44 protein-coding genes, 1 other RNA gene and 4 pseudogenes (2 of these 49 cut by a window edge) are annotated in these 57671 nt (G+C 50.4%); 17 read left to right on the plus strand and 32 right to left on the minus strand.

What is annotated here, in order from left to right:
* Positions 1 to 360, minus strand: the 5' portion of a protein-coding gene (locus G5S52_RS11030) for a YacL family protein (RefSeq protein ID WP_165013521.1). 18 nt of this gene lie to the left of the window's left edge; only the first 360 of its 378 coding nucleotides appear in the window; its start codon is at positions 358 to 360; its stop codon lies off the left edge, out of view.
* A gap of 87 nt (positions 361 to 447) precedes the next feature.
* Between G5S52_RS11030 and G5S52_RS11035 the strand changes: the two genes are divergently transcribed.
* From G5S52_RS11035 to G5S52_RS11045, 3 genes are all read left to right on the plus strand, one after another.
* Positions 448 to 1599, plus strand: a complete 1152-nt coding sequence (locus G5S52_RS11035; RefSeq protein WP_165013523.1) for a sugar diacid recognition domain-containing protein — start codon at positions 448 to 450, stop codon at positions 1597 to 1599.
* Between the two features lie 124 nt (positions 1600 to 1723).
* Positions 1724 to 2989: a GntP family permease gene (locus G5S52_RS11040; protein ID WP_165013532.1), complete on the plus strand. Its 1266-nt coding sequence runs from the start codon at positions 1724 to 1726 to the stop codon at positions 2987 to 2989.
* 13 nt (positions 2990 to 3002) lie between these two features.
* Positions 3003 to 4142, plus strand: coding sequence for a glycerate kinase (locus G5S52_RS11045; RefSeq protein ID WP_165013534.1), 1140 nt, complete (start codon positions 3003 to 3005; stop codon positions 4140 to 4142).
* A gap of 70 nt (positions 4143 to 4212) precedes the next feature.
* On the opposite strand, the gene acnB is transcribed toward G5S52_RS11045, so the two are convergent.
* Both acnB and G5S52_RS11055 read right to left on the minus strand, forming a co-directional pair.
* On the minus strand, positions 4213 to 6810 hold the full coding sequence (acnB, locus tag G5S52_RS11050; protein WP_165013536.1) for a bifunctional aconitate hydratase 2/2-methylisocitrate dehydratase: 2598 nt from the start codon (positions 6808 to 6810) through the stop codon (positions 4213 to 4215).
* Positions 6811 to 7037: 227 nt separating this feature from the next.
* A complete protein-coding gene (locus tag G5S52_RS11055; RefSeq protein WP_165013538.1) occupies positions 7038 to 9314 on the minus strand; it encodes a patatin-like phospholipase family protein in 2277 nt (758 codons plus the stop codon).
* 79 nt (positions 9315 to 9393) lie between these two features.
* Between G5S52_RS11055 and G5S52_RS11060 the strand changes: the two genes are divergently transcribed.
* Complete coding sequence (locus G5S52_RS11060) at positions 9394 to 11307, plus strand: methyl-accepting chemotaxis protein (RefSeq protein WP_165013540.1); 1914 nt, start codon at positions 9394 to 9396, stop codon at positions 11305 to 11307.
* Positions 11308 to 11364: 57 nt separating this feature from the next.
* Here G5S52_RS11060 and G5S52_RS11065 read toward each other — a convergent pair whose 3' ends face one another.
* From G5S52_RS11065 to ampD, 6 genes are all read right to left on the minus strand, one after another.
* Positions 11365 to 13026, minus strand: coding sequence for a methyl-accepting chemotaxis protein (locus G5S52_RS11065; protein WP_235956188.1), 1662 nt, complete (start codon positions 13024 to 13026; stop codon positions 11365 to 11367).
* Between the two features lie 358 nt (positions 13027 to 13384).
* Positions 13385 to 14815, minus strand: coding sequence for a dihydrolipoyl dehydrogenase (lpdA, locus tag G5S52_RS11070; RefSeq protein WP_002537408.1), 1431 nt, complete (start codon positions 14813 to 14815; stop codon positions 13385 to 13387).
* Between the two features lie 209 nt (positions 14816 to 15024).
* Positions 15025 to 16965 (minus strand): pyruvate dehydrogenase complex dihydrolipoyllysine-residue acetyltransferase, encoded by a 1941-nt coding sequence (aceF, locus tag G5S52_RS11075; RefSeq protein ID WP_165013543.1) that lies wholly within the window; start codon positions 16963 to 16965, stop codon positions 15025 to 15027.
* Positions 16966 to 16979: 14 nt separating this feature from the next.
* Positions 16980 to 19646 carry a pyruvate dehydrogenase (acetyl-transferring), homodimeric type gene (aceE, locus tag G5S52_RS11080; protein WP_046305030.1) on the minus strand — a complete coding sequence of 889 codons (2667 nt, stop codon included), beginning with the start codon at positions 19644 to 19646 and terminating at the stop codon, positions 16980 to 16982.
* A gap of 97 nt (positions 19647 to 19743) precedes the next feature.
* Entirely contained in the window at positions 19744 to 20517 is a 774-nt protein-coding gene (gene pdhR, locus G5S52_RS11085) for a pyruvate dehydrogenase complex transcriptional repressor PdhR (RefSeq protein ID WP_002537403.1), read from the minus strand.
* 309 nt (positions 20518 to 20826) lie between these two features.
* Positions 20827 to 21369, minus strand: coding sequence for a 1,6-anhydro-N-acetylmuramyl-L-alanine amidase AmpD (gene ampD, locus G5S52_RS11090; protein ID WP_165013545.1), 543 nt, complete (start codon positions 21367 to 21369; stop codon positions 20827 to 20829).
* 206 nt (positions 21370 to 21575) lie between these two features.
* On the opposite strand from ampD, the gene nadC reads away from it, so the two are divergent.
* The 8 genes from nadC to yacG all read left to right on the plus strand — a co-directional run bounded on the left by nadC (position 21576) and on the right by yacG (position 28835).
* Complete coding sequence (nadC, locus tag G5S52_RS11095; protein ID WP_165013547.1) at positions 21576 to 22481, plus strand: carboxylating nicotinate-nucleotide diphosphorylase; 906 nt, start codon at positions 21576 to 21578, stop codon at positions 22479 to 22481.
* Positions 22482 to 22703: 222 nt separating this feature from the next.
* Entirely contained in the window at positions 22704 to 23129 is a 426-nt protein-coding gene (locus G5S52_RS11100) for a prepilin-type N-terminal cleavage/methylation domain-containing protein (RefSeq protein ID WP_205743865.1), read from the plus strand.
* Positions 23130 to 23308: 179 nt separating this feature from the next.
* Positions 23309 to 25006, plus strand: a complete 1698-nt coding sequence (pilB, locus tag G5S52_RS11105; RefSeq protein ID WP_165013551.1) for a type IV-A pilus assembly ATPase PilB — start codon at positions 23309 to 23311, stop codon at positions 25004 to 25006.
* A gap of 11 nt (positions 25007 to 25017) precedes the next feature.
* A complete protein-coding gene (locus G5S52_RS11110) occupies positions 25018 to 26238 on the plus strand; it encodes a type II secretion system F family protein (protein ID WP_165013553.1) in 1221 nt (406 codons plus the stop codon).
* Positions 26239 to 26397: 159 nt separating this feature from the next.
* Entirely contained in the window at positions 26398 to 27267 is an 870-nt protein-coding gene (locus tag G5S52_RS11115; RefSeq protein WP_165013555.1) for a prepilin peptidase, read from the plus strand.
* Positions 27268 to 27270: 3 nt separating this feature from the next.
* Positions 27271 to 27870, plus strand: coding sequence for a dephospho-CoA kinase (gene coaE / locus G5S52_RS11120; RefSeq protein ID WP_165013557.1), 600 nt, complete (start codon positions 27271 to 27273; stop codon positions 27868 to 27870).
* Between the two features lie 12 nt (positions 27871 to 27882).
* Positions 27883 to 28623 (plus strand): cell division protein ZapD, encoded by a 741-nt coding sequence (gene zapD, locus G5S52_RS11125; RefSeq protein ID WP_165013559.1) that lies wholly within the window; start codon positions 27883 to 27885, stop codon positions 28621 to 28623.
* A 14-nt stretch (positions 28624 to 28637) separates the two neighbouring features.
* Entirely contained in the window at positions 28638 to 28835 is a 198-nt protein-coding gene (gene yacG / locus G5S52_RS11130; protein WP_165013561.1) for a DNA gyrase inhibitor YacG, read from the plus strand.
* 97 nt (positions 28836 to 28932) lie between these two features.
* Here the strand turns inward: yacG and mutT are convergent, their stop codons facing one another.
* Complete coding sequence (mutT, locus tag G5S52_RS11135; protein WP_165013563.1) at positions 28933 to 29337, minus strand: 8-oxo-dGTP diphosphatase MutT; 405 nt, start codon at positions 29335 to 29337, stop codon at positions 28933 to 28935.
* Between the two features lie 60 nt (positions 29338 to 29397).
* Positions 29398 to 32124 carry a preprotein translocase subunit SecA gene (gene secA, locus G5S52_RS11140; protein WP_165013565.1) on the minus strand — a complete coding sequence of 909 codons (2727 nt, stop codon included), beginning with the start codon at positions 32122 to 32124 and terminating at the stop codon, positions 29398 to 29400.
* A gap of 429 nt (positions 32125 to 32553) precedes the next feature.
* Between secA and G5S52_RS11145 the strand changes: the two genes are divergently transcribed.
* The gene (locus G5S52_RS11145; protein ID WP_165013567.1) at positions 32554 to 33018 is read left to right on the plus strand and encodes a DUF721 domain-containing protein; all 465 of its coding nucleotides are present in this window, start codon (positions 32554 to 32556) and stop codon (positions 33016 to 33018) included.
* Positions 33019 to 33081: 63 nt separating this feature from the next.
* Here the strand turns inward: G5S52_RS11145 and lpxC are convergent, their stop codons facing one another.
* The 17 genes and pseudogenes from lpxC to rsmI form a co-directional block, all read right to left on the minus strand.
* The gene (gene lpxC, locus G5S52_RS11150) at positions 33082 to 33999 is read right to left on the minus strand and encodes a UDP-3-O-acyl-N-acetylglucosamine deacetylase (RefSeq protein ID WP_039849731.1); all 918 of its coding nucleotides are present in this window, start codon (positions 33997 to 33999) and stop codon (positions 33082 to 33084) included.
* A gap of 120 nt (positions 34000 to 34119) precedes the next feature.
* A pseudogene (gene ftsZ, locus G5S52_RS11155) lies at positions 34120 to 35300 on the minus strand (cell division protein FtsZ).
* Positions 35301 to 35333: 33 nt separating this feature from the next.
* Positions 35334 to 36590 carry a cell division protein FtsA gene (gene ftsA, locus G5S52_RS11160; RefSeq protein WP_002537378.1) on the minus strand — a complete coding sequence of 419 codons (1257 nt, stop codon included), beginning with the start codon at positions 36588 to 36590 and terminating at the stop codon, positions 35334 to 35336.
* Positions 36591 to 36601: 11 nt separating this feature from the next.
* On the minus strand, positions 36602 to 37378 hold the full coding sequence (locus G5S52_RS11165) for a cell division protein FtsQ/DivIB (RefSeq protein ID WP_165013569.1): 777 nt from the start codon (positions 37376 to 37378) through the stop codon (positions 36602 to 36604).
* A gap of 207 nt (positions 37379 to 37585) precedes the next feature.
* A complete protein-coding gene (gene murC / locus G5S52_RS11170; RefSeq protein ID WP_165013571.1) occupies positions 37586 to 39049 on the minus strand; it encodes a UDP-N-acetylmuramate--L-alanine ligase in 1464 nt (487 codons plus the stop codon).
* 11 nt (positions 39050 to 39060) lie between these two features.
* Positions 39061 to 40131: an undecaprenyldiphospho-muramoylpentapeptide beta-N-acetylglucosaminyltransferase gene (gene murG, locus G5S52_RS11175; protein ID WP_165013573.1), complete on the minus strand. Its 1071-nt coding sequence runs from the start codon at positions 40129 to 40131 to the stop codon at positions 39061 to 39063.
* A complete protein-coding gene (gene ftsW / locus G5S52_RS11180; protein WP_165013575.1) occupies positions 40103 to 41314 on the minus strand; it encodes a cell division protein FtsW in 1212 nt (403 codons plus the stop codon). The genes murG and ftsW overlap by 29 nt, the downstream gene beginning before the upstream one ends.
* On the minus strand, positions 41311 to 42663 hold the full coding sequence (murD, locus tag G5S52_RS11185) for a UDP-N-acetylmuramoyl-L-alanine--D-glutamate ligase (protein ID WP_165013577.1): 1353 nt from the start codon (positions 42661 to 42663) through the stop codon (positions 41311 to 41313). The genes ftsW and murD overlap by 4 nt, the downstream gene beginning before the upstream one ends.
* A complete protein-coding gene (gene mraY / locus G5S52_RS11190; protein WP_002537368.1) occupies positions 42664 to 43746 on the minus strand; it encodes a phospho-N-acetylmuramoyl-pentapeptide-transferase in 1083 nt (360 codons plus the stop codon).
* Positions 43740 to 45104, minus strand: a complete 1365-nt coding sequence (locus G5S52_RS11195) for a UDP-N-acetylmuramoyl-tripeptide--D-alanyl-D-alanine ligase (protein WP_165013579.1) — start codon at positions 45102 to 45104, stop codon at positions 43740 to 43742. The genes mraY and G5S52_RS11195 overlap by 7 nt, the downstream gene beginning before the upstream one ends.
* Positions 45101 to 46587: pseudogene (murE, locus tag G5S52_RS11200) on the minus strand (UDP-N-acetylmuramoyl-L-alanyl-D-glutamate--2,6-diaminopimelate ligase). The gene G5S52_RS11195 and the pseudogene murE overlap by 4 nt, the downstream one beginning before the upstream one ends.
* Positions 46587 to 48335 (minus strand): peptidoglycan glycosyltransferase FtsI, encoded by a 1749-nt coding sequence (locus G5S52_RS11205; protein WP_002537362.1) that lies wholly within the window; start codon positions 48333 to 48335, stop codon positions 46587 to 46589. Before G5S52_RS11205 ends, murE begins: the two are co-directional and overlap by 1 nt.
* 1 nt (position 48336) lies before the next feature.
* Positions 48337 to 48651: a cell division protein FtsL gene (gene ftsL / locus G5S52_RS11210; RefSeq protein ID WP_002537361.1), complete on the minus strand. Its 315-nt coding sequence runs from the start codon at positions 48649 to 48651 to the stop codon at positions 48337 to 48339.
* Positions 48651 to 49604: a 16S rRNA (cytosine(1402)-N(4))-methyltransferase RsmH gene (gene rsmH / locus G5S52_RS11215; RefSeq protein WP_002537359.1), complete on the minus strand. Its 954-nt coding sequence runs from the start codon at positions 49602 to 49604 to the stop codon at positions 48651 to 48653. Before rsmH ends, ftsL begins: the two co-directional genes overlap by 1 nt.
* Before the next feature lie 12 nt (positions 49605 to 49616).
* On the minus strand, positions 49617 to 50075 hold the full coding sequence (gene mraZ, locus G5S52_RS11220) for a division/cell wall cluster transcriptional repressor MraZ (protein ID WP_002537357.1): 459 nt from the start codon (positions 50073 to 50075) through the stop codon (positions 49617 to 49619).
* A gap of 295 nt (positions 50076 to 50370) precedes the next feature.
* Positions 50371 to 50750, minus strand: an RNA gene (rnpB, locus tag G5S52_RS11225) — RNase P RNA component class A.
* A 55-nt stretch (positions 50751 to 50805) separates the two neighbouring features.
* A pseudogene (gene rsmI, locus G5S52_RS11230) lies at positions 50806 to 51665 on the minus strand (16S rRNA (cytidine(1402)-2'-O)-methyltransferase).
* A 55-nt stretch (positions 51666 to 51720) separates the two neighbouring features.
* Between rsmI and G5S52_RS11235 the strand changes: the two are divergent.
* From G5S52_RS11235 to G5S52_RS11250, 4 genes are read left to right on the plus strand one after another with little or no spacing between them, the layout of a single operon-like run.
* Entirely contained in the window at positions 51721 to 53562 is a 1842-nt protein-coding gene (locus tag G5S52_RS11235; protein ID WP_165013581.1) for a penicillin-binding protein activator, read from the plus strand.
* Positions 53546 to 53914, plus strand: a complete 369-nt coding sequence (locus G5S52_RS11240) for a YraN family protein (protein ID WP_165013583.1) — start codon at positions 53546 to 53548, stop codon at positions 53912 to 53914. The genes G5S52_RS11235 and G5S52_RS11240 overlap by 17 nt, the downstream gene beginning before the upstream one ends.
* 3 nt (positions 53915 to 53917) lie before the next feature.
* Positions 53918 to 54508: a phosphoheptose isomerase gene (locus G5S52_RS11245; RefSeq protein ID WP_002537348.1), complete on the plus strand. Its 591-nt coding sequence runs from the start codon at positions 53918 to 53920 to the stop codon at positions 54506 to 54508.
* Between the two features lie 2 nt (positions 54509 to 54510).
* Entirely contained in the window at positions 54511 to 55059 is a 549-nt protein-coding gene (locus tag G5S52_RS11250) for a BON domain-containing protein (protein ID WP_165013585.1), read from the plus strand.
* A 41-nt stretch (positions 55060 to 55100) separates the two neighbouring features.
* Here G5S52_RS11250 and sspB read toward each other — a convergent pair whose 3' ends face one another.
* The 4 genes and pseudogenes from sspB to G5S52_RS11270 all read right to left on the minus strand — a co-directional run.
* Entirely contained in the window at positions 55101 to 55583 is a 483-nt protein-coding gene (gene sspB, locus G5S52_RS11255; protein WP_165013587.1) for a ClpXP protease specificity-enhancing factor, read from the minus strand.
* Complete coding sequence (gene sspA / locus G5S52_RS11260; protein ID WP_002537343.1) at positions 55583 to 56218, minus strand: stringent starvation protein SspA; 636 nt, start codon at positions 56216 to 56218, stop codon at positions 55583 to 55585. The genes sspB and sspA overlap by 1 nt, the downstream gene beginning before the upstream one ends.
* Positions 56219 to 56304: 86 nt before the next feature.
* Positions 56305 to 57042, minus strand: coding sequence for a cytochrome c1 (locus tag G5S52_RS11265; RefSeq protein ID WP_165013589.1), 738 nt, complete (start codon positions 57040 to 57042; stop codon positions 56305 to 56307).
* Position 57043: 1 nt separating this feature from the next.
* Positions 57044 to 57671 (minus strand): annotated as a pseudogene (locus tag G5S52_RS11270) (cytochrome b); its annotated part runs 632 nt beyond the window's last position; the annotation flags it as partial.

The raw sequence follows: 57671 nt of genomic DNA on the forward strand, positions 1-57671 counted from the left end.
AATGAAATCTTGCCAGGCTTCAAGCACCAAAAGGAGGTCTTCTGGTCCACAAAGCGACACGCTTTCCTCTTCATAGGTATGCAAATCAACATCTGGCATCTCTTCTTCGCTGTCTTCGAGCACGATATTGGCCTGCACCAGGGCTTCTTCCTGTGTCAGTTGCAAGTGGAACACTTTACCTGAGCGTGTCCATTCTCCACCTTGCTCCATCACCCGCTTCAGATTTTCCAAAACTTCATCAATGGCATCATGGTCTGTCCCAAGTTCGTCAACGAGCCAGCGCCCCAGTGCCTCATGTCCCATTGATAGCTCAGCATGAAAGCTATCGTCTAAAGTATTGCGTCGAAATTCATAATCCACGTGGTATCCTCGATATCACTCTGTATGCCAGCCATTTACCGAACTGGCGGTTGGAAAGTTTGCTCATTGTCAGGATCTGAAGACCTAATGCAACTCAACAGCATGATCGCGCGTCAAATCGTCGAACGTACGATGAAAATCATCGGCTTTTCCGTCAACGTGATGGATGAGCAGGGGCTAATTATAGGCTCCGGCGATCCAAGCCGTCTGCATCAAAAGCATGAAGGCGCATTATTGACACTTGCTGAGTCGCGCGTCGTTGAGATTAATGAAGCAACCTCAAATTTGCTGATGGGCGTCAGACCGGGGATTAACCTTCCTGTGGTGTTCAATGGTAAAGCTATTGGTGTTGTTGGGATCTCGGGCGATCCGGACAAGGTGCGAAGCTATGGCGAGCTGGTCAAGATGACCGCCGAGCTTATCGTTGAGCAGGCCGCACTGATTTCGCAAATGCAGTGGGATAAACGCCATCGGGAAGAGCTACTACTTCAATTGATACGCGAATCCGAGCTTAACGACCGTCAGTTAATATCCATCGCTCAGCGACTGGACTTGGATTTAGAACAGCCCCGTGTTGCTGCCGTGATTAAACTTTACCCCCACCAGGCTGAATCACTTTCCCTTGAACACCTCCAGTCGATGGTGCACATGCTCGAGCATCCTGAGCGGGATAACCTCGTTGGCATTACCTCTGTATCTCGAAATGAAATCGTGGTGCTAAAACCGATCAGTGTCGACAACGGAGAATGGTCGAGAAAGTCTGAACAGAAGAAAGTAAAAAAACTGCTCAAGCGTATTGCGGAACAAAAGGCCTTTCGTGCCCAGATTGCCTACGGTGGCTATTTTCCGTCCCTCAAAGGGCTCGCCAAATCCTATCAAACCGCCATCGCAACGCTTTCATCTGGCCATGCCGATGAGCCAGTACTTTATTTTGAAGATCATGCCCTTGCGGTATTGCTAAGTGCCATGCCAGAGCAGGATTGGCGAACCCAGCAACTTCATTCCCTGTTCACCACTTTGGTTGACAATGATGCACGCGGTACGCTGGTGAAGACACTCACTGCATTTTTTGAACAGAACTGTGATTTAGTTCAAACGTGCGAAAAGCTGCATATTCACCGAAACACACTGCGCTATCGCCTACAGCGCATTTCAGAGATAACAGAATTAGATATCAATAAGTTAGAAGATAAAACCCTGCTTTACCTTTCCTTTCTCACCTGGCATCAAAAACACTAATTTTGTGCAGTTGAATAAATAAAGCCGCAACACCACACACTATATTTGGGCGAGCGCCTAAAGCTTACGTCTTACCGCAGGCGTACAGTGCAGACAGTTATTCGTTTCAGCCGAGAAGTATGAGATGACCGAAGTTTCAACCTTAGGTGCACTGGCTGCCCTGATCGTTTCCATCACCCTTATTCTGAGAAAAGTGCCACCAGCCTACGGCATGATCATTGGTGCCCTGGTGGGCGGTATTGTCGGTGGCGTATCACTGACTGACACCGTTTCCCTGATGATTGGCGGTGCGCAGGGCATTGTTACTGCAGTGCTTCGTATACTGGCTGCCGGCGTGCTGGCAGGCGTGCTGATTGAATCCGGCGCGGCTACCACCATTGCTGAAACCATAGTGAAGAAAGTAGGTGAAACCCGCGCCCTATTGGCACTTGCAGTCGCCACCATGATCCTCACAGCCGTGGGCGTGTTCGTCGACGTGGCAGTGATTACTGTAGCGCCAATTGCGCTGGCGATTGCTCGCCGTGCCGACCTGTCGAAAATGGCTATCCTGCTGGCGATGGTTGGCGGCGGTAAAGCCGGTAACGTGATGTCACCAAACCCGAACGCCATTGCTGCAGCTGATGCTTTCAATGTACCGCTAACCTCAGTGATGGCGGCTGGTGTCATTCCTGGCTTGTGCGGTATGTTCGTCGCGTACTTCATTGCGCAGAAGCTGGTCAACCGCGGTAGTAAAGTCGCCGCATCAGAAGTCGTTGAAGTAGACATGAGTCGCCTGCCTTCGTTTGGCGCAGCCATTGTGGCACCTATGGTCGCAATTTCTCTTCTGGCACTTCGCCCGATTGCAGGCATCAACATTGACCCATTGATCGCCCTGCCGTTAGGTGGCCTTTTAGGTGCTGTTGCCATGCGCCGCTTTGCGGATACCAACCACTTTGCAGTCTCTGGTCTTAACCGCATGGCACCGGTTGCTGTGATGCTTCTCGGTACCGGTACGCTGGCGGGCATCATTGCCAACTCTGGCCTAAAAGGTGGCCTGATTGATTTGCTGACAAGCTCTGGTCTGCCTTCTTACCTGCTTGCCCCGTTCTCCGGTGCGCTGATGTCGCTGGCCACCGCATCCACCACGGCAGGTACCGCCGTCGCGAGCAGTGTTTTTGCTAATACTATCCTTGAGTTAGGTGTTCCAGCTCTAGCAGGCGCGGCGATGATCCATGCTGGTGCGACTGTGTTCGACCACATGCCTCACGGCAGCTTCTTCCATGCAACCGGCGGTGCCGTTCACATGGACATGAAAGAGCGACTCAAACTTATTCCTTATGAATCAGCGGTCGGTTTCGTTATCGCGCTGGTTTCGACCCTGATCTTTGGCGTGTTTGGCCTGTTTGTTTAAAAGGACGTTGCTGATGAAAATTGTTATTGCTCCTGATTCATACAAAGAAAGTCTGTCTGCGATGGACGTGGCTGTTGCAATCGAAAATGGTTTCCGCCGCGTGATGCCAGAAGCCAACATCGTCAAACTGCCCATGGCAGACGGCGGCGAAGGCACAGTTCAATCCCTGGTCGATGCCACTGGCGGCAACATTATTCAAACTAAGGTCACTGGCCCACTTGGTACACCCGTTGAAGGCTTCTTTGGTCTTCTGGGTGATGGCGAAACCGCTGTTATCGAAATGGCTGCCGCTTCAGGTCTTCATTTGGTTCCATCCAAAGAGCGCAACCCTCTGGTAACCACCAGCTTCGGTACGGGTGAACTGATTAAAGCAGCCCTGGATCATGGCGCTAAGCACCTGATTGTCGGTATCGGCGGCAGCTCAACTAACGATGGTGGTGCAGGCATGGCTCAGGCACTTGGCGTTAAACTGTTGGACAAAGACGGACAAGCAATAGGCTTCGGTGGCGGTGCTTTGGCAACTCTTCACACCATTGATTGCAGCGATGTCGACTCCCGCCTCAAGAGCGTAAAACTTGAAGTCGCATGTGATGTCGACAACCCACTATGCGGTGAAAAAGGCGCTTCGGCGGTTTTCGGTCCGCAGAAAGGTGCGACACCGGAGATGGTCAAAACGTTAGATGCCAACCTTGCTCACTATGCTGACGTAATGAAATCAGAGCTTGGCAGTGACGTAAAAAACAGCGCGGGTGCCGGTGCAGCAGGTGGTATGGGGGCTGCGTTGATGGGTATTTTTAATGCTAGCCTGCGTCCGGGTATCGAAATCGTCATGGATGCCGTTAACCTGTCAGAGCATCTGCAAGATGCGGATCTGGTCATCACAGGCGAAGGCCGGATCGACAGCCAAACTATTCACGGCAAAACCCCAATAGGTGTGGCGCGCTGTGCCAAGCAATTTAACCTACCGGTGATCGGCATCGCAGGCAGCATCACTCAAGATAGCGTGGTGGTGTATGACCACGGGATTGATATGTTGTTTAGCGTGGTATCAGGTGCATGTACCCTGGAAGATGCGCTTGCCAATGCGAAAGAGAATGTTGAACTGACCGCTCAGAATGTAGCAAGAACATTAAAGCTAGGACCTAGGACCTAGGAAGTCAGTATCCCCCATAACGAACAAAGCCTCCCAATTGGGAGGCTTTCTTTTATCAGTTATTCAAGCATTAAACCGCTGCTTGGATAATCACTTCGTCCGCTTTCTTGGTGTATTGATCCATGCGGTGGAAGTTCAGGTAACGGTAAGTATCTGCCGCTGTCGCATCGATTTGCTTCGCGTATTCCAGATACTCTTCAACCGTTGGGATACGACCTAGGATAGCACCCACAGATGCCAGCTCAGCAGAAGACAGGTAAACGTTCGCACCTGTACCCAGACGGTTCGGGAAGTTACGGGTAGAGGTAGACAGTACGGTTGCCTTATCAGCAACACGCGCTTGGTTACCCATACACAGTGAACAGCCCGGCGTTTCGATACGGACACCGGCACGGCCAAAGATACCGTAGTAACCTTCTTCAGTCAGCTGGTCACGGTCCATTTTAGTTGGTGGAGCGACCCAAAGACGGGTTTCCAGCGTGCCACCGAATTTATCCAACAGTTTACCTGCTGCACGGAAATGGCCGATGTTGGTCATACAAGAACCGATGAATACTTCATCTACCTTGTCGCCAGCAACGTCAGACAACAGACGTGCATCATCTGGGTCATTTGGCGCACACAGGATTGGCTCGTTGATCTCGGCCAGGTCGATCTCGATCACTTCTGCATATTCTGCATCTGCGTCAGCTTCCATCAGCTCTGGGTTCGCTAGCCATGCTTCCATCGCAGAAATACGACGCTCGATGGTACGACGATCGCCGTAACCTTCGCTGATCATCCACTTCAGCATCACGATGTTAGAAGACAGGTACTCTGCCACTGACTCTTGAGACAGCTTCACAGTACAGCCCGCAGCAGAACGCTCTGCTGATGCATCAGACAGTTCGAATGCCTGCTCAACCGTCAGGTGCTCAACACCTTCGATCTCCAGAATACGGCCAGAGAATGCGTTGATCTTACCGGCTTTCTCTACCGTCAGCAGGCCTTGCTTGATGGCGTAGTAAGGGATCGCATGTACAAGGTCACGCAGAGTGATACCTGGCTGCATTTCACCTTTGAAACGAACAAGGATTGATTCAGGCATATCCAGTGGCATCACACCTGTCGCCGCTGCGAATGCAACCAGACCAGAACCTGCTGGGAACGAAATACCCAGTGGGAAACGGGTGTGTGAGTCACCGCCGGTGCCTACAGTGTCTGGCAGCAGCATACGGTTCAGCCATGAGTGGATAACACCATCACCCGGGCGCAGAGAAACACCGCCACGGTTCATGATGAAATCTGGCAGCGTGTGGTGAGTGTTCACATCAACCGGCTTAGGGTACGCTGATGTGTGACAGAAAGACTGCATGGTCAGGTCAGCTGAGAAGCCCAGACATGCCAGATCTTTCAGCTCATCACGGGTCATAGGGCCAGTGGTGTCCTGAGAACCGACTGTGGTCATCTTAGGCTCACAGTAAGTACCTGGGCGGATACCTTCAACGCCACACGCTTTACCCACCATTTTCTGACCAAGGGTAAAGCCTTTGCCAGAGTCAGCTACGGGTTGTGGACGACGGAAAACGTCAGATGGAGCCAGACCCAGTGCTTCACGCGCACGGTCTGTCAGACCACGACCGATGATCAGAGGAATACGGCCGCCCGCACGTACTTCATCGTAAAGTACATCTGTTTTCAGAGAGAACGTAGACAGTACTTCATCTGAGCCGTGGCTGCGAACTTCACCTTTGAACGGGTAGATGTCAATCACATCGCCCATGTTCAGCTTGGAAACGTCCAGCTCGATTGGCAGTGCGCCAGCATCTTCCATGGTGTTGAAGAAGATAGGAGCAATTTTGCCACCCAGACAGAAACCGCCTGCGCGCTTGTTTGGAACGTTTGGAATGTCATCGCCCATGAACCAAAGCACAGAGTTGGTCGCAGACTTACGGGATGAACCCGTACCAACAACATCACCCACGTAAACCAGTTGGTGACCTTTTTCTTTCAGCGCTTCAATTTGCTTGATTGGACCAACTACGCCCGCTTGGTCTGGATTGATGCCGTCGCGCTCGTTTTTCAGCATTGCCAGAGCGTGCAGTGGGATGTCTGGACGAGACCATGCATCCGGTGCTGGTGACAGGTCATCAGTGTTGGTTTCGCCCGTCACTTTAAATACGGTCAGGGTGACTTTTTCAGGAACATTCGGCTTGGAAAGGAACCACTCAGCTTCCGCCCAAGACTCCATCACCTGCTTCGCAAATGCGTTACCCGCTTTCGCTTTTTCTTCTACGTCGTAGAAAGCATCGAACATCAGCAGAGTGTGAGAGAGCGCTTTAGCCGAAATTGGTGCCAGTGCATCATCATCCAGCAGAGCGACCAGGGATTCGATGTTGTAGCCGCCTTGCATGGTACCAAGCAGTTCAACAGCGCGCTCTTTGCTGATCAACGGAGAGCTGTCTTCGCCCTTCGCGACAGCAGACAAGAAGCAAGCTTTGACATATGCTGCTTCGTCTACGCCTGGTGGGATTCGGTTTTCCAGCAAATCAACGATGGTGCTTTCTTCACCGGCAGGTGGGTTCTTGAGCAGTTCAATTAGGGCTGCGGTTTGCTCCGCATCAAGTGGTTTAGGGACGATGCCCTGAGCAGCACGTTCTTCGACGTGTTTACGATAGGCTTCAAGCACGACGTTTTCCTCATATTGCGGTCCGGCCGTCGCGGCCAGACATCCTTGGAATTAAGCTCGGCTAGCAGGCACCGAATGAAATGTAGGAGGTAACTATCTTTCTGTGGTGCCCTGCATAACGAAGCTGGCATGTTATCACTTTTTAACCAAATTTTAAATTCCAGGCATGGAATGAAACATTTGATTTATCAGTGAGAACGAAGCGTTCACTTCGCCCTCTGTGTCCTTTAGAAGTGGGACCCGACTATAAAATAGAACGAATCGAGATCATTTTCTGTACGACCATAGGCGACAATGATGGGTCCCAACGGTGAATCGACCCCAGCAAATATACTGCCTGCCGTGTAAAACGGTATATCTTTTAGTGAAAAATCTGGGTTGTTCCACACTCCACCGTACTCAAGGGAAGTCCCTAAATACACAGGAGATTTAAACAAACCAAAGTCGTTATCCAGCAGACGATATCGATAAACCAATGCACTGTAGGCGATATTGTTCGCCCAGAGCGAATCCCTTGGTATACCTGACAGGTTCAGAAAGCCCCCAAGTTCGTGAGGTTCAATGAGCACATTCCCAACACGCGCGTTGATAGTGCCATATTTTGCTTTACCGTAAAGGGTATGCTTTCGCCAGGTCTGGGCGTAAATCCCTTCCACATTCAACACTGCTGCTTCGCTTTCTGCGCGATCACCCTGATAATCGACCTTGTCCTTGGCATAACCCAGAGAGGCGTCGATATACCCACCGATGTTTGGAAACACCCTGTTATCCAAGGTATCTAGCGTAAAGGAAAGATAGGGCATTGAACGCTCATAATCGCTCGTCAGGGATAGGCTGTTCGCCAGCTTCTCTTCACCATAAACGTGACGGTAACCAAGCTTGAACTCCCCCCAAAGTTTTGGCTGCCAGCCTACGCTGGCGTCCCCAATCACTTCACTGTAGCGGGTGCCTATGGCAAACGTATCACTACCCAATACAGGCTCTTCACCCCCTCGATAGTAGGCATCACGCTCTCTCACCTCCAACCCGCCAAGTATTTCAGCAAAGAAGGTTTGCTCAGCAGAAAACGGCAAATACAGCTCGGCTTGGGCTTTCTTATCGGTACCCAATTCAAACGTCGAACGAAGCTCTGCGCCATAATCCGAAAGCCCCGTGGTGTTGATACTCACACCTGCAGAGAAATTGGTGTCTGACTCAAAGTTATCTTCAAGTGCAAAGCGGAAGTCGACAAAGTTCGGTCCCCAACTTTTCTCTGCCACATCCACCACCAGCACGTTTTCCTCACCTTCCTGTTCAAGGTGGTAACGCACGGTTTCAAAACGGTCGAGGGCGTAAAGATTCTGCACCGACTTCTCGAGATTTTCGGAATCCATTTTACCGGTTTGTAGGTTTAGGCGAGCTTTAAGCACTTCGTCAGAAAAACTGGTGTCGTTGTTAATCACGACGCGGTCAACGTCCAGCGTATCCCCATAAAGCATCAGTCTGCGGCGCTTTTGTTTCTCTTCCACATACTCCTGATACTCACCAGAAGTCATGCTGATCCTTTCCAGAGCATCTCGGTTGACCATGGCAATCTCATAGCCTTTCTGCAGCGCTTCTGGCACACGATCAAACTCCGTGGTTTCCATGTCCCCAACATCAGGCGTCAGCAGGAAATCGCCTTTATCCATGTTAGAGATTTGCTTTTCCGTACTCTGGCGAACCATAAAGTTCACCAATTGGTTCATGACCTGAAGGTAAGAACCCAGCTCCTCTGCCGGGTAGTAGTCGGTGCTGATATCGACAGCAATGACGATATCAGCACCCAAGGCTTTCGCTACATCAACAGGTAAGTTATTGACTGAACCGCCATCAACCAGATAATGCCCATCCAGTTCCACAGGAGGCAATGCCCCTGGCACAGCCATACTTGCCAACATGGCTTCGGTTAGTTGCCCATCACCAATCACCACAGGGATCAGGCGTTCAATGTCTGTGGCCACCGCGCGGTAAGGCACCACCATTTGGTCAAATGATTCAAAGGAGGGCAGATTGCCCGTCGACTCTCGAAGAATACGGATCATATTCTGACCCTGTACAACCCCTTGGGGTGTTTTTAGACTTTTAAAGTCGAAGCCGAGATTGGTGGAGAGGTTGTAGCGATCTTCATGTTCTTTGTCGCGAATGCGGCGATCACCCCGGTAAACCCTGTCTTGATAGCCTTCATTCCAGTCAATGGATTCCATCATGGCACCGATTTCATCCGCGCTCATGCCCGTGGCATAAAGTCCACCTACATAGGCACCCATACTGGTACCGGCAATGTAGTCGACAGGGATATGCATTTCTTCCAATGCCTTAAGCACACCCACGTGCGCCGCGCCTTTCGCGCCTCCCCCACCAAGCACTAATCCAACTGTTGGTCTTTGAGAATTATTTTCCGCAAACGCTAAAGATGCAGACAGCATGGCCGACAACAGAATCACTGCAGTAACCAACCTGCCCTTTAGAAGCCTAATCAACATTTTTTGCTGCCTTGCAATTTTGATGTTCCTTAAAAGCGACACATAACGCCGAGCTCATATCGGCACCACGGAGAAAAGTATGAATTTCACGCGGTTAACTATAAAACAGAAACTCATTTTCGCGATGTTCTCAGCGGTTATCGCATCCACCACCCTCGTCAGTTTCCTGAGTCTCACCAAAGCCCACGATATGGTAGAGGCGCGTCTGCTCGACAATGAGCTGCCGCTACTTCTCACCAATATCCGTGAAGAAGTGGAGCAAAGTGTCACCCAACTGAAAGCCGCCGCAGAGCAACTGGCCAGCATGCCAATGATGGCAACCGCCGTTCAGGCTGCGGGAGACCCTCGCGCGAAATCAGATATCGTCGACACCCTTCAGTCACTTAAACAACAATACCAGTTAACGGATGCTTCTGTCGCCAATCGTGCAAACGGTGACTACTGGAACCAGGACGGCTTTCTACGCCAGCTGAAACCAGAAGACAGTTCCTGGTTCTTTAAACTGGTCAGCAGCGGCAAAGCACGCACCACCAGCGTATACCGGGAAGATAACGGCGACCTGAAGCTGTTTGTAAACTACCAACAGCTTAACGGCCCCCTATTGGCTGGTCTGTCCCGCTCGATGGATAAAATGGTCAGCTTTTTGAACCAGTTCAAAGTTGAGCAAAGCGGTTTTGTGTTTATGGTTTCTCGCGATGGTCGTGTGCAATTGCACCGCGACAGTGCCCACATGGGCAACAGTAACATCGCGCAGATGTATCAGGAAAATGTTCGCGACCTGTTAATTCAACGTGACTTTAACCTGATTGAAGCCTCAACCAATGAGCGTGATGTTCTGTTGGCCTCGAGCTACATCCCTTCTCTTGACTGGTTTGTCGTGGCGGAAGTGCCTACCGATGAGGTTTACGATGAGCTCACCAGTACTGCCCAGCAAATTATCCTGCTGTCCGTCTTGGTGTGTGCGCTGATTGCCGTTGCTGCAGTGTTCCTTGCATCGACTATCACCCGTCCTATCTCCGATTTGGCGAAAGTTTTCCGTGATATCGGTGAAGGCGAAGGCGACCTCCGCCAACGTCTTGAAGTCAAAGGCAACGACGAAATCGGTCAACTTGCACAGGGCTTTAATGGTTTCGTCAGCAAAATCCATCAAGTGGTGGGTGATGTTGCAGCCACCAGCCAGTCACTGAACAACTCGGCTTCTGTCGTGGCTGAGCAAGCGCAAATGACCCAGAATCAGAGTCAAAGTCAGCGTGACCGTACCATGTTGGTTGTTACTGCCATCAATGAAATGGGCGCGACGGTAAACGAAATCGCGGCCAATGCTGCCCATGCGGCGGATTCAGCCAACAATGCGGCGAATGAAACGGCGACGGGTCAAAGCGTCGTCATGTCGGCGCAAGACAGTATTCAGCAGCTCGCCACTGACATGGACAACATGGCAGAGGTGATCCGCAAACTGGCAGGAAACACTCAGCAAATCGGCGGGATTCTGGAAGTGATTCGTGGTGTTTCAGAACAAACCAATTTACTGGCGCTGAATGCAGCGATTGAAGCGGCACGTGCTGGCGAACAAGGGCGCGGCTTTGCGGTGGTTGCTGATGAAGTGAGAAGCCTTGCCAGCCGAACCGCGGAATCCACCAATGAAATCCAGACCATGATCGATGATCTGCAGAAAGAAGCGCAATCTGCTGTCGAAGCGATGGAGAGCAGTCAACAACTGACCTTCCAGGGTGCGGATGCCTCACAGAATGCCTCTTCAGCACTGATGCAAATCAACGAGCAAATCCTACTGATTTCAGACATCAACACTCAAGTCGCAACAGCGACGGAAGAACAGTCGACCGTCGTTGCTGACATCAACCGCAACATCGAAGACATTAACGAAACTACTCAGCAAACCGCAGATACGGCTGAGAACATGGCTCGTGCCAGCGATGAGTTGCGGGAACTTTCGCATACACTCGACGAACTGGTAAAACGCTTTAAACTTTAAACGTTGCCAACAAAAACAAAAAACGCCGCAATTGCGGCGTTTTTTGTGCGTGAACGCTTAGACTCTGAAAGCGCCAACCACGCTGTCGAGTTGTCGGCTTCTTTCCGCCAGATTCAGGCACACACCTTCCACTTCTTCCAGGTTATCGTGCACTTGCTTTCCATTTTCCACGATACCGTGAATGTTGCGGTTAATGTCTTCCGATACTGTCTTTTGCTGAGAAGACGCTGCTGCGACCTGACTGTTCTGGTCATTGATGGTGACAATCATGGTTGACACTGCATCCAGGTATTCCGAGGTTTGCTGGATTTGAGCGACGGTCTTCTGGCTCGCTTCGCTACTTTCATCCATAGCTACCACGGCATTCTTGGTGCCGGTTTCAAGGCGCTCAATCATTTCACGGATCTCTTCCGTACTTTGCTGAGTCTTGTTCGCCAGCACGCGCACTTCATCGGCAACAACGGCAAAACCTCGACCCTGCTCACCCGCACGCGCCGCTTCAATCGCCGCATTCAATGCCAGTAAGTTGGTTTGTTCTGCGATGCCACGAATCACGTCGATGATTGACGCAATGCTGTCGACATCATTGTTAAGAGTACCAATAGTCGATTGTGACTGCTCAATACGCTCACGAAGCGATGCCATAGCGCTCACAGTGCTCGCAAGGCTATCCTGCGCTGCGCCCACTTCCTGCGTAGCAGTATGAGTTGCTTCTGCTGCTTCCGAAGCGTTTTCGCTGATCTGGAAGCTACTGGCACTCATTTCCTGTACCGCAGCAGCGATCATGTCGCTTTCACGTTGCTGACTTTCTGTTTGCGTCACACTGCTTCGCATCGCCGTTTCGATCTGCTCTGTTTGAGCACGGACATCATGAGAGGCATCAACAACCTGCTTGATACTGGTTTGTATCTTGCTGACAAATTCGTTGAATGCGTTGCCAAGTTGTCCAATTTCATCCTGTGATTGCACTGACAGTCGCTGCGTTAGATCGCCATCTCCTGAAGCAATGTTTCTCAGTGCTTCCAACATTTCATTGATTGGCTTCATCAGCATTCGGGACAGCACTATCCCGCCAACCAGTGCCAGAATAAGCGCAGCGAACGTGCCACCAACAATCAAGCGCTCCGCGCTAATCGTGGACTCAGCGATTTCGCCGGAAACTCGTTTAGTCGCAGCCTCAATCGCTTTCTCAAGGATCTTGATATCACCTCGAATATCGGCAAAATCATCGGAGAGAGCCTTATGTTGCTCAGCATATCGAGCTTTCGCGATGGAAGGCTCGTTAATAATCACTTCCAAAGCATCAAGCCAACGATCCGTCTTCTGAGTGAGTCGGTTTAGATCAGCCTGAAGAGATCTATCGACAATGCCCGTATCAATCAAAGATTGAAAGGATTTCATACGCTGTACCGCTTTCGGTGCATTGTCAAAAAACTCGAATTGCTGCACTTCAATCGTTGCTGGTGATACTCCTCGCGCCAGTAAGCCTTCCAAACTTCCCAACGACTGATAGAGGTCTCGGTAAGCATCTTCAATATCAGTGAATGTGGGCTGAAGCTGCTCATTAAGCTCTTCGTTGAGCGTAATTTGTCTTTCAAAAGTCTGATAAGACGCCACTAAGACGCCAGTAAAAATGGTGCTAACAAACGCAAGCGGTATAAAAAGCTTGGTCTTAAACGAAAGTTGGCTAAACGCAAACATGGGAACCTCAAACTGCATAAACGATCGATGGGTATTGTTGAAAAAGCAAAAAGGTAGGGCTGACAGAAAAGTGGCGATGAGCACACACGCTGTCAAAAAGGGGAACCAAATAGGCTTACGCTAAATCAGACAAACACACGATCAATGTCCGCAATATTATGCGTTTTTCAATTATTCCGAAACATTATCAAACACTTCTTTGACCTAATCGAAATAAAAATACGCTGACCGTTTAAAAATTTTAAGACTGGTTCAAAAAGCCGTTATATCAAGTCCTTACGCGTGTAAAGTAACGCTAACACCAAGCCTAATTTATTGAACAGCAGAAATAAAAAAGCGCCTCCTAAGAGACGCTTTTCAATTCTGGAATCAGAAATTATTTTTTCTTCTTCACCGCTTTCGCATTTGGAAGGTCAGTAATCGTGCCTTCAAACACTTCTGCTGCCAGACCAACAGACTCATGCAGAGTCGGGTGAGCGTGGATGGTCAGTGCGATGTCTTCTGCATCACAACCCATCTCGATAGCCAGACCGATTTCGCCTAGCAGTTCGCCACCGTTGGTACCAACAATCGCACCACCGATAACACGGTGAGTGTCTTTGTCGAAGATCATCTTCGTCATACCGTCTGAGCAGTCAGACGCGATTGCACGGCCAGATGCAGCCCATGGGAAGGTAGCAACTTCGTAGTTGATGCCTTGTGCTTTCGCTTCTTTCTCAGTCAGACCAACCCAAGCCACTTCTGGCTCAGTGTACGCAATGGATGGAATCACTTTCGGGTCGAAGTAGTGCTTCTTACCAGCGATAACTTCAGCCGCTACGTGACCTTCATGAACACCTTTGTGAGCCAGCATTGGCTGACCTACGATGTCACCGATCGCGTAGATGTGCGGTACGTTAGTACGCATTTGCTTGTCAACGTTGATGAAACCACGCTCATCAACTTCAACGCCTGATTTCTCAGCGTCCAGCAGCTTACCGTTAGGTACACGGCCGATAGCAACCAGTACTGCATCGTAACGAGTCGGCTCAGCAGGTGCTTTCTTGCCTTCCATCGTTACATAGATGCCGTCTTCCTTCGCTTCAACCGCAGTCACTTTGGTTTCCAGCATCAGGTTGAACTTCTTGCTGATGCGCTTGGTGAAGACTTTAACAATGTCTTTATCTGCTGCTGGGATAACTTGGTCGAACATCTCAACCACGTCGATTTGAGAACCCAGTGAGTGATAAACAGTACCCATCTCCAGACCGATGATACCGCCACCCATAACCAGCATTTTCTCAGGAACTTCTTTCAGTTCCAGTGCATCGGTAGAGTCCCAGATGCGTGGATCTTCATGCGGGATAAATGGCAGTTCGATTGGGCGAGAACCCGCAGCGATGATTGCGTTGTCGAAGTTAACAGTGGTCGCGCCATCTGCACCTTCAACCACGATGGTGTTAGGACCGGTAAATTTACCGTAGCCATTAACCACGTTCACTTTACGCATCTTAGCCATGCCGCCAAGACCGCCAGTCAGTTGGTTAACAACTTTCTCTTTCCATACGCGGATTTTGCTGATGTCTGTAGTTGGTTCACCAAATACAACACCGTGATCAGCCATCGCTTTTGCTTCTTCGATAACTTTCGCTACGTGCAGCAGTGCTTTCGATGGGATACAACCCACGTTCAGACACACACCACCCAGCGTGCTGTATTTTTCTACCAGAACGGTGTCCAGACCCAGGTCTGCACAGCGAAACGCCGCTGAATAACCTGCAGGACCCGAACCCAGTACGACGACTTGGGCTTTGATTTCTTTACTCATTCTGACCTCGTTGTAGTCTTATATCCCTGACTAAGAGTTTTATTATCTTGGACCATTTGTTTCACTGCGCGGTACATCTAGCCTCGCATTTGGCCTGACAGTTTACAGCCCTGTTAAAAAGCTGAAAAATAAAAACCCATAGCCTGTGAGCTGTACATCAAATCAGCGTTCGCCATATGCAGACGAACGCTGATCGGGGGAGTGTTGCCTTACAGTACCAGACGGCGAATGTCTGACAGACACTCGTTCAGGTAAGTAATGAAACGTGCACCGTCTGCACCATCGATCACTCGGTGATCATACGATAGAGACAATGGCAGCTGCAGGCGAGGCGCAAATTCTTTGCCGTTCCATACAGGTTTCATTTCTGACTTAGACACACCCAGGATTGCAACTTCAGGTGCATTCACGATTGGCGTGAATGCAGTACCACCGATGCCACCCAGGCTGGAAATAGTGAAACAGCCACCTTGCATGTCAGCTGCAGTCAGCTTGCCAGCACGTGCTTTCTTCGATACTTCCATCAGCTCAGAAGACAGCTCATAGATACCTTTCTTGTTCACATCTTTGAAGACAGGAACAACAAGGCCATTTGGCGTGTCTACTGCGATACCAACGTTAACGAATTTCTTCAGGATCAGGCTCTCACCGTCTTCAGACAGCGAAGAGTTGAACGTTGGGAATGCTTCCAGCGCTTTCGCAACAGCTTTCATGATGAACACCAGTGGGGTGATCTTCATGCCAGTGTCTTTCTTCGCTTCGATAGCATTTTGTTCTTTACGGAATGCTTCCAGCTCAGTGATGTCAGCGTTGTCCCACTGAGTCACGTGAGGGATCATTACCCAGTTACGGTGCAGGTTCGCGCCAGAAATCTTCTTGATGCGAGAAAGAGGTTGAACCTCAGTTTCACCGAACTTGCTGAAATCAACTTTCGGCCAAGGCAGAAGACCCAATGCTGCGCCGTCACCCTTACCAGAAGCAGAAGCCGCCGCACCAGATTCAAGACGCTTGAGCGCTTCTTTCACATAGTTCTGAACGTCTTCTTTCAGGATACGGCTCTTACGGCCAGTACCTTTCACTTTCGACAGGTTAACGCCAAACTCACGAGCCAGGCGACGAACAACTGGAGACGCGTGAGCGTACTCGTTGTTTTCCTGGAAGTCGCCAGTTGCTGCTGGCGCAGAAGCTGCTGCAGGTGCCGCCGCAGGAGCTGGAGCCGCTGCAGGAGCAGATGCTGCTGGTGCCGCCGCTGCTGCAGGTGCAGCACCTGCCACCGGAGTGCCGGCCACTTCAAACACCATGATCAGCGAGCCAGTAGACACTTTGTCGCCTGCTGCTACTTTGATTTCTTTCAGTACGCCTGCGAATGGTGCAGGAACTTCCATAGAAGCCTTGTCACCTTCAACAGTGATCAGTGACTGCTCTTCTTCGATGCTGTCGCCGATTGCTACCATGATTTCGGTCACTTCGACTTCGTCACCACCGATATCTGGTACGTGAACTTCTTTAACGCTGGCAGCCATCGATGCGCCGGCTACTGGTGCAGCTGCAGGAGCTTCTGCTGCTGGAGCCGCGGCAACTGGTGCTGCGCCTGAACCTGCAGTCTCGAAAATCATGATCAGAGAGCCGGTAGACACTTTGTCACCCGCTGCCACTTTGATTTCTTTCAGAACACCAGCGAAAGGAGCTGGTACTTCCATTGATGCTTTGTCGCCTTCAACAGTGATCAGAGATTGCTCTTCTTCAATGCTGTCGCCAACCGCTACCATGATTTCAGTGACTTCTACTTCGTCGCCACCGATATCTGGTACGTGAACTTCTTTCAGTTCAGCCGCTGCTGCTGGAGCAGGTGCCGCTGCTGGAGCGGCTTCTGCTGCAGGAGCAGGTGCAGCTTCAGCTGCACCCTCGGCAGGGGAGCCTGCCTCTTCGAAAATCATGATCAGAGAACCGGTAGAAACCTTGTCGCCTTCCGCGATTTTGATTTCTTTAACCACACCGGCCTGTGATGCAGGTACTTCCATCGACGCCTTGTCACCTTCAACGGTGATCAGCGACTGCTCTTCTTCAACTTTGTCACCAACGCTAACGAGGATCTCAGTAACTTCAACCTCATCGGCACCGATGTCTGGTACGTTAATTTCGATTGCCATTTGATATATGCCTCTTACGCGTACAGTGGGTTCACTTTCTGAGTGTCGATACCGAACTTCTCAATGGCTTCAACAACCACTGATTTCTCGATGTCACCACGCTTCGCCAGTTCAGTCAGCGCAGCAACGACTACGTAGCCAGCGTTAACTTCGAAGTGACGACGCAGGTTCTCACGGCTGTCTGAACGACCGAAGCCATCAGTACCCAGCACGCGGTAAGACTCAGCAGGAATGAACGCACGAACTTGGTCCGCGTAGTTCTTCATGTAGTCAGTCGCAACGATAGCAGGCTCAGTACCCATCACTTGTGCAATGTATGGGACTTGCGCGTCTGCCATTGGGTTCAGCATGTTCTGACGATCACACGCCTGGCCATCACGTGCCAGTTCGTTGAAAGACGTCACGCTGAATACGTCAGATGCGATGCCGTAATCTTTGCTCAGGATGTCAGCCGCTGCACGTACTTCGTTCAGAATGGTGCCAGAGCCCATCAGCTGAACTTTCGCTTTGTCACCCGCATAAGCTTCCAGCTTGTAGATACCCTTACGGATACCTTCTTCAGCGCCTTCTGGCATTGCTGGCTGCGCGTAGTTTTCGTTCATCAGCGTCAGGTAGTAGAACACGTTCTCTTGCTCTGGACCGTACATGCGACGGATACCATCTTGCATGATCACTGCAACTTCGTAAGCGAAAGTTGGGTCGTAAGAGATACAGTTAGGTACCGTACCCGCCATGATGTGAGAGTGACCATCTTCGTGCTGAAGACCTTCACCGTTCAGCGTTGTACGACCTGCAGTTGCACCCAGCAGGAAACCACGTGCTTGTTGGTCGCCAGCCATCCACGCCATGTCGCCAACACGTTGGAAGCCGAACATTGAGTAGTAGATGTAGAACGGGATCATTGGCAGATCGTTGGTGCTGTATGACGTTGCCGCAGCAACCCATGAAGACATTGCACCCAGTTCGTTGATACCTTCTTGCAGTACCTGACCTGAGGTCGCTTCTTTGTAGTAAGAAACGATGTCACGGTCTTGTGGGGTGTAGTTCTGGCCGTGCGGGTTGTAGATACCGATTTGACGGAACAGACCTTCCATACCAAAGGTACGCGCTTCGTCCGCAATAATTGGAACGATGTTTTTACCCACGCCTTTGTCTTTCAGCAGCACATTCAGTGCACGTACGAAAGCCATGGTGGTAGAGATGTCACGCTTCTGCTCTTCCAACAGAGGTTGGAACGCGTCCAGCTGTGGCAGAGTCAGTTCTTCAGTGAAGTTAGGCAGACGCTTAGGCGTGTAGCCTTTCAGCGCTTGACGACGAGCGTGCAGGTACTGGTGCTCCGCTGAACCTTCTTCCAGTTTCAGGTAAGGCAGTGCAGCAACGTCTTCGTCAGACAGCAGGTCTTGCAGACCCAGGCGGTCACGCAGGTGCAGAACATGGGTCATATCCATCTTCTTAACCTGGTGCGCAATGTTCTTACCTTCAGCCGCTTCACCCATGCCGTAACCTTTAACGGTCTTAGCCAGGATTACTGTTGGACGGTCTGAAGTTTCTTGTGCGCTCTTAAATGCAGCGTACAGCTTCGACGGCTCGTGACCACCACGCTTCAGCGCGAAGATCTCTTCGTCAGTCATGTCAGCAACCAGTGCTGCAGTTTCTGGGTATTTGCCGAAGAAATGTTTACGAACGTAAGCACCGTCTTTTGCTTTGAACGTCTGGTAGTCACCGTCAACGGTTTCATTCATCAGTTGCAGCAGTTTACCAGTGGTGTCTTTCGCCAGCAGTTTGTCCCAACCGCTACCCCAAACAACCTTAACCACGTTCCAGCCAGCACCTTTGAACAGACCTTCCAGTTCTTGGATGATCTTGCCGTTACCCATTACTGGGCCGTCCAGACGCTGCAGGTTACAGTTGATCAGGAAGCACAGGTTATCCAGCTTCTCACGAGCTGCGAAAGAAATCGCGCCGCGTGATTCTGGCTCATCCATCTCACCATCACCCAGGAATGCGTATACGCGCTGGTTGGTAGTGTCTTTCAGACCACGACCGTTCAGGTACTTCAGGAAACGAGCTTGGTAGATAGCAGAGATTGGACCCAGACCCATAGATACGGTTGGGAACTGCCAGAACTCAGGCATCAGTTTAGGGTGTGGGTAAGAAGAGATACCTTTACCGTCTACTTCCTGACGGAAGTTATCCAGTTGCTCTTCAGTCAGACGACCTTCAACGAATGCACGCGAGTAGATACCCGGTGAGATGTGACCTTGGTAGTAAACCAGATCACCACCGTCCACCTCATTAGGTGCGCGGAAGAAATGGTTGAAACAGGTCTCGTAGAATGCAGCTGAAGATTGGAAAGACGCCATGTGGCCGCCCAGTTCCAGATCTTTCTTAGATGCGCGCAACACGATCATGATCGCGTTCCAACGAATGATAGAACGAATACGACGTTCCAGGTTTACATCACCCGGGTATGCAGGCTCTTTGTCTGCTGGGATGGTATTCACATAGTTGGTGGTGATGCCAGTTGGCATATCAACACCGTCAAGGCGCGCCTTTTCCATAACTTGCTCAAGCAGGAACTGGGCACGTTCTACACCTTCTTCACGAACGACTGATTCAAGAGCTGCTAGCCACTCTTGGGTCTCTAGTGCGTCCACGTCATTTTTCATGACTTCAGACATGGCGATCTATCCTTTCGTTGATTGACTCGTACAAAACTAATGTTGTCGCAGCTGAAAAAAACGGTTCCTGACAACTCCTCAAAGCTGTCGGGATCCGCTATTCCAACTCGTCCTTGCGTTGCTGTATCCGGCGAAGAGAGCGTTCAATTCGACTTTCCTCACGGCCCAGATCCAGCAGGGTTTCCTCGATAAAGGCCAAATGTGCATGCGATGCCTGGCGGGCTTTTTCTGGCTCACCAGCAGTAATCGCCTGAACAATGTTGGCTCTGTGCTTGGTTACTTTCGCGACGACATCTTCACGTCGGTTCAGTAACTCAAAGTTCTGTAAAATGTTTTGCTCCAGCAATGGTGCCAGACTGCGCATAATATGCAGCAGAACCACGTTATGTGATGCCTCGGTAACGGCAATCAGGTATTTCATAACGGCGGCGGCTTCGGCTTTTAAATCACCAAGCTGCTGGGCTTCGCGAATGCTGTCGTGGCACGCGCACACTCGCTTTAAATCTTCATCAGTTCCACGTAACGCAGCGAAATAGGAGGAGATACCTTCCAGCGCATGACGGGATTCCAGCAAATCAAGCTGGCTTTCAGGGTGGTCAGCCAGAAGGCCAATCAAAGGCTCGGAGAAACGCTGCCACAAGCGCTCACTCACAAAGGTGCCACCACCTTGTTTTCTATTAAGGAGTTTTTTGGCTTCTAATCGCTGAATTGCTTCTCGGACGGAGGGGCGGGAAACATCAAATTGCTTCGCCAACTCGCGCTCTGGCGGCAGTTTTTGCCCAGGCGAAAGGGTTCCTTCCAGAATTAGGCTTTCAAGCTCTTTCTCAATAACGTCAGATAGTTTGGGTTGACGAATCCGTTGTATAGCCATCGTTTTATTATTTATTTGGCGCCGGAGTTCCTGCGCGTCCTATCCCATTTCCTAGCCTTGTAAATTGGTAAGACCAATTACCAAACACATAAAAAGTTACCAGAATGCGGCTTTAGTGTCCACCGTAAACTTGATTTAAGTCATAGAAGTTACAATTAGATGTCGCGCATTTATTAATCAATGGAGATGTAATGGTCAGACCAATTATTTTGGTCACGGTTGGAATTCTGTGCGCTCAGTCTCAAAGTCGTTTCAGGTGGTGTAGTAAATCGTCAACACACCTTTACGCACATTCCCCCACTTTTTGACCTAGAGGAGCGCTTTAAACTTCTTCCAATGAAATGCCTGACCGGGGTCGGTTTTTCTTCCTGGTGCAATGTTCTCATGGCCAGTAATGTGCTCAGGGGTAATGGCGGGATAGTGCTGCATGATGGCGCGAGATACATCCGCTAATGAAACGTACTGTGCTTCTGTGTATGGCAAGTCATCGGTTCCTTCAAGCTCAATACCAATCGAGAAATCATTGCACTGCTCACGGCCTTCAAATGAAGACACCCCAGCATGCCAAGCTCGTTGATTGAAAGGCACAAATTGCACCACCCTGCCATCACGTTTTATCAGGCAATGGGCTGAGACCTGAACATCTCGGATTTCATCAAAGAAGGGATGCGCTGTAGAAGTGAGTTTTCCCTGAAAGAAATCTTCGACATAGCTGCCTCCAAATTCCCCCGGCGGCAAGCTGATGTTATGTACAACCAATAGCGAAATATCGTCTTTAACCGGGCGCTCATTAAAGTGAGGTGAAGGAACATAAGTGGCGCTGTCTAACAAATGATTGGTGATGGTTAACATTGAAAACTCGCCCAAAAAACAGCAAACAAGAAACAGGTCTTTGACTATTTTAACTCGTCATCCGCCAAAACAGGCACAACTTTCTAACGAACCGACATACAGAGAACTCACCTCTTACCTCGCAAAATTTCTATCCCGACGGTAAACTTGCAGCCATTGTTCAGGCAAAGCCTGATTTAAACCGAATTCACTGTGATGGAACCACCATGTCCGATCTTTCAAATACTTCACGCGTCCACGATAGCCAAAGCCGTATCGCCTACCTCAAAGCACACCTTGAAGAAGATGTGGTTCGCTGCGTTACCGATACCTTGAAAGAAGACTTGGGCGGCGAGATTAATGCGGACAATGACATCACAGCCAGTCTGATTGCTGCCGACACTCAAGGTGACGCAACCATCATCACCCGTGAGGCGGGCGTATTTTGCGGCCGTGCTTTTGCTGATGAAGTGTTTCGTCAGCTTGGCAGCACGGTCACTATCGACTGGAAAGTAGAAGACGGTGATAAGGTCGAGCCGAATCAGGTGCTTTGCGAACTGAAAGGCCCAGCCCGTACTCTACTAACCGGCGAACGTAACGCGATGAACTTTATCCAGACACTTTCTGGCTGCGCCACTGAAACTGCCCACTACGTAGAAAAGATTGCTGGCACCCAAACCCGCCTGCTGGATACCCGTAAAACCATCCCAGGACTTCGCAACGCGCTGAAATATGCTGTTTTCTGTGGCGGCGGTTTTAATCACCGCATCGGTGTTTACGATGCCTACCTGATTAAAGAAAACCACATCATTGCCTGCGGCGGCATTCAGGGTGCCGTAGAAACGGCCAAGAAGTTAAACCCCGGCAAACCGGTTGAAGTCGAAACGGAATCGCTGGATGAGCTACAGCAGGCGATTGATGCAGGCGCAGACATTGTGATGCTTGATAACTTCACCACCGACATGATGCGCCAAGCTGTGGATCTCAATAAAGGGAGAGTCGCGCTGGAGGTTTCCGGCAACGTCACCCTTGAAACCATCCGCGAATTTGCAGAAACCGGTGTGGATTACATTTCAGTCGGTGCACTGACCAAACATATTCGTGCCATGGACTTGTCAATGAGACTCAAGTAACTCATTAATATCAATCGACTAATTGATAAAAGCAGGCATAACGCCTGCTTTTTTATTTCGCGCTTCACATTAAAGTAATTGATTAACAAGTCAATTACAGAAAAGACAATCCACCACTCGAAACCCGAATTTTATCTGCTGTTTTCCCCTCTCCATCCGCCGTATCTTGGAATCACTTTAAGCGCACATTTGCGTATATAAATTAATCGGAGAGTAATGGATATGAAAAAGCAAAAGGGTTTTAGCTTAATTGAGCTTCTGATTGTGGTTGGGATTATTGGCATCATTACCGCCATTGCTGTCCCTGCTTACACATCACAAAAAGATAAATCAACAGCAACATCTGCATTGGCATCTTTAAAAGGACTGTTGTCGGGCGCTGCAGTTGCTCTTGAAGAAGGGGACTCTATTGCCGATTATGTGACAGCTTTAGATGGGACCAACTCCACGAAATATGAAATCAAAAATATTGGAACCATTGAAGATGCGACTGCAGACAAGGTGAATGGTATAAAAATCACCATCGCTCAGGGGGGTTATCAAGGCAATGTGATAACTTACACACAAACTGGCACAATCTGGGCATGTGAGACAGATATAAAAGAGAGCGCCCTGTCTCTCCCTGGTTGTAAAGGTGCTGCAAACTAGAGCTAACTCTAATACTAAGGATTCGCTTCATTAAGATGCGAATCCTTTTTTATGTTGAACTTGCTCGCAATTAATTATCTTTGATTTACCTTCATTTTTATTATCAACCATTTCATCACAAATTCTTTTCTTATTAGCGGTTTGACTTTAATAAAAAGGCTTAGCCAGCGTTGGATAATATGAAATCAAACCTGTTAAATATTCTAATAAAGCAAGGACTCATATCAGAGCGACAGGCTGCTAAAGTTCTAGAGCAGCAAAATTCCGATGCCGACAGCATCACGGAACTACTTATCTCTTCAAACACCTTATCTGCTGACTCAATAGCGACTTTTTTGAGCAACTACCTAAACGAACCAATCGTTGACATTTATAGCTATGAATACCAGCAAACAAGCGAAAAGATAGGGCAAAAGAATCTGTTCTTATCAAAGAGCGCACTCCCTCTTGAAGTGAGTGCTGACAAACTAGTATTGGCTGTAAGCGACCCACTTGATTTTCTCACTCATGATGAAATTAGTTTTGCTACTAATCTCAAAGTCAAACCAGTCATAGCAGACCATCACCAACTCATGGGCGCTATACGAAAGCTTTATGGGAGGAGTGTTTCTCGAAGCTCAATGGGATACCAATCCAATGTATCCAACTCTGAGCTCGCTGAGTTAGCAAACGTTGATGGGGCTAATGATGACAATGACCTATTTTCTGATGACGCGCCAGTTAGCAGATTCATACAACAGGTCCTTCTAGACGCGATAGGAAAACACGCATCTGATATCCACTTTGAACCTTTTGAGCAAAGCTATCAAATCCGCTTCCGTTTGGACGGTATTTTGCAAACCCACAGCACACCACCAGCAGGTATTTCTCGCCGTCTTTCGACCAGATTAAAAATCATCGCCAAGTTGAACATCGCAGAGCGCCGACTCCCGCAAGACGGACGGATTAAGCTGAACCTTTCCGAAGAAAAGTCCATCGATATGCGGGTTTCCACTCTGCCAACGCTCTGGGGCGAAAAGGTGGTGCTGCGGATTTTGGATGGTGGCAGTGTCGCGCTGGATATCGACTCTCTCGGTTATAACCCGCAACAAAAACAAGATTATCTGAATGCGCTGAATCGCCCACAAGGGATGATCTTGATGACAGGCCCCACGGGAAGCGGTAAGACCGTTTCTTTGTATACCGGTCTGAAGTATCTCAATACCGCTGATCGTAATATCTCTACCGCCGAGGACCCAGTTGAGATCAATCTTCCCGGCATTAATCAGGTCAACATCAACAACGATATTGGGTTGGATTTTGCTAAGGCACTACGCGCGTTTCTACGTCAGGATCCAGATGTGGTGATGGTCGGCGAGATCCGTGATTTGGAAACTGCAGAAATCGGTATCAAGGCTGCACAAACCGGTCACCTGGTGTTGTCTACTCTCCACACTAACTCAGCAGCGGAAAGCGTTACCCGTTTGGCAAACATGGGTGTTGCCGCCTACAACCTGGCTGCTTCACTCACCTTGATTATTGCACAGCGCTTAGGGCGTCGACTTTGCCCACATTGCAAAGTGCCGCATGATGTTGATGATCATCATCTGACAGCCTTGACCCAACACTATCCTTCACTTAAGCCAGAGCTGGTTTATCAAGCCTCACCGGAAGGGTGCGATCATTGCAACCATGGCTATCTAGGTCGCGTCGGTATTTACGAAGTGATGCCAGTCAGCAGAGATTTGGCAGAAGCCATTGGTAACGGTGCATCAGCTTCCCGCATAGAAACCCTTGCCATGGGCAATGGCATGTTAACGCTCCAATTATCTGGTATTGAAAAACTCAATGAAGGCGTCACCAGCCTTGCAGAACTGCAACGCGTGATCAGTCTGTAAAAGGAATTATCATGGCAACCAGTCCCAATAAACTTTTCTCTTATCAGTGGCGCGGCGTCACCTCCAAAGGCGCCAAAGTAAAAGGCCAGACACTGGCATTCTCAGAGCAAGAAGCTAGGCAATCCCTCCAGGGACAACACATCCGCTTGGAGAAAATTAAAAAACGTTCGCCGTCCTCTTGGGTTCGCCGCAGAAACTCTGCGACGGCTAAAGATATCACCCTCTTCTCACGCCAGATGGCTACCATGCTGGAAGCAGGCGTGCCGCTGGGAGAAACACTAAAGCTGTTAAAAGCCAGCGCAAAGAAAGCGGAGATGAAGCTGATCATCGGCCAGATATACAGTCATATAGAAGCAGGCTCCTCACTGGCGCAATCAATGAAAGCCAGCTCTCCATTGTTTGACCAATTCTACTGCGATTTGGTTGCCACAGGTGAGCAAACTGGTCGACTGGAACAAATCTTTGCGCGCATCTGTGTATATCGTGAAAAAAGTGAGGAAACAAGGGCGAAAGTGATCAAAGCAATGATTTATCCCACTATCGTTTGCATGATTGCAGTATTGGTAACAGTTGGCATGTTGATTTTTGTTATCCCCACTTTCAAAGAAATTTTCACTTCTTTTGGTGCCGAATTACCTTGGTTCACCCAGAAGGTACTAGGTATTTCTGATGCCATACAAGCCTATGGGATATACATGCTGTTGGTGACGATAGTTCTTATTGCGGCATTCAAAGTCTGCATCAACAAGAGTTACAGTTTCAGACTAAAAATGAGCAAGTTCACCCTACATATTCCTATTGTTGGGGACGTACTAACAAAAGCCACTATTTCACGCTTTACCCGGACGCTAGCCACCACCTTCAGTGCTGGCATTCCTTTGCTCAATGGGTTATCTGCAGCAGGTAAAACGGCCAACAATACTCACTACAAAAAGGTTATTGAGGAGGTGCATAAGCAAACTGCTGGAGGTCGTCCTCTACATCGATCTATAAAGGAAACTGGCGCGTTCCCGGACATGATGACTCAGATGGTGATGATTGGGGAAGAATCTGGTGCACTGGATGACATGCTTAACAAGGTAGCTGGCATTTACGAGGCCGACGTGGATAACACAGTCGACAATCTCGGAAAAATCCTCGAGCCAATGATAATTGTTACGTTAGGAGTGGTTATAGGCTCACTGGTCGTTGCAATGTACCTACCAATGTTCAACCTAATGGGCATTATCTAATAATTAACTAATAGACTTACTAACAGTGCCGCTAACTGCTTCATTTTACATGGAGCGAAGCGGCACAAGTCGTTATCATACCCAGGGTCTGTTGACCTTTGATGATGGTCAACCACCAAAGTTCAACAGACCCTACCACCGTTTACACAGGATTGATTGATGGACTGGCTTTTTGACTCCCAGGGTCTGTATGTTTTTCTCGCCTCGCTGTTTGGCCTGATCGTGGGCAGTTTTCTTAACGTGGTGATTTACCGTTTTCCCAAAATGATGGAAAGCCAATGGCGACTGGAATGTCATGAGTGTTTTCCTGATGACATGCCAGCAACAAAAGACAGCGATGTCTTTAATCTGAGCTTGCCGCGTTCTCACTGTCCTTCTTGCCGCGCGCCGGTTCGCGCTATCGACAACATTCCTGTGTTGAGCTGGCTGATCCTTGGCGGTAAATGCCGCTCGTGCAAAACTAAAATCAGCGTTCGCTATCCCCTCATCGAAATCCTGACAGCAGTCCTTTCAGGCTTTGTGGCATTCACCTTGACTGGGTATTGGTCATTAGCAGTCATTGGCGCGACTTTCACACTTGTCGCCCTTTGCTTTATCGACCTCGACACCATGCTGCTGCCAGATCAAATGACACTGCCTCTGATGTGGGCAGGTCTTTTGCTCGCGCTTGTTGGCGTATCCCCGGTGTCGCTGCAAGATGCGGTTATCGGTGCGATGGCAGGTTATCTCTCCCTTTGGACTGTATTCCAACTGTTTAAGATCCTGACAGGAAAGGAAGGCATGGGATATGGTGACTTTAAGCTATTAGCGGCTCTTGGCGCTTGGCTTGGCTGGCAAGCGCTGCCGATGGTGGTGCTGATGGCCTCGTTTGTTGGTGCGATTGGCGGCATCATTATGATGCGTGTCAAAGGCACCGGAAAAGAAACACCTTTCTCATTTGGACCGTATCTTGCGATTGCGGGGTGGATCAGTTTGCTCTGGGGCAATAAGATCATCGACTGGTACTTAACTTCTTATCTGGGTTACTGATTCATGGCATACGTGGTAGGCGTCACAGGCGGCATTGGTAGTGGAAAAACCACGGTTGCCAACCTGTTCGCGGAAAAAGGCATTGAGGTGATTGACGCCGATGTGATTGCCAGACAAGTGGTTGAACCTGGCTCTGAGGGATTAAAAGCTATTGCGGAAAAGTTCGGTGCTTCCATGCTCAATGACGACGGCACGCTGAACCGCGGCGCACTGCGCGGGCACGTTTTCTCTCATCCAGAAGACAAGGAATGGCTCAATGGTCTGTTGCATCCCAAAATCAGACAAGAGATGATTACCCAAACCGCACAGGCCAAGTCACCCTATTGCCTGCTGGTCATTCCCCTTTTGGTGGAAAATGGTCTTCAATCGCTTTGCCAGCGCGTGCTGGTTGTCGATGTCAGCGAAGCAACGCAGGTGGCCCGAACCACGCAACGGGACCAAGTGCCAGAAGAGCAGGTCAAAAATATTCTCGCCGCGCAGGCTACTCGTCAACAGCGACTCGAAGCCGCTGACGATGTCATCTTTAACGAAAATGACAGCAAACCGTTGTCAGAACAGATTGAAACACTGCACCACCAGTATCTCGCTCTGGCGGCGCAATAAACGGGAAGCAAGATGAGCAGTGACACCCTTTACGAGCATCCCCTTACCGAGCAGGTTCGTGTATACCTGCGTCTTGAGTACCTTCTCGATCAAATCAACCAATCTTCCACACTGACTGATGACGGTCAGTGGCGCGTCTTTTTCCGCAGCCTGTTCGACTTGGTTGAGATTCTTGAGCAGGTGCAGGTTAAGGGCGACCTTGCCAAGGATTTAGAGAAACAGCGCGCCAGGCTAGAAACTTGGCTCGACGTCCCGAATGTCGATACTGAACAACTAAAAGCGTTGCTGCTTGAAAGCCGCCAGATCCAGCAAGCATTGCTGCAGGGTTCGCGCCTTGGCCAGAAGCTTCGTGAAGATAAGTTTCTGTCATCTATCCGCCAGCGCTTTTCCATTCCTGGTGGTACCTGCAGTTTTGATTTGCCGTCTCTGCACCACTGGCTGAATCTGCCGCTGGCACACAAGCAATCTAATGCGGAGCAATGGAAGCAGACTCTGGCTCCGCTGGATGACGCGCTAAGCTTTTGGCTGCGTCTGACCCGCGGTAGTGCTGGCCTTCAGCCTTGCACAGTAGTGAATGGGTTTTATCAGCAGGATGTAGAAGGGGCAAATTTACTGCGCATTCAAGTCTCTACCGAATACAATGCCTTCCCATTGGTATCCGGTCACAAGTCGCGTTTTGCCATCCGTTTTATGCCATTTGATGAGAGTCAGCCTGTTCCAGACATGATGGCCTTATCTCTGGCAGTTTGTTAATTAAAGAGGTTTTTGTGAGTCAAGAGAAGCCAACCATCGTCAATTGCCCACAATGTGGCATTCCTGTGGTTTGGGGCGATGTCAGCCCATTTCGTCCGTTTTGCAGCAAGAAGTGCCAACTGATTGATCTTGGCGAATGGGCCGATGAAGAAAAGCGTATTGCCGGTGCACCGGATATGTCTGACAGTGACGGCTGGTCAGAAGAGCAGTAACGAGAGATGAGAGATGAGAGATGAGAGATGAGCGTTATCCACTCCCTAAATCTTGTCTCTCACGCTTTGTTCTTATCTCGATTCACAGATCTCAACTCTAAAGCAAAGCGTCTCTGATCTTATCCAGCACCGGATCATTCGCTTCGGGGAAGGTGTAGTTTGCTAGCTCGCTGATAGCCACCCACTCCCCTGGCTGCCCTTCCTTACCAAACGGTTCGCCATCGAATTCTCTGACAAGAAAGAAATCGAAAACCAACGCTTTGTCGGGGTAGTCATGCGCCAGTGAAATAAATGGCTCAATAGTCTTAGCGGTAATACCCACTTCTTCTTCAAGCTCTCGCTTCACCGCTTCATGGGCAGATTCACCGTCTTCGACTTTGCCACCGGCAAATTCCCAAAAGCCGCCTTTGTGTGCCTTAGCTGGACGCTGGGTGATGAAAATCGCATTGGCTTCAGGGTTCAAAATGATCCCTGCTGCAATATGAAGTCGTTTCTTTTCCATTTAATTATCTCACTTCCATAAAAAAGGCCGCTAAGCGGCCTTTTCTTTAAGCACCTCAGCTTAGTCAATCTTACCGTGGCACTGCTTGAATTTCTTACCGGAACCGCAAGGGCAAGGCTCGTTACGACCCACTTTACGGCCATCACGAACAACAGTTTCTGACGAAGCACTTTGTGATTCGCCGTCGGCCAATTGGTTTTCCGCTTCGGCATGGTTCATTTGCTGGCGGCGTGCTGCGGCTTCTGCCTGCGCGCGGCGCTGCTCTTCCATGCGATCCACTTCTTCTGGCTGCTGAACGCGTACTTTACTCAGCGTCATGATCACGTCTGATTTCAGTGACTCGAGCAGGCCTTCAAACAGTTCAAACGATTCACGCTTGTATTCCTGTTTCGGGTTCTTCTGCGCATAACCACGCAGATGGATGCCCTGACGCAGGTGGTCCATTGCCGCCAAGTGCTCTTTCCAAAGCGTATCCAGCGTTTGCAGCATGACCGCTTTTTCGAAGTTACGCAGGGTTTCTGCACCCACAGCCGCTTCTTTCGATTTGTAAACATCAACGATGTTATTCAGGATCTGCTCACGCAGTTGCTCTTCATACAACTTATCGTCGTTGTCCAACCACTGCTGCAAAGGAAGTTCAACGTCGAAGTCGGCTTTCAGACGGCCTTCGAGTCCTGCGATGTCCCACATCTCTTCCAGAGATTGTGGCGGGATGTACTGATCAATCACCGCATTGACGATGTCTTCACGGTTTTGTTCAATCATTTCGCTGATGTCGGTATTTTCCATCAGCTCATCACGTAGCTCGTAAACCACCTTACGCTGGTCGTTGGCGACGTCATCGAATTCCAGCAATTGCTTACGAATATCGAAGTTACGACCTTCCACTTTACGCTGGGCGTTTTCAATCGCCTTGTTCACCCATGGGTGCTCAATCGCTTCGCCTTCTTCCATACCCAGCTTCTTCATCATGTTCGACACACGCTCAGAAGCAAAGATACGCATCAGTGAATCTTCCATCGACAGGTAAAAACGGCTTGAGCCTGGGTCACCCTGACGACCAGAACGGCCACGTAGCTGGTTATCGATACGGCGAGATTCATGACGCTCGGTACCAATGATGTGGAGACCACCCGCCGCTTTCACTGCGTCATGACGCTCACGCCATTTCGCTTTGATATCGTCAATTTGTTGCTCTGATGGGTTTTCCAGCTTAGCAACTTCAGTCTGCCAGCTACCACCCAACACGATATCGGTACCACGACCCGCCATGTTGGTCGCGATGGTCACTGCACCCGGTGCACCCGCTTCAGCAACAATATCTGCTTCTGATGCGTGGAATTTTGCGTTCAGTACTGAGTGTTTAACACCCGCTTTCTTCAGTGCATTCGAAAGCAGCTCAGATTTTTCAATCGACACCGTACCCACCAGAGAAGGCTGGCCTTTCTCGCTGCGCTCTTTGATATCTTCGATGATCGCGTTGAATTTCTCGCGTTCAGTCATGTAAACCTGATCCGCCATATCATCACGGACCATTGGTTTGTTGGTTGGAATAACTACAGTATCCAGACCGTAAATCGACTGGAATTCGAACGCTTCGGTATCTGCTGTACCTGTCATACCTGACAGACGGTCATACAGACGGAAGAAGTTCTGGAAAGTGATCGATGCCAGCGTTTGGTTTTCGTTCTGGATCTTCACGCCTTCTTTGGCTTCAACAGCCTGGTGTAGACCTTCAGACCAACGACGGCCAGGCATAGTACGACCTGTGTGTTCGTCAACGATGATGACTTCATCGTCTTTCACGATGTAATCAACGTCTTTCTCAAACAGTACATGTGCACGCAATGCAGCATTGATGTGGTGAAGCAAAGTGATATTGGCTGGAGAGTACAGGGTGTCGTGCTCTTCCATCAGGCCATTTTTCTTCAGCAGTTCTTCAACAAACTCCTGACCAGTTTCTGTCAGGTGAGCTTGCTTGCCCTTTTCGTCAACAGTGAAGTGGCCGTCACCACGGTACTCTTCGCTGTCTTCTTTGTCCTGGCGAACCAGTTGTGGGATCAGCGCGTTGATACGGGTGTACATATCAGAGCTGTCTTCTGCAGGGCCAGAAATAATAAGAGGGGTACGCGCTTCATCGATAAGGATGGAGTCAACCTCATCCACTACAGCAAAGTAGCGGGAGCGCTGAACGCGGTCTTCGGCACGGAATGCCATGTTGTCGCGAAGATAATCGAAACCGAACTCGTTGTTCGTTCCGTAAAGAATGTCTGCAAGGTAGGCTTGTTTTTTCTCTTGCGGATGCATGTTCGGCACGTTCACGCCAACCGTCATATCCAGGAATTCAAACAGTGGACGGTTGGTTTCGGCATCACGCTTCGCCAGATAGTCGTTCACCGTGACGATGTGAACGCCTTTGCCCGTCAGGGCGTGCAGATAAGCTGGCAAGGTTGCAGTAAGGGTTTTACCTTCACCGGTACGCATCTCTGCGATTTGGCCATTGTTCAGTACCATGCCGCCAATCATCTGAACGTCGAAGTGACGCATGCCGTAAACACGCTTAGACGCTTCACGCACGGTAGCAAAGGCTTCCGGCAGAATAGCGTCCAGTGATTCACCTTGCTCGATACGTTGGCGATATTCAGCAGTTTTGGCTTTCAGCTCTTCATCGCTGAGCGCTTCAAATTGCGGTTCAAGGTTATTGATTTCATTTACAACTTTGCGAAGGCGACGCAGTGTTCGGTCATTGCGGCTTCCGATTACTTTGGTAATTAGTTTCGATAACATGGCTTTGCCGTTTCTCTCATTTTGTCGCTTTAGCGTATTGGCCAAAGCCTGGATCCAGTGCGGCAGAGAACAATCAGCATATCCCTCTGCCAAAATTCTTTCGGAAGAATTAACGATGCGTTATAGCGTTGATCTGGTGCCTTTGGAGTCAGATTTCAAGGCCTGAGAATCAGTTAATCACGCTAAGGTGCTTCAAGGCTGATTATAATAAGGCATATCTATCGCTCATCCCACCTGTAATGCGGGTTCATCGACTTTCGTTGACAAAAATTAGAACCCGTTCATTGACTAGAACCTTTTTAGTGCAGTTTATGTTCAGTTATGGTGCAAAGTTATTACGTCATATCAAGGTTTATGCGGGGATGACATGGAGAGAACAGCCGGGAATTGATACTCTTTAACTAAGCCAATATGGGATAACAGACATCAATGCGAGACCATCGACCACAAGCCGCCCAGGAGCTGCTGGAAAACTCATTGACCGGACAGGTGCGTCAACGAGCCATGGCGCTTTCCCAGCTCAATGAGCAGGTTCAGGCTTTGCTTCCAGCCCAGTCGGCAAAACAATGCCGTGTGGCGAACTACCGTGATGGTATTTTGATTCTGGAATGCGGCTCTTCTGCTTGGGCTACTAGGCTCAACTATGACAGACATACCCTGATGTCCGCACTTCGAAGGGATACACTCCCGTCTCTAATGACGATTGAGATTAAGGTAAATCCTGCGCTGGCTGTTGACCTTGTCAGAAAGGAAGAGACTAAAGAAGCGGAGAAAAAGTGGCGTAAAGTGAGTCCAATGGCCGCAGAATATCTCAAGGCTATTGCGGAAAGCGCGCCAGATAAGGTCAAAAAGCGGCTTGAAGCTATCGCAGCGATGTCGAACCGAGAAGACTAATCACCTTCCCGCAGCCATAAAAAAACCGAAGCCAAGGCTTCGGTTTTTTCGTTGTTCTTTTGCTTACGCCAGAACCATACCTGGTTGTGCGAATGTCACTGGGAGCGTCTGCTCATCTTCAAATGTCGCCCATTCCCATGCTTCCTGATCAGCCAGTACTGCACGCAGCAACTGGTTATTCAGTGCATGGCCTGACTTATAAGCACGCATTTCACCAATGATGTTGTGGCCACACATGTACAGGTCACCAATGGCATCCAATACTTTGTGTTTCACCAACTCATTGTCAAAACGCAGGCCTTCTTCGTTCAGGATGCGGTAATCATCAAGGACGATTGCACAATCAAAGCTACCACCCAGGCACAGGTTACGCGACTGGAGGTACTCGATATCACGCATGAAACCAAAGGTACGTGCGCGGCTGATGTCTTTGATGAAAGACTGAGAAGAGAAGTCCAACACCAGATTTTGTTGCTCTGCTTCAATTGCCGGGTGATTGAAATCGATGGCGAAGTCGAGGCGGAAGCCGTCATACGGCAGCAGCTCTGCCCACTTGTCGCCGTCTTCGATGCGAACAGGTTTCTTAATGCGTACAAAACGTTTTGGCGCATTAAGTGTTTCAATACCCGCAGATTGCAGCAGATAAATGAACGGGCTTGCGCTGCCGTCCATGATTGGAATCTCTGGTGCATCTACTTCGATGATCACGTTATCGATACCCATACCAGCCAGAGCAGCATTAAGGTGCTCAACGGTAGAGATACGTACGCCATCATCATTAACCAGTGCAGTACACAGCATAGTGTCGCGTACAGACGCTGGATCCGCCGGAAAATCTACCGGTGGGTTCAGATCAGTACGGCGATAAATCACGCCTGTGTTCGCTGCAGCCGGGCGCAGGATCAAGGTGACCTTACGGCCAGAGTGCAAACCAACTCCGGTCGTCTGAACAATAGTTTTTAATGTTCTTTGTCTAATCATCTGCCATTCCCAACTGAATACTTGTTTTTGCGCCCCAAATCACTCATTACAGTGTCACACTAGGGCAAAACGGGCAGCATGATACCATGCTGCTGTATACAAACCAAGCACTGCCTATTGTTAATCCGCTTGTTTACGTAAAAACGCAGGGATATCTAGGTAGTCTTGTTCCTGTTTCGGCTTCGGTGCAACGTTAGAAGTCTGTGGTTGAACAGACGGTTCTGCAGGACGTCCACCTTGCACAGGCGTTGCCGTCTTTGGTGTTTCTTGCAAAGGTTGTGCCTTATTTTCTACCGGTGCTGGTTTTGCTGTGTGCCTGGCACCAAAGTGATGTCTGGCTTACGCTCGTTACCAATACCTGTAGCGACCACAGTCACGCGAAGTTCGTCACTCATTTCTGGATCCATGGACGAACCGATAACCACTGTGGCGTTATCTGAGGCGAACGCTTTAACAGTGTTGCCCACAGTTTCAAATTCATCCAGTCGCATATCAAAACCTGCCGTAATGTTCACCAGAACACCACGTGCGCCTGCCAGATCGATATCTTCCAGCAGTGGGCTTGAAATTGCCATTTCAGCCGCTTCTTCTGCACGGTCTTCACCGGTTGCAACGCCGCTACCCATCATGGCATGACCCATTTCAGACATCACAGTGCGGACGTCCGCAAAGTCGACGTTGATAAGGCCAGGACGGGTGATCAGCTCTGCGATGCCCTGTACTGCGTTACGCAATACATCATTTGCTTTCGCAAAGGCATCCAGCAAAGTGATACCGCGACCCAGAACTTTCAGCAACTTCTCGTTCGGGATAGTGATCAGAGAATCGACGTGCTTGGAAAGCTCTTCGATACCCTGTTCTGCAAACGCCATACGCTTCTTACCTTCGAAGCTGAATGGTTTCGTCACTACCGCTACGGTCAAAATGCCCAGCTCTTTCGCTACCTCAGCAATCACAGGAGCTGCACCGGTACCGGTACCACCGCCCATGCCTGCTGCGATAAATACCATATCGGCACCTTCGAGCTCAGCTTTAATCGCTTCGCGATCTTCCATTGCAGATTCACGGCCTACCTGTGGGTTTGCACCCGCACCCAGACCTTTTGTGATATCGCCACCAATTTGGATAACGGTGCTTACCGCTGTCTTGCGCAGAGCCTGTGCATCAGTATTGACAGTGATGAACTCCACCCCTTCAATTGACTCACGCACCATGTGCTCGACTGCATTACCACCGCCGCCGCCAACACCAACGACTTTAATTACTGCATCGTTGGACATTTCCATCATCGGTTCAAACATGTGTTCTCTCCGTCTTTCCTGTTCGCATCAGGTTTAAAATTCTTTCTTAAGCCAGCCACTAAGTTTACTGAACATGCCTGATACAGTTCTTTTAGGCTCCGGCTCGCTCGATTCGTTCAATAGGTTTTCTTTGCCGTAATGCAGTAACCCAACTGCAGTGGCGTGATAGGTTGCATTGACATAGTCAGTTAGCCCTGTCACACCATCAGGAAGCCCCACGCGTACCTGGTTCTGGAAGACGCGCTCAGCGCATTCCACCAGCCCATGCATTTGCGCAGCACCGCCCGTAAGGACGATACCTGCGGCCAGTTGGTGTTTTACACCTTGTCCGCGTAGACGTTCCTGAACGCGTTCCAACTCTTGCTGCACCAACCCCAGCAATTCGCTGCAACGCGGTTCAATGACTTCGGCCAGTGTTTGACGCTGCAGGCTCCGTGAAGGACGACCTCCAACGCTTGGCACATTGACCTTGGCATCTTTGTTCACCAACTCGCTTAACGCACACCCATGCTTCACTTTGATTTTCTCAGCGTCGCTAAGAGGTGTACCGAAGGCATAAGCAATATCGCTGGTGATGACATTTCCAGCGTAAGGAATGACGGCTGCATGACGCAAAGCGCCGCCAGTCCATACGGCAATGTCCATGGTTCCGCCGCCAATATCGACGACGCATACCCCCAACTCTCTCTCGTCAGCAGTGATCACTGCGTGGCTAGCCGCCAGACCAGAGAAAATTAATTGGTCCACTTTCAGACCACAACGTTCCACCGCTTTTTCGATATTTCGCGCGGTATCGTTGTGGCAAGTGATAAGGTGCACGCTGGCTTCCATACGCACACCGGAAAGACCAACAGGATTCTTAATCCCTTCCTGATAGTCGATTTTGTATTCCTGCGGGATAACGTGCAGCACGCGCTGCTCGTCGCTGATCTTCACCGACTTCGCCGTGTGAATCACCATGTCGACGTCATCCTGCGTGACTTCCTCATCGGAAATCGTTCCCATACCGCGTTCGGTCTGGCAATGAATATGCTTTCCTGATAGCGACAGATAGACTGAACGAATCTTGCAATCAGACATCAGCTCTGCGTCGTTAACCGCGCGCTCCACTGATTTAACAACAGACTCAAGATCGTTGACACCGCCTTTATCCATGCCTTGTGAAGGCGTAGATCCCACACCAAGCACATTGATCGCACCGTCAGGCAAAATCTCACTGACCAGAACAGAAACCTTGGAGGTTCCGATATCCAATCCAACAATCAGCGGTCTGTCAGTTGTTTGTTTCATTCCACCTACTCTCAGGTATTCTCGTCACTGGCTTCTACTTCCGGAGCTTTCCAGCCCACCGCAGCGCCAGTGTCATAGCGCAAGTCCACATATTGAATCGCTCTGTCGGTCGACTTGAAATCATCAAGTAGTGTGACAAAGCGTTTTAGTCGCTCATTGCGGGACTCACGTCCTAATTCAATGCGCACCCCATCACGGGTGACAATTCGCCACGAGCGGCGCTCATTGAGCGCCAAGGCAGCAATTTCTAATTTTGTTGGTGCCAGAATGCCACGCATTTCGCGCCACGCTTCCAGCACTTCTTTTTCGCTGCCATCTGGGCCATGTAATGAAACTAAGCCCAGATTTTTGACTTCAGCAGGATCCGCGCCAAATACGCTCCCACCAACGTCTAAAAGAAACGATCCATTCCAGACTGCTTGAGGCTGGTATTCAGTCACATTGACTTTGATCGTATCCGGCCATTGCTTTCGCACGGCGACATTCGCGACCCAAGGCAGTGCAGAAATTGCACTGTGGATGTCATCCACATCCTGAATCATAAAGCTGTTCAAACCACCGAGTTGTAGCACCGCATTGCGCACTTCCAATGGTGTTAAGTGTTCCAGCTCACCCTGTACAATAATCTGGGACAACGGCAATTGCTCTTCGTCCCCCATCCAAGTGATGACACGGAGCAATGACCAGAGGATAGCCAGAATGACAAATACTAAAAACACCAGCCCCCCCCAATGTTCTTTCAACATTGAAGGCTGAGCCGGTATGTCCTCTACGGTCACATTTGTCATATCAGGCTATTGCCTCTCTATCGTCAGGCAACCTGCGGCTTTGCCTCAGCAAAGCCGACCGATTATAACGGTCAGTTTGACAGGTCACCAACCCTTCTTGGCATTGAAGTGATGAAGCTGAGATCAAATACATGCAAAACCACCAAAAACAGGTTAAAAGTTAGACATCACTCTGCCCAAGCTCAGTCATTCCGCATGTATTCAGGTTTATCCCTGCTCGCTCAACGCCTTTTTATCCAGCTTTAATTCGGCCAGTTTTCTAGCCACTTTACCAATATCACCTGCACCTTGTGTCAGCACCAGGTCGCCAGGTTGAATCACTGCGGCTAACGCTGCAGGTAAAGCATCCACATCCGGCACAAAAATAGGGTCGATTTTTCCTCGGCCACGAATAGTGCGGCAAAGACTTCGGCCATCAGCACCGGCAATCGGCGCTTCACCAGCGGAATATACATCCAGCATCAGTAACACATCGACTTGCTCAAGCACATTGGCAAAATCGTCATACAAATCTCGGGTGCGGCTGTAACGGTGCGGCTGGAACACCATGACCAGGCGGTTATCTTCCCAACCCGCACGTGCTGCCTGAATGGTGACGTCGACTTCACTTGGGTGATGTCCGTAATCGTCCACCAGCAGCGCGTGACCGTCTTCCACCGGGAACAGACCCAGCTGGTCAAAGCGACGGCCAGTGCCTTCAAAGCTCGCCAGTGCACGCAAGATAGCGTCGTCTTCTACTCCATCTTCCGTTGCCACAGCAACGGCAGCTGCCGCATTCAATGCATTGTGTCGGCCTGGAATATTCAGTTCGATGTGAATCTCCGGTTTGCCAGCACGCAAAATGGTGAAGATGCCCTTCTGGCCCTCCTGACGGTAATCTTTTAAGCGCACGTCAGCATCATCTGAGAAGCCATAAGTGATCACCTGGCGACCAATGCTTGGGATCAGTTCTCTCACCACAGGATCGTCAACACACATCACTGCCTGACCGTAGAAAGGCAACTTGTGCAGAAAATCGATAAAAGTCTGCTTCAGGTTGTCGAAGTTGCCACCATAGGTATCCATATGATCCGCTTCGATGTTAGTGACAATCGCCACCATCGGCTGCAAGTGCAGGAATGAAGCATCACTTTCATCGGCTTCTGCAATCAGGTAGCGGCTACAGCCCAAACGCGCATTGGTACCAGCACTTTTTACCAGACCACCGTTCACAAACGTCGGATCCAGACCTGCTTCCTGATAAATCAGCGTGGTCAGGGCTGTGGTGGTGGTTTTACCGTGCGTACCTGCTACGGCAATACCGTGGCGGTAACGCATCAGTTCAGCCAACATTTCTGCACGACGAACCACTGGAATACGCGCGGCTTTCGCGGCAACCAGCTCCGGGTTGTCCTGACGGATAGCCGTAGAAACCACAACAACACTAGCGCCATCGACATTGGTCTCAGCATGACCAAAGAATACTTTGGCACCTTTGCTTTCCAAACGTTGGGTCACGGCGTTTTCTGATAGATCAGAGCCTGTGATCTCATACCCTTCGTTGATTAGCACTTCCGCAATACCGCACATACCGGCACCGCCAATACCCACAAAGTGAATGCGCTTCACACGGCGCATTTCCGGCACCATGGTTCGAATTTTTTCTAATTGATGATTATCAAATTTGCCCATCACTTTGTTCTCTACTTCGCTACGTCTTTGATGACACTGGCCACACGCTCAGCAGCATTGGTTATTGCTGCGGCTTTGGCAGCCTTCGACATCGCCATCAATGACGATGAATCTTTATCTTCCAGTGCCGCCGCCAACGCGTCAGCACTCAAATCCGGTTGTTCTATCATTAGCGCCGCGCCACTCTCGACGAGGTGCTCAGCATTCAGTGCCTGCTGGCGATCTTTGTGCTGGAAAGGCACGAAGATCGATGGCACGCCTGCAGCAGACACTTCCGATACCGTCAAAGCGCCAGAGCGGCAAATCAGAATATCCGCCCAATCGTAGGCTTCAGCGACATCATCAATAAACTCGGTGACTTCAGCATTCGCCACACCCGCTTTTTGGAAGCGCTCTGCCGTGTCCGCCTGATTGCCTTTGCCTGCCTGATGGCGAATCACCACTTCTCGGTTCAGCTTCGCTACCGCTTCCGGCACTGTGTGATTTAAGATTCGAGCCCCCTGGCTTCCTCCCATCACCAACACTTTCAGCGGTGTGCCATCCACATAAGTTTTATGTTCTGGCAAGTCGCAAACATCCTTTCTTACCGGATTGCCAACGACTTCTTTGTCAGCAAACGCTCCAGGAAAAGCCTGCAACACACGCTTGGCAATCTTTGCCAGCCACTGGTTGGTTAACCCCGCGACGGCATTTTGCTCGTGGAGAACAACGGGAATGCCGCTTAGCCATGCAGCCAAACCACCCGGTCCACTCACATACCCGCCCATGCCCAGCACAGCATTCGGTTTCCAGTTTTTGATATGGCGCTTTGCCTGAACAACAGCATTAAGTACCATCCAAGGGGCGAGAAGTTTACGCGCAAAGCCCGAACCACGCAGCCCTTTTACTTCAATAAAGTCGATCTCAATGCCATGTTTTGGCACCAAATCCGCTTCCATCCTGTCTGCCGTTCCCAGCCAGCGAATTTCCCAACCTTGTTCCTGCAACTCTTTGGCTACCGCAAGTCCTGGGAAAACGTGACCGCCGGTTCCACCAGCCATCACCAATAATCGTTTATGCTTTTGTTCGTTTTCGTTTTTCATGAGAGACAATTCGTTGGTGCGCCTGCGCCGTTTCCAAACGGTATTCGTGGTCAATGCGAAGAAGTAGCGCCACCGCCGTCGACATAATAAATAAACTGGAGCCGCCATAACTGACCAGCGGCAACGTCAAACCTTTTGTCGGCATAATACCTGCCGCAGCACCGACATTCACCAGTGCCTGAAACGCAAACCAGATGCCAATACCAAATGCCAGAAAGCCACCAAATAACTGGTTCGCTTCAAGGCAACGCTTCCCGATAAAGAGGGCACGGAAAACCAATGCAAATACCATCAGCAAAACAACAGTGACGCCAATAAGACCGAGCTCTTCTGCCAGCACCGCTATAACAAAGTCAGTGTGCGCTTCCGGCAGGTATTCGAGTTTCTGTATAGAATTCCCCAGCCCTTGTCCCCACCAGCTGCCGCGGCCAAAGGCCATCAAAGATTGCGTCAGCTGATAGCCACTGCCAAATGGGTCTTGCCAGGGATCCAGGAAGGAGGTGACGCGAGCAACACGGTAGGGCTCAGCAATGATCAAAAGACCCACCAGTCCAAGACCAGTAAACAGCAAGACACCGAACTGCCATAGCTTGGCGCCGGCAATAAACAGCATGCCTACCGTCGTAACAAACATGACGACAACAGAGCCAAGGTCAGGCTGAAGCAGCAAAAGACCAGCAATCACCACCAGCACTGCCAGTGGTTTCAAAAAGCCGGTGACGCTTTCTCTGACTTCACCATGACGACGAACAAGATAGCCAGCAATAAACAGGAAGAGTGATAATTTGGCCACTTCTGCGGGCTGCAGGTTAAAAAAGCCCATTGGCAGCCAACGGGATGCACCGTTTACCGATTTACCGACCAGCAAAACCGCCAACAAAAGCGCGAGCGAGATAAAAAGCAGAGGAATGCTGAGTTGTTGCCAACGCGACAAAGGTATCTGCATGGCCACGCCGGCAATGATAAGTGCGCCTACCAGATAGATGCCCTGACGCATGGCGAAATAAAACGGCTCATCAACCAGACGGACAGATACAGGAATGGAAGCAGAGGACACCATGATGAGACCAACCATCATCAGGCCGAATGACAGCCACACCAGTTGGCGGTCATACAATGCCGTTGGCGCTGGATTCGAGAGCCAGCGCATCAGACGGTTGTCTTCCCACTTCGCACTCATCATTCCGTCACGCTCTCCTCAGCGCTTCGCTGTGCAATCTCTTGCGCGTATGCAGCAAAGGTATCGCCTCGCACCATAAAGTTGGTGAACTGATCGAAGCTAGCGCATGCTGGAGACAACAACACCATGTCACCAGATGTCGCAGTTGATGCCGCGATATCCATAGCTTCCTGCATGGTTTCAATCACCACGGGCGACTCAACCAGATTTGTAAAAGCATGACCATCACGGCCATAACAGTACAAAGTCACGTTCAACTTATCGAGGATAGGTTTCAGCGAAGAAAAGTCTGCGCCTTTGCCATCGCCACCCACCAAAAGGTGCAGACGCCCTGCCAACTGCAGGCCATCAAGCGCCGCTTCAGTGCTCGCGGGGTTAGTCGCTTTTGAGTCATTCACCCAAAGCACGCCGTTGTGTTCGACCACTTGCTGACAGCGATGAGGTAAGCCTCTGTATTCACGCATCGCCTGACATTGCGCTTCACGGCTCACTCCCACTGCATCAGCCAGCGCCATCGCCGCCAGACAGTTAGCCACATTGTGACGGCCCACCAGCGCGATATCGGACACCGCCATCACTGGTTCACCTTTTGCTGTCAGCCACTCTGCGACGTTTTTCTCGGTGAGTGTGTACTCACCTGACGTGAAACCGAAGCTGATAGCAGGCACATTGTCGCCTTTGGTCTGTGTATTTTTGGTCTGGAGATCGTCTTGGTTCCAGACCGACAGTTTGGTTTGGTCGAAAATGCGCAATTTAGCATCGCGGTAGTCATCCATCCCTTCATAGCGATCCATATGATCTTCTGAAAGGTTGAGGAACACTGCCGCTTCTAAATTCAGGGAGGAGGTGGTTTCAAGCTGGAAGCTCGACAGCTCCAGTACATAAAGCTCATGCTCATTGGCCAGCATATCCAAAGCAGCAAAACCGATATTACCGCCAACACCGACATTAATGCCTGCCGCTTTTGCCATCTCGCCAACCAGGCTGGTCACGGTGCTTTTACCGTTTGAGCCGGTAATACCAATGACAGGCGATTTTACATCACGGGCGAAGAGTTCAATGTCACCGACAATCTCAATGCCTTTCGCAGCTGCTTCTTTAAGCTCTGGCGTTGCCAGCGCAATGCCTGGGCTTGCCACAATCTGGTCTGCTGAAAACAACCAGTCCATATTCCAGCCACCGGCATGCAATGCCACATTTTTCGGTAACTGCTCTGCGCCCGGCGGATTAGCACGGGTATCAATCACTTTCACGGTCGCGCCATCATCTTTTCTCACAAGATGATTAACGACAGAGAGCCCGGTCATACCGAGCCCAATCACCACAATGTTTTTCGCGGCGTCTGTCTTCATTTAGCGCACCTTCAATGTTGCCAGTCCTGCAAGAACCAGCATCAGGGTAATGATCCAGAATCGTACAATCACGCGCGGCTCTGGCCAGCCTTTCAATTCGTAGTGGTGGTGGATAGGCGCCATGCGGAAAATGCGCTGACCACGCAGTTTGTAAGAGCCCACTTGCAGGATCACTGACAAGGTTTCCATCACGAACACACCGCCCATGATGACCAACAGGAACTCCTGACGTACCAGCACGGCAATCGTGCCCAGTGCACCACCGAGTGCCAGTGAGCCCACATCACCCATGAACACCTGTGCCGGATAGGTGTTAAACCACAAGAAGCCAAGACCTGCGCCGACAATCGCCGCACAGACAATCACCAATTCATCGGCATCTTTGATGTAAGGGATGTGCAGATATTCAGCAAAGTTCACGTTACCCGTCGCCCAGGCAATAAAGGCAAAACCACTGGCTACCATCACGGTCGGCATAATGGCCAAGCCATCAAGACCATCAGTGAGGTTCACTGCGTTACTTGAGCCAACAATCACGAAATAGGTGAAGACGATGTAGAACAGGCCAAGCTGAGGCATCACGTCTTTGAAGAAAGGCACCACAAGTTGGGTGGCGGCTGTATCTTTACCGTGGATATAGAGTGCGAAGGCCACTACCAGCGCAATGGCGGATTGCCAGAAATACTTCCAGCGGGCAATCAGGCCGTCTGTGTTCTTGCGCACCACTTTACGGTAGTCGTCGACAAAGCCAACGGCACCGTAACCCAGAGTCACGAAAAGCACCGCCCAAACATAAGGGTTGGAAAGGTCAGCCCACAGCAGCACAGTGACTGTAATCGCGGTCAAAATCATGATGCCGCCCATGGTCGGTGTACCACGCTTGCTGAAGTGGGACTCCGGACCTTCGTTACGCACTACCTGACCGATTTGCAGCATCTGCAAGCGGGCAATCAGGCGAGGGCCCATCCAGAGTGACAGCGTCAAAGCGGTCAACACGCTGAGGATGGCGCGGAATGTCAGGTAATCAAACAGTCGGAAGAACGGAATGTGTTGGGTTAGGATATCTGATAGCCAATCTAGCATTTGGCTGCCTCCTCTATTGCTGCAACCACTTCAGACATCTTCATTCCGTTGGCCCCTTTGACCAAAACGGATACTTCGCGTTTTGTTTTCATCAGTTCTACTACATGCGCAATCAATGCGCTTTTATCTTCAAAGTGCTGACCCCCGCAACGCTCGCTGATCGCGGCGCTGGCAGGTCCATAAGTAATCACGGTTTGAATTGAGGCCTTGCTGAGGTGCTCTGCCACTTCTCCATGCACCGAATCGGAGTGTTCGCCCATCTCGCCCATATCGGCCAAGACGATGACTTTGTCTCCGTCGAAGCCATCCAGCAAATCCACAGCCGCTTTCATTGCTGCAAGACTGGCGTTGTAGCTGTCATCAATCAGACGAAGACCTGGGCGCGGGAAGCTTATCGCACCACGACCTTTGACAGGCGACACAGAAGCGAGACCTCGGACCACATCGTCCATTGTCACCTTACTATCTATCTTGGTCGCTGCTATGGCAGCAAGAATTGCGTTCGCAACGTTGTGTTCACCGGGAAGGCTGAGTGTCACCGAATAGGTACCTTGTGGTGAAACCAAATCGAAGGCATAGCAGCCGTTGTCGACCTGATGAATATTCTCGGCACGGTAGTCTGCAGGCTTGTCAGTCACTGTCATGGTAAGTACTTGCTTACTTTTCAGTACGTCATCCCAAAATGCGCCACCATTGCTGTCCTGATTAACGATGGCAAGCTCGCCGTCAGCAAGCCCCTGGAATATTTCGCCTTTGGCTTTCGCTACGCCATCAAGGGAACCGAAGCCTTCCAAATGCGCTGCCGCCAGATTAGTGACCATCGCCAGATCCGGCTTAACCAAAGCCGTGGTATAGGCAATTTCACCAATGTGGTTAGCGCCCAATTCCATCACCGCGTACTCATCAGAGGGTTGCAGACGAAGCAAGGTCAGCGGCACACCGATGTCGTTATTGAAGTTGCCGGCGGTATAAAGCGTCTGACCTTTTGGAGACAAAATGGCAGCCAGCATTTCTTTGACTGTGGTTTTACCGCAGCTGCCTGTGAGCGCAATCGTCTTCACATCACATTGAGATTTCACCCATGCGCCCAGTTGCCCCAAAGCCAGTTTGGTGTCCTTCACAATCAGTTGTGGTAGTGCGACATCGACAGGTTTGGAAACCAAAAGCGCAGACGCACCGTTCTCATACGCAGTTTCTACAAAATCATGAGCATCGAATCGCTCGCCCACCAGCGCGACAAACAAAGCGCCATTGCCAAGTGTTCGCGTGTCGGTGGAAACGGCATCAATCACTACATCTTCGCCGACCAGATCAGCATCTAAAACAGTCTGCAGTGATTTCAATGAAACTGGAATCATGCCTCTTCCTCCAACAAACGGCGTACGGTCTCACGATCGGAATAGTGAACAGTACCTGATGCCAGCACTTGATAGTCTTCGTGTCCTTTTCCTGCGACCAGAATCACGTCTTTTTCTGACGCATTTTCAAATGCATAGCCACACGCTTCCGCGCGGTCGTGAAGGATAATTGCCTGATCGGGATCGACCATGCCTTTGAGCATGTCAGCCACAATCGCTTCCGGAGATTCTGAGCGGGGATTGTCGTCGGTCAGGATAGCCACATCAGCCATTCTTTCAGCAATGTCTGCCATCATTGGGCGTTTACCTGTATCCCTATCGCCACCACAGCCGAAAATACACCAAAGCTTTCCGTCGCAGTGACGACGAAGAGCCATCAGCGCTTTTTCAAGGGCATCGGGGGTGTGAGCATAATCCACCACCAACATAGGTTTGTCAGCACGATGAAAAACTTCCATGCGTCCAATCACCGCCTGCAACTTGCTGGCCGCTGCCATCAGAGCTTCTTTTTCGTAACCAAGTCCCAGAAGCGTGGTCAGGCTAACCAGAAGGTTCATGACGTTGAATTCGCCAACCAGCGGCGCAGTAAATTGACCAGCACCCCATGAAGAGTCAAAGCTGATGGTCACGCCACTTGTCGCGTAGTCGACAGATGTTAGCCAAAGCTTGCGTCCTTGATGCGCGTGGACATTGCTTTCAGAAAGTGAAACCGCCACCGCTTCCGGCATGTTGCTGACCCAGTTTGCACCAACCGGATCGTCAACGTTGATCACGGAAACTGGTGAGCCGTAGTGAGTAAACAGGCGAAGCTTGGCTTCTGCGTATGCTTCCATGGTGCCGTGGTAATCAAGGTGATCACGGCTGAGGTTAGTGAAGATAGCAGCATCAAAAGCCACGGCTTTCACACGATCCTGCACCAAACCATGAGAAGACACTTCCATCGCCACATGAGTCGCACCCTGATGGTTAAACGCCGCCAGTTGCTGCTGAATATCCAACGCGCTGCCCGTGGTGTTCAAAGCTGGCTCCAATGCATCAAGGAAGCCGTTACCTGTGGTTCCCATCACTGCAGCTTTACCTTCAAGCAGGTCAATCCACTGCGCAACCAACTGGCTCACTGTGGTTTTACCATTGGTACCTGTCACACCAATCACTTTCATCATTTTGCTTGGTGATTGATAGAAACGGTCAGCAATTTCCGACAAGGTGGATTTCAAGTGAGGGAAGGCAACGACTGGCACACCATTTGCAAGGTGACATCAAACTGGCCGTTAGTATCACCATCATCGGCAATCACCGCCGCTGCGCCGGCTTCAATAGCAGCAGGAATAAAACGTCGCGCGTCCAGGGAGTGCCCCTGAACGGCAATAAATACATCACCCGGTTGGATCTGGCGGTTATCCAGCGTCAAACCGGTAATAGGTGTCTCTGGGATGGCGTCATACCAAGGCGCCAATAATTCTTTAAAGCTCGTGTTCGGCATCAGTTCCGATTGTCCGTATTAGCAATCTGTAAAAATGGCTGCTGAGCGTCCGGTGCGATATTGAGGATCTGCAACGCGCTCTTCATCACGTCAGAAAACACGGGGGCCGCAACCTGACCACCGTAATATTTGTCGCCTTGGGGTTCATTGATCACCACCACCATGGCAATGCGTGGCTCGCTCAAAGGTGCGATCCCCGCCGTATAACCGATATATTCATCACCGTAGCCACCAGCCACCGCAACTTTCGCTGTACCTGTTTTTGCCCCGACACGGTAACCGTCAACCGCTGCGCGGCGGGCACTTCCGCCTTCCTGCGTCACGGACTCCAGCATGTCGAGGACTTTTCGGGTGTTTTCTTGTGATGCCACTTGTTTACCCGGTACCACTGATTCTGTTTTCAAAATCGACAGCGGGCGATTCACACCTTCCGCGCCAAGTACCGCATAAGCGCGGGCAAGCTGAGCTGGCGTAATAGAAAGGCCATAACCAAAAGAGAGGGTCGCACGTTCGAAGTCAGACCAACGGCGACGGTTCGGATACAGTCCATAAGACTCACCGACCAGATTCACACCAGTTGCGTCACCGATGCCAAAGCTGCTGTAAAGGCCAAGCAATGCTTCGACCGGCATAGAAAGAGACAGTTTACTGACACCGATGTTACTGGATTTTTGGAGGATTTTACGGAGGTTTGCTTCACCGACTTTGGATACATCGCGGACACGCGCTCCGCCGATGCTCATCACGCCGTTACCCGTATCAATGATGGTCGACTCATCCGCTACGCCATTTTCCAATGCCGCCAAAACCACCAGAGGCTTGATGGTGGAACCTGGCTCGAAAACATCAGTGATGGCGCGGTTACGCATTTTGAAACTTTTCAGATCGGCGCGGTTATTCGGGTTGTAAGACGGTGCATTCACCATCGCCAGCACTTCGCCCGTGCGGACATCGACCATGACCAAAGAGCCTGAAGTCGCGCGGTAGTCCGCAACCGCTTGCTTAATGGCGCGATAAGAAATCGCCTGAAGACGCTGATCGATACTGAGTTGAAGTGGTTTGCCTTCTTCCTTGGCCTCTTTGGAAATGACTTCAACGACGCGACCATAGCGGTCTTTGCGCACAGTACGGCGGCCTGGTTCACCACTCAGCCAACCATCATAGCCACGTTCGATACCTTCGAGACCACGGCCATCAATGCCGGTTACGCCCACAAGGTGAGCACTGACTTCACCTGCCGGATAAAAACGACGGGACTCATCATTCATACCAATACCCGGTAAGCGAAGACCGGATACGTAATCAGCAACAGCAGGGCCAACCTGACGCTGCAGGTAGATAAAGCGTTTGGTTTTATTACGCTCGATGCGGTTGACCATCGCCTGACGGTCGATACCCAAGACATCAGCCAGCGCGTACCAGCGGTCAATGTCTTTCAGACCGCCGTTTTTAAATACAGTCACCGGGTCGACATATACCGCTTCAACCGGGACACTGACAGCCAACGACTCACCGTTGCGATCGGTAATAATGCCACGTGCGGAATGAAGGGCTTTGACACGGACAGAACGCATATCGCCTTCCTGAAGAAGGCGATCCGGCTCGATGACCTGAATGAATGCTGCGCGGGCAATCAACGCGACCATGGCAAGGGAAATACAGAAACAGACCGTGACAAAGCGCCACCGAATCAAATTCGGTGTTGGCTTTTTCGCTCGCTGATTGGTCGGTTTCGTTTTTCCCTTCACGCTATTGGCTCACTATGACTTCACGTCGACTGTCTGGACGGATCATGTCCTGATCCTGCCGTGCCATGGCTTCGACACGGCTGTGTTCTGATAACGCATGCTCCTCAAGCAACTGGTTACGCCATTCGACTTCCAGTTGCTCACGCTCCATCAATAGTTGGTCATGATGGGCTATCGCAGCACGCGTTTGCTGGGTGATGTAAACCACGCCCAATGCAGAAAGCAGTACCAGAACCAAAAGCACCATAGGAACCCGACCGATACTGGTCAGGTCCTGCAGAATTTGCCTTGTCAGTCCTGGATTTTCTGCCGACATCAGTCACCCAATTTTTCTGCCACACGCAGCACCGAGCTTCGGGAGCGAGTGTTGTCTGAGACTTCCACGTCAGACGGTTTCAGTGCTTTGCCCACCAACTTCATCTTTGCCTGACCCAGTGCACGGATTTGATCTTCGGTCAGTGGCACGCCATGTGGCACATCCGGCCCTTTGCTTTGCTTACGCATAAAGCGTTTCACCAAACGGTCTTCCAATGAGTGGAAGCTGATGATGGACAGACGTCCACCCGGCGCCAGCACTTCAAGCGCACCTTGCATCGCCGTTTCAATCTCTTCCAGCTCACTGTTGATGTAAATGCGAATCGCCTGAAAACAGCGGGTCGCAGGGTGCTTTTTACGATCACGGGAAGGTGATACCGCAGCAATCAAGTTGGCCAGCTGCAAAGTGCGGGTCAACGGCTCTTTGGTTTCATCTTCGCGGTGCGCCACAATGGCACGGGCGATACGCTTGGCAAATCGCTCTTCACCAAACTCTTTCAACACCCAGGCAATATCGTCTGCTTCCGCTTCGGCAAGCCATTGAGAAGCTGGAATACCTGAAGTCGGATCCATGCGCATGTCCAAAGGACCATCGCGCATAAAGCTAAAGCCACGCTCTGGATCGTCTAATTGCGGTGAAGACACCCCAAGGTCCAGCAATACGCCGTCAATCTTGCCACTCAGACCACGTTCTTCGATGTATTGTTGAATGCCGGAAAATGGGCCATGAATAATGTTGAAGCGCGGGTCATCAATCGTGCCTGCCTCTTCAATCGCCTGCGGATCGCGGTCAATACTATAAAGCTGACCACCGTCACCCAGACGACGTAAAATTTCTCGGGTATGTCCACCACGGCCAAACGTACCATCGACATAAATGCCGTCAGGTTTAAGTGCGAGACCTTCGATGGATTCGTGGAGGAGGACGGAAATGTGTGAAAACTGCTCTGACATAATCTTGATTACCTAAAGCGATAAGTTACTGAGCCTGTCGCTCAGCGCTTCCGCTGATTCGGCTTGATGTTGAATATCCTGGTCGATCTGTTGCTGCCACTTGTCGCTGTTCCAAATCTCAAACTTGTTGAGCTGTCCCACCAGCATGGCTTTACCATTCAAACCGGCGTAATCGCGCAGTGTAGGTGCAATCAGAATTCGCCCCTGTCCGTCCATCTCACACTCAAACGCATGACCAAGCAGCAATCGCTGTAAACGACGCTCGGCTGGATTGAGGCTGGATAAGCGGGATAGCTTGGCTTCGATGCGCTCCCATTCAGGCAAGGGGTAAAGCAGCAGGCATGGTAACTGATGATCAATGGTGCAGACAAACACGCCATCGCACAACGCATCGAGTTCTTCCCGATAACGCTTTGGCAATGCGACGCGACCTTTCGCGTCGGGCGATATGGCGCTGACGCCCCTCAACATGTCACTGACTACCCTTTTTCACCAGAATAACCCACTTTATTCCACATTTTCCCACTAGGAAGTGTAAGTATCAGGCAAAAAGAAAGTCAAGCAAGCATCTAGCGCGACAAAGATCACGTAATCGCGAAGCGCATTCTATTTCAACAGCTTGAACACCTTACTGCGCCGTGCATTTTTTAACCGCACGACATTCCCCATTGGGGCCTGTTGACTTTTACTGAAGCCAAAACAAAAGAAGGCGAGCTAATGCTCGCCTTCTCTGGGGCAAGTTTATCGCTAAACTCGCCCATTTTATTTAGTGAGTCGGCCTATAAGCCGGGTTCTGTACCGTAAAAACGGTGGTAGCCATTCGTCTAGGCCTGCAATCGCTCACAGGCTCCAGCAACCTACCCGTCCCCAACGCGGGCCGCGCCAAAGGGGACCTATTTGGTCTTGCTCCGGGTGGAGTTTACCGTGCCACGAACTGTTGCCAGTCGCGCGGTGCGCTCTTACCGCACCCTTTCACCCTTACCTGATCTCCGAAGAGCCATCGGCGGTTTGCTCTCTGTTGCACTGGTCGTAGGCTTGCGCCCCCCAGGCGTTACCTGGCACCCTGCCCTGTGGAGCCCGGACTTTCCTCCCCCTCGTCAGTCTCCCAAAGGACATCAACGAAGCAGCGGCTACCCGGCCAACTCAGGCGGCGGATTATATAGAGTTCACCGCCACGGATCCAGCGAAAACACCGGGCTTCTTACTCGAGATTTTCTAAACCCCACTTATAGAGGGCATTTTTTTTCACGTTATATAGCTCAGCTGCAATCGCAGCCGCCTTCTTCAATGGCAACTCCTTCGCCAGCAAGGTAACCGCTTTGGTTGCCTCCAATGGCAAATCCTCTTTCTCTGCACGGTGACCCGCAATCAAAAGTACCATCTCACCACGGATACGGTTGCTGTCTTCATTCAGCCATTCAATCAACTCGCCCAGCGGCGCGCCATGAATAGTTTCATAGGTTTTGGTCAGCTCCCGTGCCAACACTACCTGACGTTCCGCGCCCAGTACCGCCAGCATGTCATCGAGCGTATCGAGAATACGGTGTGGTGATTCGTAAAAAATCAGAGTTCGTGGATCTTCTGCAATATCAGAAAACTTATCTCGGCGCCCTTTACTTTTCGGGGGCAGGAAGCCTTCGAAGCTGAAGCGATCAGAAGGTAAACCTGACGCACTCAACGCGGTGATAACTGCACAAGGCCCCGGCAAAGGAACAACTTTAACACCCGCCTGACGACAACGGGTCACCAATGGTAACCTGGATCGGATATCAACGGCGTGCCCGCATCAGACACCAGCGCAATATTTTGCCCACTGACCAATTTTTCAATCAGAAAATCTGCTTTCTGTTGTTCATTATGGTCATGCAGCGCGAAAGTTCGGGTGGTGATTCCAAAATGGGACAGTAGTTTACCAGTGTGGCGGGTATCCTCGGCAGCGATGATGTCGACCTGCTGCAAAATCTCCAAAGCACGCTGGGTGATATCTCCCAGGTTTCCGATCGGTGTCGGCACGATATATAAAGTTGAGACGTCAACCATGGTTGAAGTTTCATCAGTCATTTGTTTCACAACCCTTCGGCGATTAATATAGAGGGCAACAAGTTACGGACAGAAGATGTTCATGCGTAAAATAACCCATAAGTGCAAAAGTGTATCACGAGTTCTTCCACCAATCGCGCTGGCATTGGTGCTTTCGGCGTGTACCACCACACCACCTGTTGAGCAAGGACCGCAATATGACATCACAGCGCCGGCGCTGGAGTCATCGACTTTCTATTTGCTGAAAGCAGAAACCGAAACCGGAGAAGCAAAAGCTGACTGGTATCTGTTGGCGTTAAAAGCACTGATTGCTGAAAAACAGTACGCACAAGCCGATGTTTTGGTTAGTCGTTTGGCAAAACTGCCACTGCCCCCACTGCAACTTTCCGAATGGCAACTGAACCGCGCCTTGTTATCTCAGCAAAAAGGCGATCTGCAGACCGCTGTTGATAACCTGAACTTCCAGCCATCTTGGGGTATTCCGGCTATTCAATACCAGCGCTATTACCTGTTGAAAGGTGAACTTTACGAAGCACTGGGCAACATGCCAGGTGCTGTGCTCTCTTATGCCGAAGGCTCTCCTTACATTACGGACAACTACGATAAGCAGCAAAACTGGGAAAACGTTTGGACACTGCTGGTGAAAATGTCACCTTCAGAGCTGAGCTCCCTGTCTGCAACCACCAATCCAGTCCTGAATGGCTGGGTCGAGTTGGTGAACCTCCTTCGCCGTTACTCGGGTCGTCCTGCTCAGCAACAAGAAGCGCTGAACCAATGGCTAGCAGCCAATTCATCTCACCCGGCTAACCGCTACCTACCGAATGACCTGACTGCACTTCAGTCGATGGAGATCCTCCGTCCTGACCGCATCGGTGTGATGCTGCCTCTGAGCGACAAGTTCGCGGCACAGGGTGAAGCCATTCGTAATGGTTTGGTACAAGCGCTGCTGGATGATGATTCGGGCAATACTGCGCCTTCAGTGATGTTCTACGACACCAACGGACTGTCAACGACTGACATCGTCAACCAAATGCGTACTGACGGTATTCAGTTTGCTATCGGCCCTCTTCGCAAAGATAAAATTGAAGAGTTCCTGACAGTGAGCCAGAACGCGATTCCAACGCTTGCACTGAATATCCCTAGAGAGGAAGACGGCGCAGCAAACACCTGCTTCTTCACACTCTCTCCAGAGCAGGAAGCTGAGCAAGCTGCATTACATATTGAACAGAACAAGCACCAATACCCATTGGTGATTGCCCCGGACAATGGCTTTGGTCGACGCGTCAGTGAAGCCTTCTCTAAACAGTGGGAAGAGCAAACCGGCGAGCCTGCAGAAATTGAATTTTTCAAAAACCGTGCAGCCATGCAGAAGACCGTCCAACGCGTATTTGGCTTAACCGAGAGCCAAGGGCGTATTCAGCAAATGCAACAGCTTCTGGGAATGGAAATGGAATCAGAGCAGCGCAGCCGCCGCGATGTTGATGCCGTTTACCTTGTTGCCAACGCAGGCGAGCTCACACTGCTTAAGCCGTTCATTGAAGTCGCCATCAACCCAGATGTTCAACCGCCGAAATTGTACTCAAGCTCACGCTCTAACAACCGTGTGAACGGTGTTGGCGAAATTGGGGAGCTTCGCGGTATCGAATTCAGTGACGTTCCACTTCTGGTTGAGCCCAACAATCCTGCCGCCGCGCGCTTCAACCAACTCTGGCCAGGGCTCGATAACGGTATGACTCGCCTTTACGCACTGGGAATGGACGCGTATGCGTTGATTGAAGCACTTCCTCAAATGCAGGCATTGCCTGAATACCGCTTTGAAGGGTTGTCAGGTGAATTGTCACTGGGTGATTACTGCACCGTCAACCGTAGTGTTTCCTGGGCAATGTTTGGGGATCAGGGGATTGTTTCGGTTAAGTAAAAAGCAAACCGGCGATCACTATGAAATACAGGCCTGCCGCTTTCTCGAGCGGCAGGGCCTTAAGACCATCGAAAAGAATGCCCGCTTCAAGGGCGGCGAATTGGATCTCATCATGCGGGAGCAAAGCTGCCTCGTTTTCGTTGAGGTGAAATACCGCAACCAAACCACTTATGGTGGCGCCGCCGCCAGTATTTCTCCACGAAAACAACAACGCATGCTCAAAGCAGCCTATTTGTGGCTGGCGAAAAATGGCCTGTCCGCGACACATACCGAGTTTAGATTTGATGCCGTGACTTTTGAAGGCAACGTAAACTCGGTAAACTGGATGAAAAATATCGTATTTGAAGGGTAATCAATGCTAGATAGCATCAAAGAGAGTTTCACCGAGAGTATCCAGACACAGATCGCTGCAGCAGAAGCCTTGCCAGAGCAGATTTCCAAAGCCGCGATGGTCATGGTGCAGTGTCTGCTTAACGGCAACAAAATCCTGTGTTGTGGTAACGGTGGCTCCGCAGCAAATGCTCAGCATTTCGCTTCCTGTCTGCTTAACCGCTTTGAAACAGAGCGCCCTAGCCTGCCAGCATTGGCATTGACAGCGGATACCGTCACACTGACAGCGGTCGCGAACGATTACCACCACGATGAAGTCTTCTCCAAGCAGGTACGAGCATTCGGACAAGGCGGTGACGTGCTATTGGCGCTGTCTACCAGCGGTAACAGCAAAGACATTATCAAGGCAATGGAAGCCGCCGTAACCCGTGACATGACCATTGTTGCGCTTACCGGCAAAGATGGCGGTGAAATGGCAGGCCTCTTGGGTGAGCAGGATGTGGAAATCCGCATTCCTTCCCAGCGTACTTCCCGCGTACAGGAAGTTCACCTGATCACCTTGCACACACTTTGCGATCTTATCGATCAATACCTGTTCCCGACGCACGGAGAATAACCATGAAAAAGGCGCTTTTACTTGCAGCAGTATTGGGGTTGAGTGCCTGTTCCGCGATTTACGAGCAGGATACCCGTACCGCGAAGACGGAATGGCAAGACACAAAACTAGGAATGGAAGTCGCCGGGATCGTTAATAAAGCTCCTTTTAAAGGCGATACCCGTGTTAACGCCGTTTCCTACGATGGCAAACTGTTATTGATTGGTCAGGCGAAAACCGAAGACCTCAAAAACGGTATCCTTACTAAAGTCCGAGAACTGGAAGGCGTAGAGACCGTCTACGACCAAATACGCATCAAGGCGCCTTTGTCTGTGGGTGATGTTTCCAAAGACACTTGGATCACCACCAAGGTGAAATCAGCTCTTATTGGCAGCAAGAAGCTCCGTAACGTGAACATCAAAGTGATCACAGAAGACAGCGAGGTCTTTTTGCTAGGCTATGTCACTCGCGAGCAAGCGAATGAAGCCACTGAAATTGCCCGTAACCTAAGTGGCGTTAAGCAGGTCATCAAAGGTTTTCAGTATTACGAGCCAAGCGCAAATAACGAGTAAGTCAGATTCAGACATGAAAAAAGCAGCCTAGGCTGCTTTTTTTATTTGACGACGGTCAGTGTCGGACGACCTTTGGGTTTCTGCTCTGGCTCTGAAGTTGGCTCCTCAGTCTCCACAACAGTTTCCGCATCTTCCTGCACTTCCTCGACAGCATTGAGTTCCGGTTCAGATTCAATACGCTCCAGCTCTTCATCGTATGCTGGCTCTGGATCGAACATGGTGCCAGCACCATTTTCACGTGCATAAATTGCCATCACAGCATACATAGGCACAGTCACCAGCATCGGTCGACCACCGAATCGTGCATTGAAACTGACTTCGTCATTACCCAATTCAAGGTTGCCAACCGCACGCGGTGCAACGTTCAATACGATCTGTCCATCCTGTACGTACTCAAAAGGTACATTCACGTAGGGCATGGTTGCATCCACAACCAGGTGTGGCGTCAGATCGTTGTCGAGTAACCAGTCGTAAAACGCCCGTAACAGATACGGGCGTCGAGGCTTGAGATTGATGTCGCTCATTATTGCGCCAGACGCATCTCACGCTCAGCTTCAGTCAGAGAAGCCAGGAATGAATCACGTTCAAATACGCGCGCCATGTAAGTTTTCACTTCTTTAGCACCAGGACCGCTCAATTCGATGCCCATTACCGGCAAACGCCACAGCAGCGGAGCCAGGTAGCAATCAACCAAGCTAAACTCTTCGCTCATGAAGAAAGGATACTCAGCAAAAACAGGTGCCAGAGCCAACAGCTCTTCACGCAGTTGACGACGCGCTTTGTCGGCTTCTTCTGCATTGCCTTTTTCAATTTTCTCAGCCAGTGTGTACCAGTTACGTTCGATGCGGTACATCATCAGACGGCTGTTACCACGTGCTACCGGGTAAACCGGCATCAGCGGCGGATGTGGGAAACGCTCATCCAGGTATTCCATGATGATGTTTGCGTTATACAACGCCAACTCACGGTCAACCAGAGTCGGAACCGAGTTATACGGATTCAGATCGAGTAAATCCTCTGGCAGGTTATTTGGATCAACAAGCTCAATCTCGTATGTCACACCTTTCTCTGCCAGAACGATGCGAACCTGATGGCTATACATGTCTGATGCGTCTGAATACAACGTCATCACCGAGCGTTTATTGGCAGCAACAGCCATTAACCCCTCCAGAATGTTTCATCTATAGAAAAAACAATGGGAGCACCTGCTCCCATTGTGGATCAGCAACTCACTAGATTAACCGATCAGTGAACGTCACGCCAATACTCTTTCTTGAGCAAAATGGCTAGGATGAGGAAAATGACCATAAAGCCAATCACCCAATAACCCATTTGCTGACGCTCAAGCTTGTTAGGCTCACCTGAGTACTCAAGGAAGTTCACCAAGTCACGAACCGCGTCGTCGTACTCGTCAGGGCTCAACTCACCGTTACCCAGTGATTCAATACCGATGAATTCCTGAACCTGTTCACCATCAACCAGTACGGTTTTATACTGCTTGACTGGTGTACCTTGAAGCTCTTCGAGTACGTGAGGCATACCCACGCTTGGGAACACTGAGTTGTTCACACCAAACGGACGAGAGTCATCTTGGTAGAAAGAACGCAGGTAGGTGTAAATCCAGTCTGTACCACGAACACGAGCAACCAGCGTCAGGTCTGGTGCCGGGCCACCAAAGAAGGTCGCACCATCTTCTGCGGTCATCGCATTGGTCACCAGATCACCGATTTTCGCATTGCTGTCAAAAACCAGATTTTCCAGCATCAGTTCTTTCGGGATATCCAAGTCTTCTGAGATACGCTCATAGCGCTGGTACTGCGTGGCATGACAGCCAAAACAGTAGTTCATGAAAAGCTTGGCACCGTTTTGCAATGATGCTTTATCTGACAAATCGTTGTTTGCTGCATCCAATGGAATGCTTGGACCCGCCGCCATCGCCAGAGAAGGCAGCAGAGCAAACAGCATTACAATCCACTTCTTCATTGTAGTTCACCCTCTCCGGTAATGGTTTCGTCGCTTCGTTTTTACTGTAGAAGAACAGCGCAACAAAGAACATGAAGTAACCAAAGCTAAAGATCTGTGCCAACAGGGTATAAGTTGGGGTTGCTGGCAGCGCACCCAGAATACCCAGCGCAATGAATGAAACAGTAAACTGCGCAATGTTTGCCAGGTGGATTTTGCTGCGGTAACGGTAAGAGCGTACCTTACAGCGATCCAGCCATGGCAGCAGGAACAGAACAGCGATGGAGAGGCCCATCATTACAACACCCAACAGTTTGTCAGGAACTGCACGGAGGATGGCGTAGAATGGGGTGAAGTACCACACAGGCGCAATGTGCTCAGGTGTCTTCAGCGGGTTAGCTGCTTCAAAGTTAGGTGGCTCAAGGAAGTAACCGCCCATCTCTGGATTGAAGAAGATAACGTAAGCAAACAGAATACCGAACAGACCCACACCAATCAGATCTTTCACCGTACCGTAAGGGTGGAAAGGCACAGAATCGATGATGTCGTACTTCTTGGTGTAGTACTCGTGGAATGGGAACTGGGTTTCGTACCCTTCACCTTTAGTGCCCTTAGGCAACTTGGTCTCAATACCATCCGGGTTGTTTGAA

Source organism: Grimontia sedimenti (assembly GCF_011045095.1).
Classification (GTDB): domain Bacteria; phylum Pseudomonadota; class Gammaproteobacteria; order Enterobacterales; family Vibrionaceae; genus Enterovibrio; species Enterovibrio sedimenti.

Excerpts from the sequence above, each read along its gene's own strand:
- sspB (WP_165013587.1), bottom strand. The coding sequence starts at position 55,583 with ATGAGCGACATCAATCTCAAGCCTCGACGCCCGTATCTGTTACGGGCG.
- mutT (WP_165013563.1), bottom strand. The coding sequence starts at position 29,337 with ATGGAAAAGAAACGACTTCATATTGCAGCAGGGATCATTTTGAACCCT.
- G5S52_RS11115 (WP_165013555.1), top strand. The coding sequence starts at position 26,398 with ATGGACTGGCTTTTTGACTCCCAGGGTCTGTATGTTTTTCTCGCCTCG.
- G5S52_RS11065 (WP_235956188.1), bottom strand. The coding sequence starts at position 13,026 with ATGCAGTTTGAGGTTCCCATGTTTGCGTTTAGCCAACTTTCGTTTAAG.
- G5S52_RS11060 (WP_165013540.1), top strand. The coding sequence starts at position 9,394 with ATGAATTTCACGCGGTTAACTATAAAACAGAAACTCATTTTCGCGATG.
- ampD (WP_165013545.1), bottom strand. The coding sequence starts at position 21,369 with ATGTTAACCATCACCAATCATTTGTTAGACAGCGCCACTTATGTTCCT.
- mraZ (WP_002537357.1), bottom strand. The coding sequence starts at position 50,075 with ATGTTGAGGGGCGTCAGCGCCATATCGCCCGACGCGAAAGGTCGCGTC.
- G5S52_RS11035 (WP_165013523.1), top strand. The coding sequence starts at position 448 with ATGCAACTCAACAGCATGATCGCGCGTCAAATCGTCGAACGTACGATG.
- aceF (WP_165013543.1), bottom strand. The coding sequence starts at position 16,965 with ATGGCAATCGAAATTAACGTACCAGACATCGGTGCCGATGAGGTTGAA.
- G5S52_RS11100 (WP_205743865.1), top strand. The coding sequence starts at position 22,704 with ATGAAAAAGCAAAAGGGTTTTAGCTTAATTGAGCTTCTGATTGTGGTT.
- G5S52_RS11145 (WP_165013567.1), top strand. The coding sequence starts at position 32,554 with ATGCGAGACCATCGACCACAAGCCGCCCAGGAGCTGCTGGAAAACTCA.
- pdhR (WP_002537403.1), bottom strand. The coding sequence starts at position 20,517 with ATGGCTATACAACGGATTCGTCAACCCAAACTATCTGACGTTATTGAG.
- G5S52_RS11165 (WP_165013569.1), bottom strand. The coding sequence starts at position 37,378 with ATGACAAATGTGACCGTAGAGGACATACCGGCTCAGCCTTCAATGTTG.
- murG (WP_165013573.1), bottom strand. The coding sequence starts at position 40,131 with ATGAAAAACGAAAACGAACAAAAGCATAAACGATTATTGGTGATGGCT.
- G5S52_RS11265 (WP_165013589.1), bottom strand. The coding sequence starts at position 57,042 with ATGAAGAAGTGGATTGTAATGCTGTTTGCTCTGCTGCCTTCTCTGGCG.
- G5S52_RS11195 (WP_165013579.1), bottom strand. The coding sequence starts at position 45,104 with ATGATTCCAGTTTCATTGAAATCACTGCAGACTGTTTTAGATGCTGAT.
- G5S52_RS11055 (WP_165013538.1), bottom strand. The coding sequence starts at position 9,314 with ATGTTGATTAGGCTTCTAAAGGGCAGGTTGGTTACTGCAGTGATTCTG.
- zapD (WP_165013559.1), top strand. The coding sequence starts at position 27,883 with ATGAGCAGTGACACCCTTTACGAGCATCCCCTTACCGAGCAGGTTCGT.
- pilB (WP_165013551.1), top strand. The coding sequence starts at position 23,309 with ATGAAATCAAACCTGTTAAATATTCTAATAAAGCAAGGACTCATATCA.
- G5S52_RS11245 (WP_002537348.1), top strand. The coding sequence starts at position 53,918 with ATGCTAGATAGCATCAAAGAGAGTTTCACCGAGAGTATCCAGACACAG.
- ftsL (WP_002537361.1), bottom strand. The coding sequence starts at position 48,651 with ATGTCGGCAGAAAATCCAGGACTGACAAGGCAAATTCTGCAGGACCTG.
- G5S52_RS11045 (WP_165013534.1), top strand. The coding sequence starts at position 3,003 with ATGAAAATTGTTATTGCTCCTGATTCATACAAAGAAAGTCTGTCTGCG.
- G5S52_RS11110 (WP_165013553.1), top strand. The coding sequence starts at position 25,018 with ATGGCAACCAGTCCCAATAAACTTTTCTCTTATCAGTGGCGCGGCGTC.
- aceE (WP_046305030.1), bottom strand. The coding sequence starts at position 19,646 with ATGTCTGAAGTCATGAAAAATGACGTGGACGCACTAGAGACCCAAGAG.
- ftsW (WP_165013575.1), bottom strand. The coding sequence starts at position 41,314 with ATGATGAGTGCGAAGTGGGAAGACAACCGTCTGATGCGCTGGCTCTCG.
- secA (WP_165013565.1), bottom strand. The coding sequence starts at position 32,124 with ATGTTATCGAAACTAATTACCAAAGTAATCGGAAGCCGCAATGACCGA.
- coaE (WP_165013557.1), top strand. The coding sequence starts at position 27,271 with ATGGCATACGTGGTAGGCGTCACAGGCGGCATTGGTAGTGGAAAAACC.
- lpxC (WP_039849731.1), bottom strand. The coding sequence starts at position 33,999 with ATGATTAGACAAAGAACATTAAAAACTATTGTTCAGACGACCGGAGTT.
- sspA (WP_002537343.1), bottom strand. The coding sequence starts at position 56,218 with ATGGCTGTTGCTGCCAATAAACGCTCGGTGATGACGTTGTATTCAGAC.
- G5S52_RS11040 (WP_165013532.1), top strand. The coding sequence starts at position 1,724 with ATGACCGAAGTTTCAACCTTAGGTGCACTGGCTGCCCTGATCGTTTCC.
- mraY (WP_002537368.1), bottom strand. The coding sequence starts at position 43,746 with ATGCTAGATTGGCTATCAGATATCCTAACCCAACACATTCCGTTCTTC.
- G5S52_RS11235 (WP_165013581.1), top strand. The coding sequence starts at position 51,721 with ATGTTCATGCGTAAAATAACCCATAAGTGCAAAAGTGTATCACGAGTT.
- ftsA (WP_002537378.1), bottom strand. The coding sequence starts at position 36,590 with ATGAAACAAACAACTGACAGACCGCTGATTGTTGGATTGGATATCGGA.
- lpdA (WP_002537408.1), bottom strand. The coding sequence starts at position 14,815 with ATGAGTAAAGAAATCAAAGCCCAAGTCGTCGTACTGGGTTCGGGTCCT.
- G5S52_RS11250 (WP_165013585.1), top strand. The coding sequence starts at position 54,511 with ATGAAAAAGGCGCTTTTACTTGCAGCAGTATTGGGGTTGAGTGCCTGT.
- murC (WP_165013571.1), bottom strand. The coding sequence starts at position 39,049 with ATGGGCAAATTTGATAATCATCAATTAGAAAAAATTCGAACCATGGTG.
- murD (WP_165013577.1), bottom strand. The coding sequence starts at position 42,663 with ATGAAGACAGACGCCGCGAAAAACATTGTGGTGATTGGGCTCGGTATG.
- rsmH (WP_002537359.1), bottom strand. The coding sequence starts at position 49,604 with ATGTCAGAGCAGTTTTCACACATTTCCGTCCTCCTCCACGAATCCATC.
- nadC (WP_165013547.1), top strand. The coding sequence starts at position 21,576 with ATGTCCGATCTTTCAAATACTTCACGCGTCCACGATAGCCAAAGCCGT.